The sequence below is a fragment of the Psychrobacter sp. KH172YL61 genome (assembly GCF_007182895.1).
Taxonomy (GTDB): domain Bacteria; phylum Pseudomonadota; class Gammaproteobacteria; order Pseudomonadales; family Moraxellaceae; genus Psychrobacter; species Psychrobacter pacificensis.
Window position 1 is genome coordinate 1441791 of record NZ_AP019516.1, and the last position, 57671, is coordinate 1499461.

Annotated in this window: 39 protein-coding genes, 1 other RNA gene and 19 pseudogenes (2 of these 59 cut by a window edge); 32 read left to right on the forward strand and 27 right to left on the reverse strand. The window is 43.5% G+C overall.

Annotated features, from left to right (window positions below):
- From PKHYL_RS07715 to PKHYL_RS07755, 10 genes and pseudogenes are all read right to left on the reverse strand, one after another.
- Nucleotides 1-1531, reverse strand: a pseudogene (locus PKHYL_RS07715) (acyl-CoA dehydrogenase C-terminal domain-containing protein); it reaches 260 nt to the left of the window's first position.
- 494 nt (nucleotides 1532-2025) lie between these two features.
- Nucleotides 2026-2463 carry an EAL domain-containing protein gene (locus PKHYL_RS17405; protein ID WP_269778298.1) on the reverse strand — a complete coding sequence of 146 codons (438 nt, stop codon included), beginning with the start codon at nucleotides 2461-2463 and terminating at the stop codon, nucleotides 2026-2028.
- Nucleotides 2464-2471: 8 nt separating this feature from the next.
- Entirely contained in the window at nucleotides 2472-3578 is a 1107-nt protein-coding gene (locus PKHYL_RS17410) for an EAL domain-containing protein (protein ID WP_269778299.1), read from the reverse strand.
- The gene (locus tag PKHYL_RS07725; RefSeq protein WP_240366397.1) at nucleotides 3512-3736 is read right to left on the reverse strand and encodes a hypothetical protein; all 225 of its coding nucleotides are present in this window, start codon (nucleotides 3734-3736) and stop codon (nucleotides 3512-3514) included. The genes PKHYL_RS17410 and PKHYL_RS07725 overlap by 67 nt, the downstream gene beginning before the upstream one ends.
- Nucleotides 3737-3896: 160 nt before the next feature.
- Nucleotides 3897-4720, reverse strand: a pseudogene (locus tag PKHYL_RS07730) (16S rRNA (uracil(1498)-N(3))-methyltransferase).
- Between the two features lie 341 nt (nucleotides 4721-5061).
- Nucleotides 5062-5911 (reverse strand): annotated as a pseudogene (metF, locus tag PKHYL_RS07735) (methylenetetrahydrofolate reductase [NAD(P)H]).
- A gap of 13 nt (nucleotides 5912-5924) precedes the next feature.
- Nucleotides 5925-7348 (reverse strand): annotated as a pseudogene (gene ahcY, locus PKHYL_RS07740) (adenosylhomocysteinase).
- 335 nt (nucleotides 7349-7683) lie between these two features.
- Nucleotides 7684-8304, reverse strand: coding sequence for a TonB-dependent receptor domain-containing protein (locus PKHYL_RS07745; protein WP_240366508.1), 621 nt, complete (start codon nucleotides 8302-8304; stop codon nucleotides 7684-7686).
- Entirely contained in the window at nucleotides 8202-9299 is a 1098-nt protein-coding gene (locus PKHYL_RS07750) for a TonB-dependent receptor plug domain-containing protein (protein ID WP_240366398.1), read from the reverse strand. Before PKHYL_RS07750 ends, PKHYL_RS07745 begins: the two co-directional genes overlap by 103 nt.
- A complete protein-coding gene (locus tag PKHYL_RS07755) occupies nucleotides 9253-9597 on the reverse strand; it encodes a hypothetical protein (RefSeq protein ID WP_240366399.1) in 345 nt (114 codons plus the stop codon). The genes PKHYL_RS07750 and PKHYL_RS07755 overlap by 47 nt, the downstream gene beginning before the upstream one ends.
- Nucleotides 9598-10080: 483 nt before the next feature.
- Between PKHYL_RS07755 and PKHYL_RS07760 the strand changes: the two genes are divergently transcribed.
- Nucleotides 10081-11916 carry a mechanosensitive ion channel family protein gene (locus PKHYL_RS07760; protein WP_240366400.1) on the forward strand — a complete coding sequence of 612 codons (1836 nt, stop codon included), beginning with the start codon at nucleotides 10081-10083 and terminating at the stop codon, nucleotides 11914-11916.
- A gap of 86 nt (nucleotides 11917-12002) precedes the next feature.
- Here PKHYL_RS07760 and PKHYL_RS07765 read toward each other — a convergent pair whose 3' ends face one another.
- The 6 genes and pseudogenes from PKHYL_RS07765 to PKHYL_RS07790 all read right to left on the reverse strand — a co-directional run bounded on the left by PKHYL_RS07765 (nucleotide 12003) and on the right by PKHYL_RS07790 (nucleotide 16455).
- Nucleotides 12003-12287, reverse strand: coding sequence for a DNA-3-methyladenine glycosylase family protein (locus PKHYL_RS07765; RefSeq protein WP_240366401.1), 285 nt, complete (start codon nucleotides 12285-12287; stop codon nucleotides 12003-12005).
- Between the two features lie 35 nt (nucleotides 12288-12322).
- Nucleotides 12323-12634 carry a hypothetical protein gene (locus PKHYL_RS07770; RefSeq protein WP_240366402.1) on the reverse strand — a complete coding sequence of 104 codons (312 nt, stop codon included), beginning with the start codon at nucleotides 12632-12634 and terminating at the stop codon, nucleotides 12323-12325.
- A 171-nt stretch (nucleotides 12635-12805) separates the two neighbouring features.
- Nucleotides 12806-13536 (reverse strand): annotated as a pseudogene (locus PKHYL_RS07775) (Smr/MutS family protein).
- Between the two features lie 107 nt (nucleotides 13537-13643).
- The gene (gene trpC, locus PKHYL_RS07780) at nucleotides 13644-14519 is read right to left on the reverse strand and encodes an indole-3-glycerol phosphate synthase TrpC (protein ID WP_240366403.1); all 876 of its coding nucleotides are present in this window, start codon (nucleotides 14517-14519) and stop codon (nucleotides 13644-13646) included.
- 72 nt (nucleotides 14520-14591) lie between these two features.
- Nucleotides 14592-15714 (reverse strand): annotated as a pseudogene (gene trpD, locus PKHYL_RS07785) (anthranilate phosphoribosyltransferase).
- A 117-nt stretch (nucleotides 15715-15831) separates the two neighbouring features.
- Nucleotides 15832-16455, reverse strand: coding sequence for an anthranilate synthase component II (locus tag PKHYL_RS07790; RefSeq protein WP_071001624.1), 624 nt, complete (start codon nucleotides 16453-16455; stop codon nucleotides 15832-15834).
- Nucleotides 16456-17266: 811 nt separating this feature from the next.
- Between PKHYL_RS07790 and glnA the strand changes: the two are divergent.
- Together glnA and PKHYL_RS07800 are read left to right on the forward strand one after the other, a co-directional pair.
- Nucleotides 17267-18678: pseudogene (gene glnA, locus PKHYL_RS07795) on the forward strand (type I glutamate--ammonia ligase).
- A 222-nt stretch (nucleotides 18679-18900) separates the two neighbouring features.
- Nucleotides 18901-19593: a DUF4124 domain-containing protein gene (locus PKHYL_RS07800; protein WP_071001622.1), complete on the forward strand. Its 693-nt coding sequence runs from the start codon at nucleotides 18901-18903 to the stop codon at nucleotides 19591-19593.
- Between the two features lie 106 nt (nucleotides 19594-19699).
- Here the strand turns inward: PKHYL_RS07800 and PKHYL_RS07805 are convergent, their stop codons facing one another.
- On the reverse strand, nucleotides 19700-20416 hold the full coding sequence (locus PKHYL_RS07805; RefSeq protein ID WP_071001621.1) for an SIMPL domain-containing protein: 717 nt from the start codon (nucleotides 20414-20416) through the stop codon (nucleotides 19700-19702).
- Between the two features lie 253 nt (nucleotides 20417-20669).
- Here PKHYL_RS07805 and ffs point away from each other — a divergent pair.
- The 16 genes and pseudogenes from ffs to PKHYL_RS17415 all read left to right on the forward strand — a co-directional run bounded on the left by ffs (nucleotide 20670) and on the right by PKHYL_RS17415 (nucleotide 35295).
- An RNA gene (gene ffs / locus PKHYL_RS07810) (signal recognition particle sRNA small type) lies at nucleotides 20670-20766 on the forward strand.
- Nucleotides 20767-20975: 209 nt separating this feature from the next.
- The gene (locus PKHYL_RS07815) at nucleotides 20976-21572 is read left to right on the forward strand and encodes a LemA family protein (RefSeq protein WP_071001620.1); all 597 of its coding nucleotides are present in this window, start codon (nucleotides 20976-20978) and stop codon (nucleotides 21570-21572) included.
- A 39-nt stretch (nucleotides 21573-21611) separates the two neighbouring features.
- Complete coding sequence (locus tag PKHYL_RS07820) at nucleotides 21612-21890, forward strand: hypothetical protein (protein ID WP_240366404.1); 279 nt, start codon at nucleotides 21612-21614, stop codon at nucleotides 21888-21890.
- Nucleotides 21853-22824, forward strand: a complete 972-nt coding sequence (locus PKHYL_RS07825; RefSeq protein ID WP_240366405.1) for a M48 family metalloprotease — start codon at nucleotides 21853-21855, stop codon at nucleotides 22822-22824. Before PKHYL_RS07820 ends, PKHYL_RS07825 begins: the two co-directional genes overlap by 38 nt.
- The gene (locus PKHYL_RS07830; protein WP_240366406.1) at nucleotides 22811-23116 is read left to right on the forward strand and encodes a hypothetical protein; all 306 of its coding nucleotides are present in this window, start codon (nucleotides 22811-22813) and stop codon (nucleotides 23114-23116) included. The genes PKHYL_RS07825 and PKHYL_RS07830 overlap by 14 nt, the downstream gene beginning before the upstream one ends.
- Nucleotides 23088-24641, forward strand: a complete 1554-nt coding sequence (locus PKHYL_RS07835) for a hypothetical protein (RefSeq protein WP_240366407.1) — start codon at nucleotides 23088-23090, stop codon at nucleotides 24639-24641. Before PKHYL_RS07830 ends, PKHYL_RS07835 begins: the two co-directional genes overlap by 29 nt.
- A 14-nt stretch (nucleotides 24642-24655) precedes the next feature.
- Nucleotides 24656-25546, forward strand: a complete 891-nt coding sequence (locus PKHYL_RS07840; protein WP_071001618.1) for a DNA polymerase III subunit psi — start codon at nucleotides 24656-24658, stop codon at nucleotides 25544-25546.
- A 91-nt stretch (nucleotides 25547-25637) separates the two neighbouring features.
- Nucleotides 25638-26792 (forward strand): 3-phosphoserine/phosphohydroxythreonine transaminase, encoded by a 1155-nt coding sequence (gene serC / locus PKHYL_RS07845; RefSeq protein ID WP_240366408.1) that lies wholly within the window; start codon nucleotides 25638-25640, stop codon nucleotides 26790-26792.
- 278 nt (nucleotides 26793-27070) lie between these two features.
- Nucleotides 27071-28902: pseudogene (locus PKHYL_RS07850) on the forward strand (extracellular solute-binding protein).
- A 146-nt stretch (nucleotides 28903-29048) separates the two neighbouring features.
- A complete protein-coding gene (gene gloB, locus PKHYL_RS07855) occupies nucleotides 29049-29828 on the forward strand; it encodes a hydroxyacylglutathione hydrolase (protein ID WP_212563525.1) in 780 nt (259 codons plus the stop codon).
- A gap of 101 nt (nucleotides 29829-29929) precedes the next feature.
- Nucleotides 29930-30999 (forward strand): annotated as a pseudogene (gene yejB, locus PKHYL_RS07860) (microcin C ABC transporter permease YejB).
- Between the two features lie 62 nt (nucleotides 31000-31061).
- A pseudogene (locus tag PKHYL_RS07865) lies at nucleotides 31062-32121 on the forward strand (ABC transporter permease).
- 16 nt (nucleotides 32122-32137) lie between these two features.
- Nucleotides 32138-33805, forward strand: a pseudogene (locus PKHYL_RS07870) (ABC transporter ATP-binding protein).
- Nucleotides 33806-33988: 183 nt separating this feature from the next.
- A complete protein-coding gene (locus PKHYL_RS07875) occupies nucleotides 33989-34150 on the forward strand; it encodes a hypothetical protein (RefSeq protein ID WP_240366409.1) in 162 nt (53 codons plus the stop codon).
- A 13-nt stretch (nucleotides 34151-34163) separates the two neighbouring features.
- On the forward strand, nucleotides 34164-34934 hold the full coding sequence (locus PKHYL_RS07880; RefSeq protein WP_269778300.1) for an iron-containing alcohol dehydrogenase: 771 nt from the start codon (nucleotides 34164-34166) through the stop codon (nucleotides 34932-34934).
- Nucleotides 34900-35295 carry an iron-containing alcohol dehydrogenase gene (locus PKHYL_RS17415; protein ID WP_269778301.1) on the forward strand — a complete coding sequence of 132 codons (396 nt, stop codon included), beginning with the start codon at nucleotides 34900-34902 and terminating at the stop codon, nucleotides 35293-35295. Before PKHYL_RS07880 ends, PKHYL_RS17415 begins: the two co-directional genes overlap by 35 nt.
- Nucleotides 35296-35767: 472 nt before the next feature.
- On the opposite strand, the pseudogene folE reads toward PKHYL_RS17415, so the two are convergent.
- A pseudogene (folE, locus tag PKHYL_RS07885) lies at nucleotides 35768-36365 on the reverse strand (GTP cyclohydrolase I FolE).
- Between the two features lie 379 nt (nucleotides 36366-36744).
- Here folE and PKHYL_RS07890 point away from each other — a divergent pair.
- Nucleotides 36745-37559: pseudogene (locus tag PKHYL_RS07890) on the forward strand (enoyl-ACP reductase FabI).
- Nucleotides 37560-37695: 136 nt separating this feature from the next.
- A pseudogene (locus PKHYL_RS18740) lies at nucleotides 37696-38400 on the forward strand (YoaK family protein).
- 64 nt (nucleotides 38401-38464) lie between these two features.
- Here the strand turns inward: PKHYL_RS18740 and PKHYL_RS17420 are convergent.
- On the reverse strand, nucleotides 38465-38593 hold the full coding sequence (locus PKHYL_RS17420; RefSeq protein WP_269778302.1) for a hypothetical protein: 129 nt from the start codon (nucleotides 38591-38593) through the stop codon (nucleotides 38465-38467).
- Between the two features lie 423 nt (nucleotides 38594-39016).
- Here PKHYL_RS17420 and PKHYL_RS07905 point away from each other — a divergent pair.
- From PKHYL_RS07905 to hrpA, 4 genes and pseudogenes are all read left to right on the forward strand, one after another.
- Nucleotides 39017-40457 (forward strand): annotated as a pseudogene (locus PKHYL_RS07905) (SLC13 family permease).
- A gap of 864 nt (nucleotides 40458-41321) precedes the next feature.
- Complete coding sequence (locus PKHYL_RS07910) at nucleotides 41322-41909, forward strand: DUF1543 domain-containing protein (protein WP_071001608.1); 588 nt, start codon at nucleotides 41322-41324, stop codon at nucleotides 41907-41909.
- 1 nt (nucleotide 41910) lies between these two features.
- On the forward strand, nucleotides 41911-42219 hold the full coding sequence (locus PKHYL_RS07915) for a hypothetical protein (protein ID WP_240366412.1): 309 nt from the start codon (nucleotides 41911-41913) through the stop codon (nucleotides 42217-42219).
- 240 nt (nucleotides 42220-42459) lie between these two features.
- Nucleotides 42460-46672, forward strand: a pseudogene (gene hrpA, locus PKHYL_RS07925) (ATP-dependent RNA helicase HrpA).
- 70 nt (nucleotides 46673-46742) lie between these two features.
- On the opposite strand, the gene PKHYL_RS07930 reads toward hrpA, so the two are convergent.
- The 4 genes from PKHYL_RS07930 to PKHYL_RS07945 form a co-directional block, all read right to left on the reverse strand.
- Nucleotides 46743-47072, reverse strand: a complete 330-nt coding sequence (locus PKHYL_RS07930; RefSeq protein ID WP_071001605.1) for a hypothetical protein — start codon at nucleotides 47070-47072, stop codon at nucleotides 46743-46745.
- A 298-nt stretch (nucleotides 47073-47370) separates the two neighbouring features.
- Nucleotides 47371-47742: an MliC family protein gene (locus PKHYL_RS07935; protein ID WP_083328816.1), complete on the reverse strand. Its 372-nt coding sequence runs from the start codon at nucleotides 47740-47742 to the stop codon at nucleotides 47371-47373.
- A 176-nt stretch (nucleotides 47743-47918) separates the two neighbouring features.
- Entirely contained in the window at nucleotides 47919-48329 is a 411-nt protein-coding gene (locus PKHYL_RS07940) for a DMT family transporter (RefSeq protein WP_332835950.1), read from the reverse strand.
- Entirely contained in the window at nucleotides 48218-48832 is a 615-nt protein-coding gene (locus PKHYL_RS07945) for an EamA family transporter (protein WP_240366415.1), read from the reverse strand. The genes PKHYL_RS07940 and PKHYL_RS07945 overlap by 112 nt, the downstream gene beginning before the upstream one ends.
- 287 nt (nucleotides 48833-49119) lie before the next feature.
- Between PKHYL_RS07945 and PKHYL_RS07950 the strand changes: the two are divergent.
- Nucleotides 49120-49806: pseudogene (locus PKHYL_RS07950) on the forward strand (DUF421 domain-containing protein).
- 109 nt (nucleotides 49807-49915) lie between these two features.
- Here the strand turns inward: PKHYL_RS07950 and PKHYL_RS18745 are convergent.
- The 4 genes from PKHYL_RS18745 to pnuC form a co-directional block, all read right to left on the reverse strand.
- Complete coding sequence (locus tag PKHYL_RS18745) at nucleotides 49916-50191, reverse strand: inner membrane CreD family protein (RefSeq protein ID WP_167669406.1); 276 nt, start codon at nucleotides 50189-50191, stop codon at nucleotides 49916-49918.
- A 167-nt stretch (nucleotides 50192-50358) separates the two neighbouring features.
- The gene (locus PKHYL_RS07955) at nucleotides 50359-50937 is read right to left on the reverse strand and encodes an AAA family ATPase (protein WP_240366416.1); all 579 of its coding nucleotides are present in this window, start codon (nucleotides 50935-50937) and stop codon (nucleotides 50359-50361) included.
- Complete coding sequence (locus PKHYL_RS17425) at nucleotides 50909-51295, reverse strand: nicotinamide mononucleotide transporter family protein (protein WP_269778303.1); 387 nt, start codon at nucleotides 51293-51295, stop codon at nucleotides 50909-50911. The genes PKHYL_RS07955 and PKHYL_RS17425 overlap by 29 nt, the downstream gene beginning before the upstream one ends.
- Before the next feature lie 35 nt (nucleotides 51296-51330).
- On the reverse strand, nucleotides 51331-51612 hold the full coding sequence (gene pnuC / locus PKHYL_RS17430; RefSeq protein WP_269778304.1) for a nicotinamide riboside transporter PnuC: 282 nt from the start codon (nucleotides 51610-51612) through the stop codon (nucleotides 51331-51333).
- 278 nt (nucleotides 51613-51890) lie between these two features.
- Here pnuC and PKHYL_RS07965 point away from each other — a divergent pair.
- From PKHYL_RS07965 to dnaX, 6 genes and pseudogenes are all read left to right on the forward strand, one after another.
- Nucleotides 51891-53035, forward strand: a pseudogene (locus PKHYL_RS07965) (beta-ketoacyl-ACP synthase III).
- Between the two features lie 236 nt (nucleotides 53036-53271).
- Nucleotides 53272-54363, forward strand: a complete 1092-nt coding sequence (gene prfA / locus PKHYL_RS07970) for a peptide chain release factor 1 (RefSeq protein ID WP_058024705.1) — start codon at nucleotides 53272-53274, stop codon at nucleotides 54361-54363.
- A gap of 104 nt (nucleotides 54364-54467) precedes the next feature.
- Entirely contained in the window at nucleotides 54468-54776 is a 309-nt protein-coding gene (locus PKHYL_RS07975) for a type II toxin-antitoxin system HigB family toxin (protein WP_071001598.1), read from the forward strand.
- A complete protein-coding gene (locus PKHYL_RS07980) occupies nucleotides 54766-54969 on the forward strand; it encodes a hypothetical protein (RefSeq protein ID WP_240366417.1) in 204 nt (67 codons plus the stop codon). Before PKHYL_RS07975 ends, PKHYL_RS07980 begins: the two co-directional genes overlap by 11 nt.
- Nucleotides 54970-55198: 229 nt before the next feature.
- Nucleotides 55199-56758: a lysine--tRNA ligase gene (gene lysS, locus PKHYL_RS07985; protein WP_240366418.1), complete on the forward strand. Its 1560-nt coding sequence runs from the start codon at nucleotides 55199-55201 to the stop codon at nucleotides 56756-56758.
- Nucleotides 56759-56881: 123 nt separating this feature from the next.
- Nucleotides 56882-57671, forward strand: a pseudogene (dnaX, locus tag PKHYL_RS07990) (DNA polymerase III subunit gamma/tau); its annotated part runs 437 nt beyond the window's last position; the annotation flags it as partial.

Consider the following 57671-nt stretch of genomic DNA (forward strand, 5'->3'; position numbering starts at 1 on the left):
CTGGGTTTTCGGTGGCTTGCATGCCAATACGTGATGTTAGATCACCCCATTCTTTGACATGTTTGGCAAGCGGGCGGATGAACTGACCCATCTCGTCATTGTCTTTGTGCTCTTGGCAGAACGTCTGGATAATTTTGACAAAGTTTGCAAGTAGTTTGCCTTGCGAGCCCAGCACTTTACGTCCAAGAAGATCAAGAGCTTGGATCTCAGTGGTGCCTTCGTATAGGCAAGCAATACGGGTATCACGGACGTTTTGCTCCATGCCCCATTCACTGATAAAGCCATGACCACCATACACTTGGACGCCGTGATTGGCAGCTTCGAGCCCCGTTTCAGTCAAGAAAGCTTTAGCAATCGGTGTCAATAGTGACAGCATTTGGTCAGCAAACTTCAGGTCATCGCCTTCGCCTTTGGCAACGGTATCGGCAAAGTGTGAGAGGTAATAAACCAATGCGCGACCACCTTCGGCAAAGGCTTTTTCGGTCAACAGCATGTTGCGAACGGCTGGATGAACGATGATTGGGTCAGCGACTTTTTCTGGCGCTTTGGCACCTGATAGTGAGCGCATCGCTAGGCGGTCTTTGCGTAAGTCAATGAGCCTTGGAACGCGTACTCTGCTGCAGTCAAACCTTGAACTGCTGTACCGATACGAGCGACGTTCATAAAGGTAAACATGCACTGTAAACCGCGGTTTTCTGGGCCAATCAAGTAGCCTTTGCACCATCAAAGTTCATCACGCAAGTCGCTGAGGCTTTGATACCCATTTTGTGCTCAATAGAGCCACAGACGACGTTGTTGTTTTCGCCAAGGCTGTTGTCTTCATTGACCAACACTTTAGGTACGATAAACAGTGAGATGCCTTTGGTGCCAGCAGGCGCGCCTGGTAGACGGGCTAGAACGATATGAATGATGTTGTCGGTGAGGTCGTGCTCGCCTGCTGAGATGAAGATTTTTGACCGGTGATGCTATAAGTACCGTCATCATTTGGCTCAGCTTTGGTACGGATAATACCCAAGTCAGAGCCTGCGTGGGCTTCTGTCAAGCACATGGTGCCTGACCATTCGCCGGTGACCATTTTTTCTAGGTAAGTTTGTTTTTGCTCATCAGTGCCATGGTGCTCGATGGTTTGAATTGCGCCATGCGATAGGCCAGGATACATAGAAAATGACCAGTTAGCCGTACCGACCATCTCATTGATGACCGTTGATAGTGAGAACGGCATGTTTTGACCACCAAACTCTTCTTCAGCAGATAAAGCAGGGAAGCCAAGCTCACAGTACTGCTTATAAGCTTCTTTAAAGCCTTTTGGCGTGGTGACCTTACCATTGTCAAACTTACAGCCTTCTGCATCGCCGCTTTGGTTCAGTGGTGACAACTCGTTTTCAGCAAAGCTTGCAGCCATTTCAAATAGGCTGTCCATTAGCTCGCGGTCAGCTTCTTGGAACGCTGGTAATGTTTTGTAGTGGCTTTCACTATCGAGTAGTTCATGCATCACGAACTGAATATCACGTAAGGGCGCTTTGTATTGCATAACTTCCTGTCCTTTTTAGAATGTAACCGATCATAGCCAACAATGAGCATATGGCCGCACTATCCTCTAGTGCGTTATTCTTACCTAGCCAGTCTGGAAATCTAAATAAATGATAAACAGTGAAGCAGGTCAACCATGCTATCGATTACATAAAATAGTGTTGAAAAGAGTGGTGATTGTCAGAGTCAAAGAAAGATTAAATGTGCTCTAACAAATTCACTATAAAAGATAGGCTTTCATTAGCGATTATACAAGTTTGGTGAAAGCACTGATAAGTCATGAACCTGTCTTGCATCGATTGTGCAATCAACGTTAGGCCTCAATCTGAATCATTAATAACCCTATGAAACATTGACCGATATACAATAGGACAGATCAAAGATTCAGAGTTATATCAGCCAATTTTCATCATAAAAATAACGTTCACATAAAGAAAAACCGCTTTAGAGTCAAAGTCGCCAATAAACGGTTTTATGATACCCAGAAAACAAGAGCTATTCGGTGGCATACTGTTTGACCAGCATCTCAGTGGCCACATCAGCGGGCACAGGTTTGCCAAACCAATAGCCTTGTCCATTTTTGCAGCCCATATCGAGCAACACATCGCGCTGCTGTTCGGTTTCTATACCTTCTGCCACCACATGCATGTTTAGAGCATCTGCCAAGTCTAGAATGGCTTTTACAATGGCATGCTGAGTACGGTCGGTATCAATTTTTGAGATAAAACTTTTATCAATTTTGATAAAGTCAAAGGGGTAGTCTTGCAGATAACTCAAGGATGCATAGCCCGTACCAAAATCATCTAAGGCAAGACGGACGCCCAATTCTTTGAGAGAGTTGAGTTGTTTTCTGACATCATCATGGCGCTGAATCAAAGAGGATTCAGTCACTTCGATATGCAACTGACACGCCGCAATATTGTGCTCTACCAATAGGCCGCTCACCATGTCAAAAATTCAGGATGACTAAATTCGGCCGCATCGGCATTGATGCAGATATGCTGACAAAACCCTTGCTGTTGCCATTCAGATAACTGCTTGGCAATCTTGTTAGCCATCTGTGAAAACAGCTCAAACGAGAGCTTATGGGTCAAAATAGCATCGATAAAATGTTTTGGTTTTAGTAGACCGCGAGTGGGATGTTGCCAGCGAACTAGGGCTTCAAACCCTGTGATAATCCCCGTATCCAATAAGAATTTTGGTTGATAATACGGTATGAACTGTCCTTCAGCCGATGCTGCTCTCAGATCGGCTTCTAACTGTAGGCTACCTGAAGTGGCTTCCTCAATCGTTTTGTCATACCAACGGATATCATCGCCGCCGTGTTGTTTGACATACTGTAAGGCTTTTTCTGCTTTGCTCAACAGTCCTGTTACCTGAGCATCATTTTTGGGAAAGTAACTGACGCCTACAGAAATATGGCAGTAGATATTTGAATTTGTGGCCGCGTTTCCATTCATTGTGAAGGGTATCTCGCACATCTGCATGAGCGTATCTAATTGATGACGTACCATATTGCCATCTTGACACTCAAACAATAACGCAAAGTCATCCCCGCCAAAGTGGGAAAAGCAGCGTAAATGCTCTAAATGGAGCTCTTTGATACGTTTCACAAACTTCTGTATTAAAGTGTTTATTCCCTCAGATCCCAGCAAGCTTGCCAGATTGCGATAGCGGTCTATATTGAGACGTACAATCACAACTTCTTGATAGGTGTCTAATAAAACGTCACTGGCCTGACTCAAAAACACTTTGCGATTGGGCAATCCAGTGAGTTGATCGTAGTTGAGTAAATGAGCAACCTGCTTTTTGTCTTTAACGACGGCAGACATGTCACGTAGCATACCTACATGAAACACCGTTTGGTCGATACAAATTTTACGATAGGTGATTTGGCAATCGATCGTCTCACCATAGCGATTGGCCATGGAAAAATCCAACTTGTAGAAACCTGACTCTCTTAAATTATCCTTAATCTCTTTTAGGATAAGCTGCTCTTCTTCTGACAAAAATTCAGCCGCGTAAATACCGAGTGGACGACCGACCAAAAGGATTCTTTATAGCCAATCATAAGCTCATAGCTGGCATTGACAGATAGATAGCGTAAATTACTGTCTAGCACAAAAATAGCATCTTCGATCTGCTCACACAGTTGGGCCATGAGTCGCTGTTTAATCGATACTGGAATGGGGTCAAAGTTGCTCATAATAATGTTTCACAAAAAATAAAGGCTTATAAAAAATAAGTACTGTGATTCAATTTACTAAATTAAAACTAAGATCACTTTTGATTCTACAGAGTATAAAACAAAAGTTCTATTTTAAAGTGTCTATAAATGATAGTAAATCTCATTAATAATACTGATTTTAACCATACAAAGCGAGTAAAGTAGTCAATGCAACCACGGGTGCTGTCTCTGTACGTAATACCCTACTGCCAATTTGCCAAGGCATAAAACCTACAGATTCGGCTTTTTGACATTCATCGTCACTGAGACCTCCTTCAGGACCAATCAATAGTTCAATATAGGGGAGACTCTTGCTTGAGAACTGAGGCCAGTTTCTCGGGTTTTGCAGGTTGTCCTGCTGCTGGCACACTCATCTGCATACGTAGATTTGCAGCGCTACGTAGCACTTGATAATAAGTGTCTTGGCTGAGTATAGAGACGATAGGACTGACCAATGTTGCTGTATTCAACGCATCAGACGCAGGTTGATTCAGCCATTCATTGATAGATAGTGGGGCAAGTATCAGAGGGTGGGCGATTCAGGCCGCATTGCTCGCAGGCTGCTATAGCGACTTGTTGCCAGTGAGCCAGTTTTTTCTCGATTTGTGCAGGTTTCAGATTGACCTCGCCATGATGACTACTAAGCAGTTGAATAGCCGTGACGCCAAGCTCGGTTGCTTTTTGTACCGCATAATCCATACGCTCGCCGCGACTCATTACTAAGCCGATTTTACTAATAATAGGCGCCGTACGATCATCCTTTAGATGAGTGAGGAGGGTAGCCGTCGCGTTTTTTTTACTGATTGCTTTTAGCTCTACTTTATATTCACCACCAAATCCATCGAACAAGATACCTTGATCACCGATATTTGCACGCAGCACTCGGCACCAATGATGGACGATGCTGTCTGGCAACTCAACGTGGCTCCCTAGAGGTAGGTCACCCAACTTAGGTAAAGGCATAGCATCAATATTGTCGTTATTAATGGCATAAAAAAAACGTCGCACTTGGTCTTATTCCTATTATTTGATTGTGAGTGGTTATTATTGACCCAATAGAATATCACTTGATGCCACGAAAGGCATTCCTTTTATGATACTTACTGCCAGATAACAGCGCTCAACGGATAAACGACATTATCATATAGTCAGAAAAATTTAAGAAATACATTAAGATGAAATGTGTTTTTTGATACATGAATGTCCAGTAGATAAAATTTTCCAATAAAAAACTGGCACTCCGAAGAGCGCCAGTTAGTTATAAATTCATTATATACTTGTTTAATTATCAAGATTATCAAGTATTAAACAGTAAGTCCTAATGCTTCAACCAAGCGTTTATTTGGCTCAACTTTGTTCATGCTATAAAAATGCATGGCTGGCACGCCTTCGCTCATTAAGCGCTCACATAAGCGATACACCACATCAAAACCAAACTCGCGAATAGATTTGCTGTCATCGCCAAAATCCGCCAATTGCTTGCGCACATAACGCGGAATATCAGCGCCGCAGCTATCAGCAAAGCGTATCAGGTTACTAGAGTTGGTGATCGGCATGATGCCAGCTACCAATGGCTGGGCAATGGTATCGATACCGCGTTTTTCTAACGTGTCACGCAAATACAGATAGCTGTCTGCATTGTAGAAAAACTGCGTAATTGATGCATTGGCACCAGCGCGGTACTTATTCACCAAGTTGTCAACATCAAACTCAAAGCTACGCGCTTGTGGATGCATCTCAGGATAGGCCGCCACTTCGATATGGAAGTGATCGCCTGAGTACTCACGAATGAACTTGACCAAATCTACTGCAAATGGCAGCTCACCCATACCCACCTGACCGGATGGCAAATCGCCACGTAGTGCGACAAGACGTCTGATGCCTAGGCTTTTATAAAACTCAAGTAACTCAGCGATTTGCGCTTTGTCATCGCCGATACAAGACATATGCGGCGCAATTTCAGTCTCACTGCGCGCACTTAGTGCTTGTACGATGTCTAAGGTACGGCTACGAGTTGACCCGCCCGCACCGTAGGTCACCGAAAAATACGCCGGTGACAACTTATTTAGCTCATCATAAGTGCTAAGAAGCTTTTCGTGACCTTGCTCAGTTTTTTGCAGGAAAGAACTCAAAGGAGAAAGCAGGCTTACTCACAGTCAGGCTCCTTTTAGTATTTATAAGTGTCAGGTTTGAATGGACCTTCGACAGGCACACCCAAATATTCAGCTTGCTTTTGGGTCAGCTTAGTCAATGTACCGTTAAAGCCTGCAACCATAGCAGCGGCCACTTCTTCGTCCAACTTCTTAGGCAATACTTTTACGTATAAGTTATCAAAGCGCTCATCAGTCGGCAGATCAGCGAACTTTTCTTCGAACAGATACATTTGAGCCAATACTTGGTTGGCAAATGAGCCGTCCATGACGCGTGATGGGTGACCAGTAGCATTACCTAAGTTCACTAGACGACCTTCAGCAAGCAAGATCAAATAATCGTTTTCATCGTCTGAGCGGAATACTTGATGCACCTGTGGCTTGATCTCAACCCAGCGCCAGTTATCACGCATAAACTGAGTATCAATCTCGGTATCAAAGTGACCAATGTTACATACAACCGCACCAGGCTTAAGAGCAGCTAGCATATGACGGTCACAAACGTGATAGTTACCAGTCGTGGTGACAATCAAGTCTGTGTCTTCAAGCAAGCGTTTATTGATATTGTCCGCGCCGCCAGTGTTGTCACCGTCAATGTATGGTGATAATACTTCGAAGCCATCCATACATGCCTGCATGGCACAGATAGGATCCACTTCTGACACACGTACGATCATGCCTTCTTGGCGTAAGCTTTGCGTAGAACCTTTACCTACATCGCCGTAACCGATAACCAAAGCGCGGCGACCAGCAGGAACATATCGGTAGCACGTTTGATAGCATCGTTTAAGCTATGACGGCAACCGTATTTGTTGTCATTTTTAGACTTGGTAACTGCATCGTTGACGTTGATGGCAGGCACCTTTAATGTACCTTTATTCAACATCTCAACCAAACGGTGTACACCAGTGGTGGTCTCTTCTGAGATACCATGGATAATATCGAGCATTTGCGGATAGTCATTGTGAACAAGAGCTGTCAAATCACCGCCATCATCTAAGATTAAGTTGGCATCCCACAGCTGACCTGAGGCTTCGCCGCCAACGTGTACTTGCTGGCGTAGGCACCATTCGTACTCTTCTTCTGTTTCGCCTTTCCACGCATAAACAGGGATGCCAGCAGCAGCAATCGCAGCAGCAGCATGGTCTTGGGTCGAAAAGATATTACATGAGGTCCAGCGGACTTCCGCACCTAGTGCGACTAGTGTCTCGATGAGGACAGCAGTCTGAATAGTCATGTGGATACAGCCAGCGATTTTCGCGCCTTTTAGCGGCTGGTCTGCTTCGTAGCGACGACGCAAGCCCATTAGGGCAGGCATTTCAGCTTCGGCAAGGGTAATTTCACGGCGGCCATAATCAGCAAGGCTGATGTCAGCGACTTTATAGTCAGTAAAAGAGGGATCGATCGTATGGGCAGAGGGTGTAGTAGACACTGCGTCCATAATATGCTCCCTATCAGTGGTTAACGAATGATAAAAAGAATAAAAACGCAGGTGCCGTTGTTTGCGCTGTTGATGACCAAGAATAGGTAGCCAACAGTTAACCGAGCCTAACATAACCTGTGACTGCATAACGATAGAATGTTAATGCGGTAAATCACTGTTATGGCGCAACACCTCTCGGAGGTCGTTATTGTAATAGATGAGTGGTTAATTGTCACCTTTTGCTTGATATAAATAGTAAGCGTTTGGAGTATTTACTCATACAAAAAAAGGCCATCGATTGATGACCTTAATTTATTTTGATAATGATAGGATTTTTATACTGCTAGACAGGCTTAGAACCAGTTATAGGTTAAAGAGGTGAAAAAGTTAGTACCGTCAGTATTATAGCCAATATCTGTTATATAATCTTCGTTAGTGATGTTGTTTAAGCGTGCCGTCATAGACAAGTTATCAGTAAGCTTATAGTTACCACTGATGTTCAGCAATCCATAATTGTCTACAAATTGAGCGTCAGTATTGGTAATTCTGCTGTAATAGTCTCCCACATACTGATATTCAGCGCGTATATCTAAACTTGGTAAACGGTAGCCTATGTAGACTAATCCTTTATGTTCAGGACGATAAGGAAGGTGGTTACCACTGTAATCTATGGCATTCTGACTAAAATCTACTCTGCCAGTATAGTCACTCTTATCTTTAGCATCTTGATAGTCATAGCTACCACCAAATAAATAGCTATCAATAACCCAATCAGATGTTAATGATACACCTCTAATTTCAGCTTTATCTACATTGACAGCTGTGCCTTCTGGAAACGAAATTAGATCATCAACATCATTATAATAGCCAGTCAGCCGTGTAGCTTGTAATGGTGTGCTGTATTCAACAAAGGCTTCATAGTTGTCGCTGGTTTCCGGCTGTAGATCAGGGTTGCCACCATATCCAGGGTATATATCATTGAACGTAGGTGCGCGGAACCCTTTGCGTAGCTGGTACCAATACGCCATTCAGGGTTAATATGGTAGGCGCCGCCGAAATTATAAGTGGTTTCATCACCATATTGTGAGTTGTCATCAAAACGTATATTAGCTTGGGCATCGAACTGGTTAGTTGCCAAAACATAGCCTAAAAAGGTACTGGTCACATCGCGATCATCAATGTCATATTCACTACTATCTAGGCTTTGATTTAGGTACTCAACGCCGTAAACGCCTTGGCCGACCGCAAGTTGATGTTGACCTACTAAGCTGATTTGATCTTGTTTGCTGTCAAACACTCCACCGTATTCGCTAGAAGAGTCACTTTTATCAATTGAGTGACCATACTGTAATTTAAGTGAAGAGCCTGGTAGATAACGCCAATCTACGTATGCTTGAGCGCTACCGTTTTCTTGATCAGCATGAGCATTCTCATAATCACCATCATCAAAATCGGTAGTGGATTTACTGTACAAAGCACTGGCGCCTGCCAACCATTGATCATTAATACGTTGATTTAAAGCAATACTTACGTTGTCGCTTTCAAATCCATCTTCATCTTTATTATAACCAACTGCATTAGGCAGCTTGGCGCTAATGCCGTCATCTTCATTGTGACTAGCTGACAAACTCAATGTCGTGCCAGTCTCGTTAGCGAACTGTGCGCTAGCACCGTATAAGTATTGATCATTTGAGCCGACACCAGCGGTAACTGACATACTGCTTCGATTTATATTGCCGCCTTTAGTGAATACTTGAATGACACCGCCCATCGCATCCGCACCGTAGATGCTAGAACCTGATGCTCCATAGAGAACTTCAATTCGATCAATTTGATCAGCAGGTAGCAAGTTTAACGCGGCGCCGCCCGCACTTAACGAGCTATACCGTATACCATCAATAAGTACTAATATTTGTTTATTATCATAACCGCGCATATAAAAATTTGAGGGTAGTCCCTGAGCCGCCATTGGTGTAATGACTGAACCCTGGCTGACGTTTTAAAACGTCAAGTGCCGTCTGACCTTGATAACGCTGTAGCTCTTCCTTATCAATCACGCGAGTTTGTGCAATCACATTACTGGTTTTGGTAGGCGTACGCGTGGCTGTTACGACAATTTTGTCAAGCTCAACTTGGGGCATCTCGCTATCGTTAGTATTGATTATCTCAGGGGTCGCCGCCATTGCTGTGTTGACTGCAAATAAACCAAGCGTGCTTAAGATACTTAGGCGAAGATAGGTACGTGAAGATGAACGTGATAAAGACATGGTCAATTCCAAAATAATCAAATTAAAAAATACAGACATAAAAAATAACTATTAAGACGTAAAAGGTGTCAAAAGTTACAAAAACAGTATATAAGCAAAACTGCGCTCATTATCTACAAAAGTTCCGCCTTTATAAACCACTTTAACCTAATGTTTCTTCACGGTGGGATGAATATAATTCATGATGAGATGCTGATTATTAATTAGAGAGCTACTTTTTATTAACGCCTATTATTTTAGTAAGCGGAATGGATTGCACAGAGCGCTAAAAACAACTGACTCACACAGTTAGCGACAAAAACCTATAATCAAAAGCACTGCTGTTATAAATAATTGTTATCATAGTGCCGATATTATGTGTTCTTCATTGTGCCACTCATAAAGTTAAGAGGTTTGTTTTGTCTACTCAGCATAATCTGACTCCCAGTACCGCGTCCTCTCCTAAATTCCATCATCAAAATATCCTCTATAGTCATAGCGCTGGTGCTGGCTGCCGTGTTGAGTATGGTGGTGCCGCATACTGCTTTTGCTGTGGATGCGGGCGCGCTTGGCGTGAATGGTGATAGTAGTGAGGAGACGGTAGCTACACCTTTACCTGATTCATTTGGGCGAGATACACCGCGTCATACTGTACAGGGTTTTATCAGTGCGCTGAGCGAAAACGACTACTTGCTGGCAAGTAACTATCTAAATTTATCCAAGTCCGATAACCCAACGACTGTCGTACGTCAGTTTAAACAAGCGCTTGATGCGGGTGGGCGATTCCAACCTGATTTGCAAATCAGTAATACCCCTGAGGGCAATCTCACCGATCAACTACCACCAAGTCAAGAAAATGTCGGTGTGATTAACATCGGTGAAAAAAGTGTGTCGTTGTTACTAGAAAGAGTGGTCTCCAAGGAGAACGAGCAGTATTGGCAGTTCTCGAGTGAGACGCTGAGTTCTATACCGGAAGTGATAGAAAACTCAGAGCCGACCTTGGTATCGCGCTACACGGTGGATTCATTAGATGGCAAAAAGCTCTTTGGTTATCAGCTGGCTGATTTGGTTGCTGCGCTATCCATGATTGTGAGTAGCTTTGTCCTCACTTATATCGCAGTATGGCTGTTATACCATCTATTGAGGATTGTTTATCCTCGTGTGCGCGGCGTGCCTTTGCCATTACCTGACAAAGTGATACTGCCGCTTTCTGTGGTCATTATGGCGCTGATCTTATCTGAAGTGATGGTCTATGCAGGTGTGTCCGTCACGCTGCGCGAACCAGTCAATCGCTTTACTGATATTGCTTCTTGGCTTGCGCTAACTTGGCTGCTATTACGAGTTATTGATGCCATATTTACTCGAGCGGTCAACCTAAGCTATAAGAAAAACTATACTGAGCGTGTCTCAATCTTGGGACTGCTCCGAAAAGTCGTCAAAGCGCTACTCTTAATATTTGCGGTCATTGTCATTTTTGGTAATTTGGGTTTTGACTTAACCACAGGTATTGCTGCACTGGGTGTGGGTGGTTTGGCATTGGCACTTGGTGCACAAAAGACCATTGAAAACCTTGTTGGTAGTGTCGTAGTCGTCGCGGATTCACCAGTACGTATCGGTGATTATTGCAAATTTGGCACTTATGAAGGTACTGTTATTGACATCGGTATTCGCTCATCACGTGTGCGCACATTGACACGGACCGTTGTCACGGTGCCAAACGGTGATTTTTCATCGATGCAGATTGAAAACTTTACCTCGCGTGATATGTTCCGCTTCTTTCATCAGTTGTATCTGAAGCGTACTGCGGATATCGATGTGGTCTTCAAGATGGTCAAAGACTTAGATGAGTTTTTAAAAGAGCATGAGATGACCAACCAAGAGTGGAATCAAGTTAATATTTTAGAGCTACGCCAAGACTGCTACGTCATTCAGCTACAGGCATATATCAATGCCAATGATGTGATGGAGTTTTATGATAAGCAAAACGTGGTATTCGTTGATGTATTAAACCAAGTCGCAAAATATGATGTCGAACATGCATTGCCAACCCAGCAGCTGATTGTCAATCAAGCTGAGCTTGAACATCATATGGAAAACAATACTATTAAAACAGAGGGTGACGCCTCAGAAGACCATAGCGATAAGAATAGCAATGAAACAAATGTCAGTTTAGAAGACAATGATGATAATTCTAACGGTGTGGCTATCAACAAAGACCCCGACAATGCTAACGATGATATGGCAAATAACCAAAAGTCATCTATGGCAACTGTCGGTAGAAAGGGTGCGCTCAAAGCGCTCAAACACAAAAAGTCGTATGCTAAGAAAAAGCAAATTTAAGCATACTAAAAACAAATTTAGCTTGTCTATATGGAATCAGCCTTAGAAGTGATTTTTCCATATAGGCAATTATTCTACACGGTCAGCTATAAAGGTACTGCGGTTTTATTGCGTAATAAGCCGTAGTATGACCAGAGCAGTAAGCTGGCAGCGCTGCGATACGGTGACCAGTGCTGAGTGAGGTTGTTAAGCTGCTTGGGTGTTGGTCGTTCTGCTAAGCCTAATAACTCCATCGCCGCAACCTTGATGGCCAAGTCGTCAACAGCAAGCACATCTGCGCGTTTTAAAGAAAAGAGCAGGTACATCTCAGCGGTCCAGCGTCCGATACCAGTGACCGCCGTAAGCGTTTTGATGGCGTCTTCATTAGGCATATTTTCTAAAGCTGCAAAATCGATATTATGATCCACTAAGGAGCGGATATAGCGAGTTTTTGCTTAGACAATCCCTGAGCTTTTAAAGCCTCGTCAGTTGCTTCACCGATTTTATACGGCGTTGTCAACGCAGCATCAACCAACCGCTTCCAGATACTTGCCGCCGCCGCAACAGACAACTGCTGACCGACCATTGCTCTCATTAATTGCTCAAACCCACCTGCATTGTGCCTAAGATCAGGTAGACCAACTTGCTCGTAGATAGCCGCGAATTTTGGCTCAATTGCAATCAATGCGCTGATGTTTTCGGATAGCTCTTGGGGTGTCTCAATGGTTTGTATGCTCATATTGATGTCACTTTGGCAGTTAAATAGTGAGTGGATAATTCAATAGTAAAGGCTGATAGGCGAATATCAAAGGAATAATCGTTAAGGATTGACAGGTGGATAATCGATAAAAAAAGGACTGCAAGTAAGCAGTCCTTTTTTATTTAATAGAGTTATCATAAGCGATGACTTCTATTCGCCATCTGTTTTAGGCTTTTTGAGCAGTACCAATACCGCGCCATTGCCACCGTCTTTTGGCGGTGCAGAGCAAAATGCCAATACTTCTGGCAATTGACGTAACCAACCATTAACGCAAGTCTTTAAGATGGCCTCAGAGCCTTTACCATGGACAATTTTTACCATGGTTTCATTTTTTTGCTTCGCTTGGCTTAGCAGTTGCGTCATGGCGTCACGTGCTTCTTCTATCGTACAACCATGGATGTCTACCGCATCGTACCAACGCAGCTTGCCTTTTTGAGCTGATCAAAGATTTTTATTTTGCAAGGTTGGCTGCTTATATGACAAATAGGCTTCAGCGGCGACAGGGTTCAGTAGGGCTTGCATGTCTGACAAGCCTGCGCCTAAATCGCTGGCTTCACTGCCTTGAGCGGCCGCACGTTTTGATAGTGTTGCGGCATCAGGTTTGCCTACTCTTGCCGTACTAGTAGGTGAGCGTACGTTTTTGTCTTCTAGCTGAATGACACCATGCATAGCTTGCATGAACAGTACTTTGTCATCGTCAACATGTTCACTGTCTAGCTGCTTGACGGTCTTTTCACTTGCTTTTGCGTTGGCAAAGCGACAGGCTCAGTGGGCTTTTGGTTTTCACCTTCAGGGCTATTGGTATCACGGCCTTTACTCAATTGGCCTTTTAATTCTTTAAGTTGGTCTTGCATTTCTTTTGAAAACAGAGAGTTTGACATAAAAGTTAACGTATCGTTGGTTGATGAATGAAAGGTTGAGTCATTTATAGAGTAAATATTTTATTCAAGCTATCTGATTCTATTGAGGCTTGAACTATTGAGTTACTTTACTCGTCTACTGCGACGCCCGCAAGTAAGGATTGTAACGCTTGTCCCGGATGATCGGTTTTCATAAATTGTTCACCGATTAAAAAGTGCTGAATATCATGACTTAGCATAAGCCGAATATCATCACTGCTATGAATGCCGCTCTCGGTCACGATCAGTGGTTTTTGATCGGCATTATCAGCATCAGCAGAGAGTGCTTCGATTAAGATATTTTTCAAATCGAGCGTGGTTTGTAGGTCTACATCAAACGTGTTTAAATCACGATTGTTAATACCGTAAATATTGTGCGCTGAGCGTGGTAGCTGTAGCGCCCGATCAAGCTCAGACTGTGTATGCACTTCTATCAACACATCCATACCAAGCTCAATACTGAGCGCGTGTAACTCTTGTACTTGTGTGTCATCTAGGCAGGCCATGATGAGTAAGATGCAGTCAGCACCCATTAAGTAAGATTGATATATCTGATAGACATCAATCATAAAATCTTTGCGAAGTATTGGTAAGCTTGAGACATTTGCCGCTTGAATAAGGTACGTATCATCGCCCTGAAAATAATCGCGATCAGTCAACACTGATAGACAGCTGGCACCCGCTTGCTCGTACTGCTGCGCAAATAGAGCAGGGGTAAAATTATGATTGATAACGCCTTTAGATGGCGAGGCTTTTTTGATTTCAGCAATAATGCCAACACCATTATTTTCAGGGCTAGCAGCACGTGGGGCAGCAGCAAAACCTCGGCGCGGTTTGTTAGCAGCTGCGACTTGCGCTTTTAAGTCTGCAAGAGATAGCGCCGCGCGAGCTGCTTTTACTTCTTCTACTTTGGTTGCGACAATGCACTGTAGTACCGAAGGTATGTCTGAATGAGTTGTGGTCATGCTGTTATCCGAATATTGTTAAAGGTAAATAGGTAGTGATATATAGTTTTGCACTGTATTGGTGCGTATAAATCAACCCTCAATCACTAGCTGCTGCGTGTATTTGGCCAAAGACTCAAGCTTGAGTAAAGCATCACCATTTTGGATAATTTTTTGAGCTCGGCTAACGCCATTAGGATAGTTGCTGGCAAGTCCGGCGGTATATATTGCCGCACCTGCGTTCAAAGCAATCATATCGCGGGCTTTAAGTACAGCACGGTCATGGGTATCAGCACCAGATAGAGCAGCGCGGATCAGTGCAAGGCTTTGTTCAGGAGAGTCGACATCGAGACCAATCAGGGTTTGCGATTCGATACCTGCATCTTCTGGCATCATCTCATAAACGGATATTTCACCATCTTTTAGTTCAGCAACTGTGGTCGAGGTTGCTAGACTGATTTCATCCAAACCATCTTTTGCGCCGACGACCATGACATGCCGTGCGCCTAGGTTTTTCATGACTTTGGCAATTGGCTCACACAGCTGCGCGGTAAAGACACCAATAACTAAATTGGGCGTACCAGCAGGGGTTGGTTAATGGGCCTAAAATATTAAAGATGGTACGCGCTTTTAGCTCACGACGTACAGGATTGGCATAACGCATGGCGCTGTGATGGTTGGGCGCAAACAAAAATCCAACCCCTTCATTCTCGATACAATCTTTTGCTTGTTCTGGAGTCAGCGCAAGACTGATGCCTGCTTGCTCAAGCAAATCTGAGCTACCAGATCTGGTTGAGACACCACGATTACCATGCTTGGCAACTTGTGCGCCAGCCGCCGCGACAACGAATGCCGATGCAGTCGATACGTTAAATAAGTTGGCACCATCACCGCCAGTACCAACGATGTCGACCAAATAGTCGCAGTTTTTTGGCTCAATATTGGCAGCCAGCGCACGCATCGCACTGGCTGATGCGGTGATCTCATCGATAGATTCACCTTTCATACGTAGACCTGTCAAGATAGCGCCCATCATCGCGTCGCTACATCTACCTTGCATGATGATCAGCATCACTTGATACATCTCATCAAAGGTCAAATCGATGTGCTGAAAGATTCTACTCAAAGCCGTCGTCAATAATTGATGTATTTGGGCATCAGACAGTTTTGCAATATCCTCTGGCGTGTGAGCTTCTTCTGTTTTTGTCGTACTCATGATGATCTCGCTTATGATTGTTTTTTATGTGAATCTATTTTTTATGTGAATCTATTTTTTATGTGAATCTATCTATGATTTGAGATAGAGTAATGAAAGCAGGTTCTTAAGTCAAAACTAGCCTACCTGTGGTAGCGCATCTGATGCTAGTTTTGCCAAGCCATAAGTGTGTAAAAAGTTATTAAGTAGTTGATAACCTGCTTCGCTCAAAATGGACTCAGGGTGAAACTGGACGCCTTCTATGGCAAGTGACTTGTGGCGAATACCCATGATCTCTTCAATACTACCATCAACGTTCTGCGTCCATGCGGTCAGCTCAAAGCAATCTGGCAGGGTATGCCTATCAATGACAAGTGAATGATAGCGTGTGACTTGCGATGGGTTTGGTAGTCCGGCAAATACGCCTTGGTCATTATGATAGACGGCTGATAACCGTCCGTGCATAACTTCGCCCGCTTTGACGACTTGTCCACCAAACGCCTGCCCAATCGCTTGATGACCCAAACAAATACCAAGTATCGGAATAATGCCTTTGAATGTCTCGATAACTTCGAGCGAAACACCCGCACGATCAGGGTCGCATGGACCTGGGCCAATAACAATCACGTCCGGTGCTAACGTTCGAATCTGCTCGATAGTAACTTGATCATTACGCCAAACGGTGATGTCCTGCTGCAATTCACCAAAATATTGTACGATATTGTACGTAAAGCTGTCGTAATTATCGATCATCAAAATCATGAAGGTTTCAACTTATCAGTTTTATTCTGTTTGTAATATGGGATATACGCCTACCGTTGTTCAAGGCTTTAGTTACCAAACAAAAGCAGCTATGATAACGACAGAGGGCATTATGGCGCGCGGTTATCTTACCACTATTTTGTCCTCTATCAAATGCAGAGCATGGGCTAGCTAAATAAGCATTACATAAAAATAGTTTTCTCTCATCATAATGATTTCACGAGCAGAGAAAAATCAGCAAATCGATATTTTATTATTGCACCGTAAAAGAACAATATAATAATTATAAGATTTTCTTAGCACCAATATAGTGCAAAATTATCACAACTAGTGCGTCGAATAACCTCTCAACATAAAGGTTGTTAGCAAAAATATATTTTTATATAAAAATTATTTGGCGTAAGTCACTGTAATTATTGTAAAATATTGTTTTAAGTGAGGTAAATAGTAATTTATTTGAGATATTGGCATAGCCTTTGCATTGAAGTTGGTATGATTATTGATGACCATAAAAACGGGTCTAAAAATAATTATTCATAAGTGCCAGAAGAGTTCAGCATGACGAGTTATATATTGCTAGAATGATATGAGAATTGACTTAAGATGTTTGTAGACCATTGGAGATGACTATTGGGCTAATTAAGAAAGCGTCTTAGGTGAGTGTCTTGACTAATCCGACAAATAGTGCTGATAATAAGCATAATATCGAATGCGCTGTTTGGTATTGGAAGGACATCTGGAATTCTTGCACAAGAAATGGCACCAACAATTTTAAATTGCAATAACGTGACCAACACAACGGAGATTATGTATGTCGAACAAATTATTAGATCTTATTCAATCCTCTAATGCTAAATGGGTTGACTTTCGCTTCACTGATACGCGCGGTAAAGAGCAGCACATCAGTTTCCCAGCATCGACTGTCGATGAAGATGTCATGGAAGATGGCAAAATGTTTGACGGCTCATCTATCGCTGGTTGGAAGGGTATCGAAGCGTCTGATATGATCTTGCGTCCTGATCCAGAAACGGCGTTCGTTGATCCGTTCTTTGATGCGGTTACTGTGGTCGTGACTTGCGATATTATCGAGCCATCAACACTACAAGGCTATGATCGTGACCCACGCTCTATCGCACGCCGCGCTGAAGAGTACTTGAAGTCGACTGGTATCGGTGACACGGCTTACTTCGGTCCTGAGCCTGAGTTCTTTGTATTTGACGATGTAAAATGGTCAGTTGACATGTCTGGCGTCAGCCACAAGATCACGGCTGAAGAAGCGGCTTGGTCAACTAATGAGACTTATGAGGTGGGGCAACATGGCTCACCGTCCACGCGTCAAAGGCGGTTACTTCCCAGTACCACCAATCGATAGCTCACACGATATGCGTTCTGTCATGTGTGAACGCATCGAAGAAATCGTTGGTGAAGGCCGCGTAGAAGTTCATCATCACGAAGTGGCTTCTTGCCAGTCTGAGATTGGTGTTGCATTCAACACGATGGTACGTAAAGCGGATGAAGTTCAGCAATTGAAATATGTTGTCCATAACGTGGCGCACCAGTTTGGTAAAACAGCGACCTTTATGCCAAAACCAATCGTTGGTGACAACGGTTCAGGTATGCACGTGCATATGTCAATCTCAAAGGACGGCGTAAACACGTTCTCTGGTGATGAGTATGCTGGTTTGTCTGAGACCGCATTGTACTTCATCGGTGGTATCATCAAGCATGCTCGTGCGCTGAATGCGATTACCAACCCATCAACGAACAGCTATAAGCGTCTTGTACCGCATTATGAAGCACCTATCAAGCTTGCTTATTCAGCGTCTAACCGCTCGGCGTCTATTCGTGTGCCACATGTGAGCAGCCCGAAAGCGGTACGTATCGAAGCGCGCTTCCCCTGATCCAACGGCGAACCCATACTTGGCATTTGCTGCGCTATTGATGGCAGGCCTTGACGGTATCCAGAACAAGATGCACCCAGGTGAAGCGGCTGACAAGAACTTATATGACTTGCCACCAGAAGAAGAAGCGCAAATCCCAACGGTTGCAGAGAGTCTAGATGTTGCGCTACAAGCACTAAAAGATGACCATGACTTCTTGTTAAAAGGCGATGTGTTCACTAAAGACATGCTAGAAGCGTTTATTGCATTGAAAGAAGAAGAAGTACAACGCCTAAACGTGACTGTACACCCTGTCGAGTTTGACATGTACTACAGCTGCTAATAACGAATTAGTCCGTTAAGTTAATTCGATAAAAAAGAACCAGTCAAGTGAATTTTGGCTGGTTTTTTTGTACCTGTTGGAAAAGATAGTGGTATAAATGGATGATATTTTTTTAAATACCATTGATTTCACATCAAATCCTACTGATTTTGCACCAAAAGTGTCGCATAATAGTTCTTATAAAAGTATATTAATAGTAAATACTAATTAGGTTGACTGACTATGAGTTTGTTATCAAAGCGAGATTTGTTACGAGGTAATATACAGTTAGGAGCATTGGCTATCATGGCTAGTCTTTGTGCGCCTCTCAGCAACGCAGCACCCATCTATAAAGTGATTGATGAGCAAACAGGGCAAATCACCTTTACCGATCGTCCGCAGTCTTATGAGGAGCAGGCAGGAAAACAAGTCAGCCAGACCAGCGTTAATACCGGCGAAAGTAGCGCCCCCAAAGGAATGCCAAGTGAGGTCAGAGGCAATACTGATCTTCCAGCTGCCGCTGCCACCAAACCTGCGGTGAATATCAACTATCAGTTGAGTATGATTGAGCCGAGTACAGAGCGTGCCTATCAGCGCCCTGCACAGAGTATCGTCATCGCGCTTGACGTAAAGCCTGCATTACAAAATGGCGATCAAGTGAGTATATATTTGGATGATAAAGAAATTGCTCAAGGTCTGAGTGCCTCTGTTGCGACAGTTGATCTGCAGCCAGGCCCACATAGTATTCGCGCTGTCGTAAAAACAGTATCAGGACAAACCCGTCAGCAAGTCAATCGTACGGTACATGTCATTCAAAACACCTTGATTCTACAAAAGAAAAAGAAGCTTGCCGAGCAGCTGCTTGCTTACGAGCGCTTGCCATGGCACCAAAAGGTCTTGTTAAAAATGCGCGGTAATGACGCTGTATCTCAATAGCAAAGTCATTAGTAATATATAAATAAAAAGGGCAGACGTGATCATCGCGTCTGCCCTTTTTATGTATTGCTTCTACTGAGCTTTAAATAAGCCTGTTGTCATTTACTTATTTGGTCAGCTCAATGGTACCATTGGCAGTCACTGAGATAGTGCTATTACCAGACTCAAAGCTTTGGCTTGGTACCGACTCGTCTGCCATGCCTGATTTCATGCTCATAGCGCTATACATTGGGCGTGGATAGTTGCTACCGGTATTCAAATTAACATTCACGACGCGATAGCCGCGTGCATTCCAAGCGCGCGTCAGGTTTTTGGCCTGCTGCTGGAAGGCGCGAGACGCTTCTGTCATTAGTTTTTGCTCTAATGCATCTTTTTTGGTGTCTGAAACCCCAAAATTAAGATTATCCATGACTAAGGTTTCTTGTAAATCCGCAATCAGCTGACTGATTGCTGCAAAGTCTGTACTTTTCAAGTCTATGTTTGCTTGACCTGTCCAACCAATGATTTTGTCGTTTTTGTCATAGCGTGGATAGGTACGCTGCTGCCCAGTGCTCACAGTCACGCTTGGGTAGCGTTTGGCAATTTTCATGGCATTATTGATTGACGTATTAAGCATCGTGGCTAAAGTTTTGGCATCCGTTGTCTGAGCCTTTTTATATAAGCTGGCACGTACTTCATCGTTTTGGATTTCTTCTTTTACTTCTGTCTGAAACGTCAGTTGGTCATAGCCTGTTGGCTCTGCATGGGCGCTACCTATCATGGCTGTCATTAAACAAGCAGTACCAGAAGCGATGGCCAGTTTATTCAATAGAGCATTTTTCATGGTTATCTCCTAAATCAATGTTAAGGGTATTCATATGAATACTTTCAAAAGGTATTTACAAAGGAAGTTGTACCTCTTATTTTTAAGTGTTGACATGTGTGCAACTTCATTCACTAAAAATAACAAAATCTGTATAAGTTGCTGTGAGAATTTTGTGAGCTAGGTTACTGGGTTATTTTTCGATTAAAACAAACAGTTTTGAGATAGGGGTTGTAAAATTAAAAAATCCTTGTATAATCTCATCCGGTGGCTCCATTGGTAGCCTCGCAACATTGTTCTATGAATCCCGCCAGGACCGGAAGGTAGCAACGGTAATAGATTTGATGTGTGCCGAGGATGTGCTGATGGAGTCGCTTTTTTTTGCCTAAAATTTGATAGATATTCTAATAAAGTACCTAATATACCGGTATTCTGTATTAAGCCCTTCATTGTAAAGGGCTTTTTTTTGTCTAAAATTTCATTCGATTTCTTATTTAAATTAAAAGCGTCATTGATTAATATGCGTTAAAATACAATGTATTAAGTTTTAATAACATTCTAGACACTTTGAGGTTTGGTTATGAAGATGTTTGTTTGGCTGTTCATTATATTTGTGGTGCTAATCGTTATGTTTGGGGTGTCCATATTTAATAAATTGGTGCGTGCACGTAACCAAGCAAAGAACGGCTTTGCGCAGATAGATGTGCAGCTCAAACGTCGCCATGATTTGATTCCAAATCTAGTCGAAACAGCTAAGCGTTACCTGACTCATGAGGAAGAGACACTGACACGAGTTATTAGCGCACGTAATCATGCTCAAAACCTACAAGACTCGCATAAGCATCAGCCAGACTCAAAAGAGCACATGGCACTATTTGCCAAAGCAGAAGGCATGTTGTCCAAAGCGTTGAGTCAGTTTTCGGCAGTGGTAGAAGCCTATCCTGAGCTTAAAGCGGACAGTATGATCAAAGAGTTGATGGATGAGCTGACCAATACCGAAAACAGAATCGGTTTTGCTCGTCAGCACTATAACGATAGTGTGATGTTTTATAATAATGATCGTGAAGTGTTCCCTAACAATCTTGTCAGTACAACCTTTGGTTTTCGTCCGCTTAGCCCCTTGGTATTTGCAGACAGAGATGTCATTGCTAAAGCACCGAATGTTAATCTGGGCTAAGATTTAGATAAATTTGGCCAAGGTTAGGCAGCCCAGTTAATGGATTTTTTTGGTGAACAGCGGATACGTACACGGCGCAGTCTATTACTGTATGGGCTGTTTTTCCTTATTGTGCTCGCCCATATCGTGGTGGCACTGGCTATCATGGGACTGCTGTTAACGATATTCACGGGTGGTATATATCATTGGGTATTGATGCTAGTCATTCTCTTTATAGTAGGCAGTTTCGTTGGTGGGAGTTTTTTAGAATATCGGCGCTTGCGAGCGGGGGGACGCGCTATTGCCCAGCGAGGTAGGGGCGGTCAGACTGTTTATTGATAACAGTCAGGAACCATGGGAGCACAGTCATGGGGTCGCGCATCAATATGAAATCAAAGAAAAAGTTCACTATCGCTCACATCATATAGCAGTACGAAGCGAGCGTGATTTCCCACCAGTCTATCGTCGTTATTATGAGATTGCCTATCAGTTAGCGATTGCATCAGGTTTGTCTGCGCCTCTCTTATACGTACTACCCAATGAGCAAGGAATCAATGGCTTTGTCGCTGGTCGCCATCGTCAAGATATGGTGCTTATCGTGACCCAAGGCGCGCTAGATAAATTGTCTGATGAAGCATTATATGGGCTGATTGGTCATGAGTATGGTCATATCTTGCATGGGGATGCCACGTTCAATCTACAGCTGATGGTGGTACTGGCTGGTTTACAGATACTATATGATTGGAGCGATCCCATTCCTAATACTCGCTATGCTGATAATCACAATGTATCGCATAAGCTACTATCACAGAGACACGTTGATGGACGCGCGCGCAATACCGAAGCTCAGACTACTCACTTTACGACCCACAGCGAGTGGGTAGCGTACTGGCAACAGCAGTCTCACCAGCATCAGTCTAGATGGGTACAAAATACACCAGCGATGCCTCACAGAGCACCCCGTAGTGTCTGGACACTACTGCTCCATGGTTTGAGCTTCTCAAGTATGGCCAGTGCTCAGTTGATTAAGCATAGCTTTAATCGTGAGCGTGAGTTACTTGCTGATGCAACCAGCGTACAATTAACGCGCTCGCCTGCGATCCTAGAAACCTTAAAAGCCATTCATCAGGACCCGATTGGGTCACGATTATCGAGTGTTGCTGATATCAACGGACTCAGCCATTTTTTCTTTGCCAGTAGTGGCACGGACTTTGGGGGATGTGTCTTGGTTTGCCACTCATCCAAGCTTGACGGAGCGTATGAGTGCTATTAATGCTGATGCCTATCGTAAGTTTGCCGTACAAGTCGTTAAAGAAAAGCGGATCAATCAGCAGAAGATAAAAGAAATATATCGGCAGCGCCATCTAGGTGATTGGGGAGCTGTAATAAAAAATAGCCTAAGCAAAAATTCACAGAAAAAAGTCTCAAAAGTCTCAAAAGTCTCAAAAGTCTCAAAAGTCTCAAAAGTCTCAAAAGTCTCAAAAGTCTCAAAAGTCTCAAAAGTCTCAAAAGTCTCAAAAGTCTCAAAAGTCTCAATTGCCGCATCGATCATTGTTCGATATTGATGCAGAAGAAAACCATAAGCAGAACGCTATTTTTGATAACACTGCAAGTAACAGTGAAAGCCAGACAGATAAAGGTCTCGAGTTCACTAAAGAGGTAGATACAATTATCAATGGTCGCTTGCAGGTAGAAATAGCACCTATAGATACCGATAATTTGCTGAAGCCTTGGCAGGCCAAACCTGACGCTGACCTACCAGAAGATACATTAATTGAAGCGAGCGATATTCAAAAGGTGTCACTCCCGCAATATGTACTCGATCATATTTATCATCCACTTGGTGCACAAGCGCTAATAGAAGCGGTCATGCTTTGCCATCAGCATCAACCATTATCAACAAATGCATTATATGGTTTGGCAGATATTTGGGGTGAGGGCTTTTCTATTGAAAGTGACTCTACTAGTCATAAGCAAGTATTACCCCATAGGATAGATGCTAAGCTACTGGCCATAGTGGCCAATTTGGATAGACGTTTGGACAGTGCTTTGATTGTATTCGCATTAGCCCAGTTACGTCGTCATGACTTATCTGAAATACATATCAAAAAATTAAAGCTTAGAAGTGACAGCGAACACAGTCACGAAAGCGATCAGTACTATAAAAAACAAGCAAAATGCCGTACGATGTTGTTGCGTTACCAACAAGGTATGGTTGAGTTATTTCACCAACAGCTGACATCTGACTTAACTAAAAGCTTAGCTTGTGATTCTGTAGATCAAAAAATATCGAGTGATCGCTCTTACTCGGCAGCGAATTCATTTAATCATTCATTAGCTGTAGAGAGGCAAAAATCATCCATACTGTCATTATGGCAAGCGTTACAATTACAGCAGTTACTACCGATATTGTCTGAGGTTTTACACGATACGGATACGCAAGCTCTATCATCACAGACACTCAAAACTGGTATAGAAGGCGTAAGGGTACAGCTAGATCCTTCAGGGCAAGTATTTGAAGCACTGAGCGATGCTCAGATATCGATGGTGGTTTTACTGGCGTATCGGCTATCAAAAGACGCTAAAGGCCAGATGATCTCAATATATGAGCGCTCATTATTGAGTGAAGGTGATGAGAGTGTGGCGCATTACATTGTAGATTTAAGACGTCATGCGCGTTTGGTTGATATTGATTTGACGACAGTGAGCGATGTCAACTTGCAATGGTTGTTATTAACGGCACAACACTTAAATAGTATTCAATTATTAGCGATTATTGCTGCGGTTCCTATTTCTACTATTCATTCTATCAAGCGGCCCATAAATACTTTGGGTAGTACTAATTATCCAGAGAGACAACAGGATGGTAGTCAAATAGATTATAATGACGATAGCACGATAAGACCTGCTCATCATGAGTATCGACAATGGCTAAGTACATTGCATACCGTGATGTTACACGATACGATAATCAGCCAAGATGAATATGATTGCCTGATCGCAATGTCAGAGCGTTGGCTAGGCGTACGGCAGCTTTTTGATAAGAACTACCAAAAATCATCTAAAAAACTATATAGACAACATAATTAGGATAGTAGAGTCGTATGAGTGATATCCAAGACCCGCTAAATGTATTGCAGCGCCGTGTGCAGCAGCGCCAAATCCTAGCGATGATGGGTATCAATCAATGGGTGCGGCCTGAGTCAAGTACCGTAAATATAGCGGATATCACGATAGATTCGGTTGAACACTCAAATACTGGCTCTATTGATACTGAATCCGCGAGTGCTGGAGCTGCTATAGAGACAGTCGTTCAGCCGACCAGTGGTTATGATACGAATGACTCTTATAGCAGCAACCATGACAATGTGAATAACGATGCTCATGGTCTAGGTATTCATGAACAGGCAGCCACCGAGCAAAGCCCAGTCACCTATAGTTTTGATAGTATGGGCAATGAGATATCTGCTACTTCAGATGCACCTCGTCTTCACAATAGTCCAGATATCGAATCAAACCAAACCGCCGCATTTTTTATAGATGAAGTGGTGCAGTCAACAACTGCGCCTATTGCGCCACAGCAATTATCTCAAAGCAGTCATAATAGTGATAGTGTAAATGACGACAGCTTGAAAAAGGTAGCACCATTTAGCTTACAAGGTGGACGCTATGGAGATTGGGTGATATTGGTTGATATTCAGGCACTTAATAGTGATAGCCAAAAGCTATGGAATAATATCACTCAAGCACTCTCAATGACTCATGAGACGACCTCATTTCCGATTTGCGCCGGTATGGACACAGTAGAGCTTGCCAATGCCAGCCTTGCTGGATATATCTTTAGAATTGGTCTGCGCGAAGAGATAAAAGTTGCTGCTTTAACAGTACTACCTGAAGGTCTTCAGCACCCCAACCTTATGACTGTGCCTACATTAGATGACATGATTGCAGATAGTGATGCTAAACGTCAGCTGTGGGAGCGCATATCTCATTGAGTGATATTAAAACTGATATCGATGTAAATTTTTTATCAACAAACTGAAATAAAGGTCGCTTCTTTATTTCATCATACCTAGGACTGTGATTATGTCTATAACCCAAACGTCTACACCCACTGCTAATAATAGTACGCCGCATCGTCTGCCAAACTTCTGTGCTGGCCCTGCCACCATGCCAACATCCGTATTGGAGCGTGCTCAGAGCGAATTGCTCGACTGGCAAGGTCGCGGCCTATCGGTCATGGAAGTCAGCCACCGTAGTAAAGAGTACATGGCAATTACTGACAAAGCAGAAGCTAAGCTACGCACGCTTATGGAGATACCAGACAACTATAAAGTGCTGTTTTTGCAAGGCGGCGCTAGCTTGCAGTTTTCTGCCATTCCATTGAACCTGCTAAATGGCGGACGCGGCGATTATTTGACGACGGGTGCATGGTCAGGTAAGGCGATTAAAGAAGCCCAGCGCTATGAAGCACTTGGTCTGGGTAAGATAAACTTGGTCGCGACTGGCAAAGAGGACAACTTTACGACTGTACCCGCCCAAAGTGAGTGGACTGTGAGTGACGATGCCGCTTATTTTCACTACTGTGCCAATGAGACTATCCATGGTCTACAGATATTTGAGCCACCACAAGTAGACGCGCCAATCATTGCCGATATGTCATCTTGTATCTTGTCACAGCCGATAGACGTGTCTAAATTTGGTATGATCTATGCAGGTGCCCAAAAGAACATCGGTCCTGCAGGATTGGTCATTGCAATCATCCGTGATGATCTGTTGGGGCAGGCTAGCGCATGGTGTCCTATGCTACTGAACTATGAGCACCAAGCAGACAAAGAGTCTATGTCTAACACGCCAGCGACGTACTCTTGGTACTTAGCAGGACTGGTGTTTGATTGGTTGGAAGCGCAGGGTGGTGTGGCTGCTATTGGCAAAATCAACCAGCAAAAAGCCGATTTACTTTATAAGACAATCGATGAGAGTAGTTTTTATCACAACCCAGTCGATCCTCAGTATCGCTCTATCATGAACGTGCCATTTACTTTAGCAGACAGCAGCCTTGATAAAGTGTTCTTAGAAGAGTCAGAAAAAGCTGGTTTGTTAAATCTAAAAGGTCATCGTGACGTAGGCGGTATGCGAGCCAGTATTTACAACGCCGTACCACTTGAGTGGGTACAGCAGTTGGTTGATTTTATGATTGCGTTTGAAAAAAAAGCATGCATAGGCCATACTAGACTTTAAAATAAAAGACGCCGCTTTTATAAGTTGCGTCTTTTTTTATGAGTATATTTATCGATGCACAGTTTGAGTAAAAAGCGTTCAATATCTACCATCATTATATCTAATACCAATGATGTCATACTGATGGATGTCGCACTGACGCCGCGTAACATGGCAAAATATTAGGTTAAAAAACCTAAGTTTGTTATGATGAAATTTTGCTATCAGGCTATTTTGCCGTCAGCGCTTAATTTTTGATACTCGCATTGGTTAGCATAGAGGTTTGTTATAACGTTATGATAAGAAAAAATGCTCTGCTAAAAGCTGTTTTGCTAGCCATCACTGTCAGCTGGATATCGAGCAGTATTGCGGCGCCTATCACAACGACAGCGCTTGGACATAACAGTCCTACGAAATACATCAATGCGCCTTACATGCCCTATGCCAATCCAAAAGCGCCTTCAGGCGGCACGCTTTCGCTAGATGCGCGTGGTACCTTTAATAGTGCCAATAAGTGGATGACCACGGGCGTGCCAATGATCGGCACCGACTATCTGTATGATACCTTGATGACAGGTTCGTTAAATGAAGCGTTTACCATGTATCCACAGCTGGCAAGTAAGGTAACCTATGATCCAGACGATACCAGCTGGATTGTCTATCACATCAATCCTGCTGCCCGTTTTTGGGATGGGACGCCTGTGACCAGTCATGATGTCAAAGCGACTTTTGATGCAATATTAAACAAAGGTCCGATGTCTATTCGTAGCTATTTGGCTGATATCAAAGCCGTTCAAGTCATCGACGAGCAGCAAGTCAAATTTGTCTTTGCCTCCGCTGAAAACAAAGAAATCCTACTGACGGTTGGGCAGTTTCCTGTTTTTGCCAAATCCTCAATTGAGGCTGATTTTGAAAAGATCAGCCTGACACCCTTAATGGGTAGTGGGCCTTATAAGCTGGGACGTGTCGATGCGGGGCGTTCAGTAAGCTACATACGTGATCCCAATTACTGGGGTCGTGATTTGATGGTCAATCGTGGTCGTTATAATTTTGACATGATTAAGTTCGTTTATTATCAAAGCGATGAGATTGCCTTTGAAGGATTTAAATCTGGCCAGTACCGTTTTCGCCCCGAAAACAAAGCATCAAATTGGGTGAGTGGTTATGATTTTCCTGCAGTGAAAGCAGGTCTTATCAAAAAGAGACCATAACCAGTCAAAACCCAGTGCCCATGCAGGCATTGGTGATGAATTTGCGCCGCCCAATCTTTCAGGACATTCGGGTGCGCCAAGCCCTAACGGCTGCTTATGATTTTGAATGGATGAATAAGACATTATTTCATGGACAGTACGAACGTTTGCAGAGCTTCTTTCACGGGTCGGAGCTTGCGGCAACTGGTACACCGTCTAGTGAAGAGATGCAGGTGTTAACGCCTTTATTGTCTAAGCTTGAACCGATTCAGCGTAAAGCCGTCTTAGCAGAATGGCAGCTACCCAGCAGTGATGGCAATGGCTTTAATCGACAAGGATTACTAAAAGCGCGGCAGTTATTGCTAGATGCTGGATTTTATTATGATGATATGACGCTATATCAGCCGAATGGTCAGCCCGCCCAAATTGAGATTTTGATGACAGGCGAGACCATGGGCCGTGTCTTGTTGCCTTATATTCGTAATTTAAAACGCTTAGGGTTTGAGGCAACCTTGCGCCAAGTGGATGGGCCGCAATATTATGAGCGAACGCGCCGTTTTGATTATGATATGGTCGTCGATGTGTTTGCCCAAAGTCTATCGCCTGGTGCTGAGCAGGCTGCATTTTGGGGTAGTGCGGCGGCTGATGAGCCTGGCAATCACAATAGTGCTGGTATCAAAAATGCAGCCGTCGATGAGGTGGTTGCTAATCTTGGTAATGCCAAAAATCGTGACGAAATTGTGTTATATACGCAGGTGCTTGATCGGTTGTTGCGAGCGGGTCATTATGTCGTACCATTGTATGGCAAGTCTGGCACCAATGTTGCTTATTGGAACCAATACCGTCATACGGACACATTACCGACCAACGCCGTCGGCATCGACTACTGGTGGGTGGACAAAGAAGCAGAAGGACGCATCAACAAATATTTGAAGCAGTAAGCAGTACCTTTTGACAGGATTTGGTCTAGTAATAGCTGACTGCCAAACGCATAGGTTGTTACCACGCAGTAAAAGCGAGAAGTAAAATCAAAACGAAATAATTCAAAATAACGAGTAAAAAAAATAACTACTGGTAAGGATTTGACATGAGTATCCGTATTCACCCCATTAAAGCGTTTAATGATAATTATATTTGGACATTAATTAATGAAAATAATAAGCAGGCGATCGTTATTGATCCAGGTCAAGCCCAGCCGGTTATCGATTATCTAGAGACGCATGGACTAGAGCTAACCTCGATTTGGACCACGCATCATCATCATGATCATATTGGTGGTGTCGCAGAATTGCAGGAGTCGTATCCGATGACCCATCTGGTTGCGCATAGTGAGCATGGGGTTGATGAGGATCAAACTATTAAAGATGGCAGCACGGTGAGTGCATGGGGCTGCTCTGCACAAGTCTGGGACGTATCAGGACACACCGCCAGCCACATGGCTTATATCTTAGATATTGATGGGCAAAAGCACTGCTTCTGCGGGGATACGTTGTTTAGTGCAGGTTGTGGACGTGTCTTTACGGGTACGATTGAGCAATTGCATGATAGTTTTAAACGTCTAAATGAATTACCTGATGAGACACTACTGTATCCTGCGCACGAGTATACGGCTAGTAACATACGCTTTGGATTGTCTATCGAACCTGACAACGAGGCAATGCAACAAGCATTAGCGCAAGCTGAGGCACAAACGGCACAAGGTGTGCCGACACTGCCAGTGACGCTAGAGCATGAGCGTGCGATCAACGTGTTTTTGCGTACCCAAGAGCCAAGTGTGATTGCAGGGGTTAAATCAAAAGTAACTATCGACGATGATAACTCTTTGACGGTATTTGCAGCGTTACGCGAGCTGAAAAATAATTTTTAATGCAAGTTTTTAATACATAGATATATTTGTGTAGACCTTTAGCACGAAAGAATATACTGCTGTCGTCATCGCCCTCTCTCTTTATTTAGGAAGTCGCTATTATGGGTCGTTATATCTTAAAAAGACTCCTGCTGATATTACCGACACTATTTTTGATATTGCTTGCCAACTTTGTAATCGTACAAGCGGCACCAGGCGGACCTGTTGAGCAGCAGCTTGCGCTTATTGAGCAGGGGGCAAAAGACAACGCACTTGGTGGTAATATTGGCGCGGGCAGTGCAGGTGGCAATGACAGCACTTATCAAGGAACGCGCGGTCTCTCTGAGGAAATGGTCGCTGCTATTAATGCTCAGTATGGCTTTGACAAATCCGCTCCAGAGCGATTTTGGCTTATGTTAAAAAACTACGCTCAGCTCGATTTTGGTGAGTCGTTTTTAAAGGGCAGTCGGTGACCGATCTCATTATAGAAAAGCTGCCAGTCTCGATATCGCTTGGTCTTTGGAGTACGCTGCTTATTTATATGATTGCCATTCCACTGGGCGTGTATAAAGCGATGCATCATGGCTCAGGGGTTGATAAAGCCACTGCCATGCTGCTGGCTATTGGACATGCGATACCTGTGTTTGTCTTTGCAGTTATTTTATTGGTATTTTTCGCAGGTGGCACCTATTGGAATATTTTCCCGCTACAAGGGCTCACGTCCGAAAATTTTGACCAGCTCAGCGCGCTTGGTAAGGTGAAAGATTACTTTTGGCATTTGGCACTACCGCTGCTAGCCAGTACCGTAGGTGGTTTTGCGGGCTTGACGTATCTGACCAAATTTAGCTTTTTAGAAGAGCTGGGCAAGCAGTATGTATTGACCGCTCGCGCAAAGGGACTGGGTGAGGGTCAGGTGTTGTATGGTCATGTATTTCGCAATGCTATGTTGATTATCATCGCAGGTATCCCAGCCGCTATCGTTGGTATTTTCTTTGCCGGTAACTTTTTGATTGAGATTATCTTTAAACTAGATGGGTTGGGGTTGTTAGGTTTTGAGGCCATTCAACAACGCGACTATCCAGTGATATTTGGCACGCTATTTATCTTCACCTTGGTAGGGCTACTACTGCAATTAATCAGCGACTTAAGCTATCACTTAATTGATCCCCGTATTGATTTTGAGGGGCGCTAATGTCAAATAATCAATCTTCATCAAAGAGCAGTACTATTAATAGCGAACCAGATAAAGCGCCAATGCCTGAGCACAATCCTCAGGTAGCGCTACCGAAAAAGCAGCGCTTAAACCCCATTTGGCAAGCGCGTTTAAATCGCTTTCGCCAAAATCGTCTTGGGGTAATATCACTGTTTGTTTTTGCAGTGATATTTGTCATTTGCATGGCAGCTAACGTCATTGCCAATGACAAACCTTTACTGGTGCAATATCAAGGCGACTATTACTTTCCGGTATTAAAGGCCTATCCTGAAACGACATTTGGCGGTGTATTTGAGACCGAAACCAATTATAAAGATCCTGCAGTGCAGTCGCTGATTGATGAGCAAGGGTTTTATATAATGCCGCCTATTCCGTTTGCTGATCAGACACCCAATGTCGAGCTTGGTCTGCCTTATCCAGCGGCTCCAAACGCTCAGAACTGGCTTGGCACTGATGATATGGGACGCGATGTGCTGACACGGATACTTTATGGTATGCGCGTCTCATTGTTGTTCGGTCTGGCGCTGACGCTCGCTGGTGCTCTCATCGGTATTATTGTCGGTGCAATACAAGGCTATTATGGCGGCTGGGTAGATCTGGCAGGGCAGCGCTTTATGGAAGTGTGGGGCGGTATGCCTCAGCTATTTATGATTATTATCTTAGTCAGTTTATTTAGTCCCAGTATTATCATGCTATTTGCCATGATGCTGTTATTTGGTTGGATGGGGCTGGTCGGTTTGGTAAGAGCAGAGTTTTTGCGTGCTCGTAATTTTGATTATGTGCGTGCCGCGCGCAATCTCGGTGTGTCTGATAGCCAAATCATGCTCAGACATATTCTGCCCAATGCGTTAGCCTCAAGTTTATCTCAGCTCCCTTTTATATTAACAGCTAATATCATTGCGTTGACTGCGCTGGATTTTTTTGGGTTATGGGTTGCCGCCTGGCTCGCCGTCTTTAGGTGAGCTGATGGTACAAGGAAAAAATAACCTTGATGCCCCTTGGCTGGCTTTATCAGGGTTTTTTAGTTTGACCTTTATTTTGTCATTGCTCATCTTCGTTGGCGAAGCACTGCGTGATGCGTTTGATCCGAGGCGCTCTTGATATGACCGATAATATTATGGCTACCGAGCAATACAACGCGCCAACTGAAAATCTTAATCGCGCGCAAGACAAGCTCGTGCTGACAGTAGATAGCCTAAGTATCACAACTGCTACAGGCATCCAGCTGGTCGATGAATTATCTTATGAGCTAAGACAGGGGCAAACTCTGGCTATCGTTGGTGAGTCAGGATCTGGCAAATCGATTGCCAGTCTTGCACTACTAGGTCTGCTACCAGAGAATTTGACGATTAAGGGTGAGGTTCAGCTGGCAAGCACGGCAGGCATGTCTCAACTACCGATAGCGAATGACAAATCGCGTAATGCCGCACTACGTGCTATTCGTGGTCAGCGGATCGGTATGGTATTTCAAGAGCCGATGACAGCGCTAAATCCGCTACATACCGTTGCAAAACAAATCGCTGAATCACTGCGTTTAAGCGGCGTACCCAAAAAACAATGGCGAGCCACCAGCATTGCCTTGCTAAATGACGTCAATATCACGGATCCCTCTGACAAGTTGAATCGTTATCCACATGAGTTGTCAGGTGGTCAGCGTCAGCGAGTAATGATTGCGATGGCATTGGCTCAGCAGCCTGATATCTTGATTGCTGATGAGCCAACCACTGCACTTGATGTGACATTACAGCATGAGATTTTGGCCCTACTAGATGATCTTAAACGCAAGCACAGTATGGCGATGATATTAATCAGCCATGATCTCAATCTAGTCAAGCGTTATAGCGACGAGATTATCGTTATGCGGCAAGGTCAAACGATTGAGCAGGGTCAAACGTCGGCGGTATTTGATCAGCCTAAAGCCGATTATACTCGCACGCTCATTCAGCAAGACTTCGGTCAAGCGCTACAGCCAGTAGCAGATCATGCAGATGGACCATCAACTGTATTAAAAGTGAGCAATCTCAACGTACAATTCCCAATCGAAAAAAGTCTATTTGGGAGTACAAAACGTTGGTTTGATGCGGTCAAAGCTGTTGATATGACCTTGCAAAAGGGCAGGCATTAGGGATCGTCGGTGAGTCTGGATCTGGCAAAACCACCATTGCACTGGCGCTGAGTCAGCTGCTTGGCAATCAAGCACGAGTGCATGGACAGATAGTGGTGAATGGGCAAGATATCTCAGCACTGTCCAAAAAAGTGCTACGTAACTTTCGCTCGCAGATTCAAATGGTGTTTCAAGACCCTTTGCCAGTATCAACCCCTCGTATGACGGTCATGCAAATTGTGGAAGAAGGACTGTTGGTACAAGGCGTGGATAAAGACGCGCGTCAGCAGGCGGTGATGGAGAGTTTGGCTACCGTCCATTTGCCTTTAGCATTCGCGCAGCGTTATCCGCATGAGCTGTCCGGCGGTCAACGTCAACGCGTGGCATTGGCGCGCGCACTCATCATGAAACCGAGCCTACTTATATTGGACGAGCCTACCTCTGCGCTTGACAGTACCACGCAGGTAACGGTGGTCAGTTTATTGCGTGAAATTCAACAAAAGCTGCAAATAAGTTATGTCTTTATCAGTCATGATCTCAAAGTAGTACACGCACTATGTCAGCATATTATGGTACTAAAACAAGGGGGCATGCGTGGAGTCTGGGCTCACAGAAGATATCTTTAGCCAGCCACAGCATCCGTATGCCAAGCAGTTATTAAAGGCGAGCAGTACACAATAATAGCGACATACCAAAAAAGGCAGTGGTACAATCATGCTAGACAGTGGTTTGCTTTATTCAAACATCCTTGCTGTACATATACTTATCTACTCTGCTATTGGCAAACGTCGTTTAGCCTTTATCAACTAGCTCAAACTATTGTTATCGCGGTTAAAATCATCATTAAAAAGGATTTTTGTACCCATGAAAAAACAAAACAGTATTACTAAATTAGTAAAGAATAACAGCTTGCAGTATGCTGGTTATTTGGCAGTGGCTAAGACACGCGCTAAAGTGCTAAAAGCAATCTCTTACGTGATACCTATCAGAAGACCGATGTTGTTTGTCGGTGAGGGCTGCCTGTAATGAGCTATGCGACATGCTCATCAATGAAGGCAATACCAATGTCTTTATCGTCACTGATGCCGTGCTAAACAAACTCGGTATCCCTGCAAAAGTCACTGATTATCTAGATGCAAAAAATATCAGCTATCATGTCTATGATGGCATTACACCAGACCCTACTTTTAACGTAGTCGAAGAAGGACTGCGCCAATCTATAGCAGCAAATTGCGACGCTATTATCGCCATCGGCGGCGGCTCAGTGATCGATGCTGCCAAAATGATCGCTATGTCTCAAGGCAATAAATGCAAGCCTCAGCAACTGATTGGGATCCTTAAAGCAAGAAAGCCGTCGGCGCCATTATATTGCGTGCCTACAACAGCGGGTACTGGCTCAGAGGCAACCCTTGGTGCAGTGATATCTGATGATAAAACACACCAAAAAGCATTGTCTATTGATCCAAGAATGGTGCCGCTCGCCGCAGCGATTGACCCCATTATCATGAAAGGTATGCCAGCACACATCACCGCTGATACGGGTATTGATGTATTGACCCATGCATTAGAAGCATGGATGAGTGCCAATGCCAGCGTGGAGACGGACTACTATGCAGCCTCTGCCGTCAAATCTGTCATGCATTATCTACCATTAGCTTACAAAGATGGTGGCAATCTAAAAGCAAGAGAAGAGATGGGAATTGCCGCCCATTATGGTGGTATCGCCTTTAACAAAGCGGGCTTGGGTTATGTGCATGCCATTGCTCACCAATTAGGTGCCTACTATAGCATTCCCTCATGGTCGTGCTAATGCGATCGTGTTGCCTTATGTGCTTGATGTTAATCGTAAAGCAAGCAAGCAGAGACTGACCGCACTGGCAAAAAGAACGGGTATGGTAGCAGACGGCCAAGCTGGTCATGGTGATAAAGAAATAGCAGATCATCTCATCGTACAAGTCAGAGCGCTTATCGCAAATTTAAATATTGATCCGACTGTTAGCGGTATGCAGGCCAGTGATTTTGATGATATTGCAAAAGCAGCAGCAAAAGAAGTCAGCGATACTTATGCCGTACCAACCTATCTCTCAGCAGCTGAAATTAAGGAAATCTTAACGAAAATTAAGCAAGTAAGTGATGAGAGTGCTGATAAAGACACTCAGAAAGCATCATAGCATTGTACTTGTACTGATAGACTTATGATAGACAAAAAAAGCCTATGACTCTTTTGAGGATAGGCTTTTTTAACACGTTTAAAACAATATAAGATATTGAAATAAAATAGTTTGTCTCTATATGTTAACTATCCTAAAGCCTGTGTCATGATCAAATCATCTTGTAATTTATCTTGTGCTACGACTTAATAAATTGCAAGTATATAACAATACAGGAATATTTTATTGATACATAAGCGTTACGATGGTTAAATGATATTATGTTTGGGAAATTTTTATGAATCGCATATTATCGTCTACAATGATTAACCTAGTTATCGTAACAATCATTACAAGACTCTGGCGTATACGGCAAAGACTATGAGCTTGATTTGCTAAAACTTGAAATCTTACTTTGTATAGCTAAAACAAAAGGACGCATTAGCGTCCTTTTGTTTGTTGTTACCTCATAACAGCCTAAAATATTAATAGTTTAAAACGACGGTTGGCGCTTAGGGACGGCACCCAAAAATTCATTACGGGCTTGATTGTTGTGCTGATACTCACCAAGCATCGCAGTACTACGTGTAGTCGAATGCTGTTTGCTGACACCGCGCATCATCATACACATGTGCGAGGCATCCATGACCACCGCCACGCCGCGACAGCCAGTAACATCCATGATGGTTTGTGCAATCTGTTCACTCAGGTTTTCTTGTATTTGTAGACGACGAGCAAACATATCGACAATACGGGCAAACTTCGACAGCCCCAGTACTTGGCCGTCAGGCAGATAGCCAATATGCGCGACACCATGGAACGGTAGCATATGATGTTCACACAATGAATAAAACTCAATGTTCTGTACCAGTACTAGCTCACGATTGGCTGATGGAAAGACAGCATCATTGACCACCCTCTTCAATGCTTTGATGATAGCCTTTGGTTAAGTGAGCAAAAGCCTTTGCCGCACGTACAGGTGTGTCTAATAAACCAGGACGATTCAAGTCTTCGCCAGTCGAACCAATCAGTTGGCGATAGGATTCAGTACTTTCTTTATAATCTGGGGTTATTATTGGGGTGTTACTCATAAGTTTGGCAGCCATCCAAAATGTGGGTGTAGCTTAACGTTGAATCCTATCATGTCAGGATTCTTATAAAATTGTGCAAGCTGGGAAGGGCTGTGATTATACTCGAAATCTGCTGAACTTCATACTGCTGTGGTGAGTAGTTCAGAGTTTAGTCATTACAGGGCTGTCAGAGATGCAATTAGAACGGTGACCATGATGATATTTCATTAGTATTATTGCGATACTAATGATAGTAACCAAGTACAGTTTACGACTGTTTACTTAAATGAATTCGTGTATAATAAGTCATCTTTTGATTTGCATCATTTCATGACGCGTCACTTTCTGATTACTCTAAATAAACCTATATTCTAAATCATCTCGATTGATTCAAAAGGAAATCTTATGCTATTGCAAGGGACAACGATTTGTCGTAACTGGCATCGCAAGTAAACTCTCTATCGCTTGGGCTATTGCAGAAGCGCTACACCGCGAAGGCGCCTCACTGATCCTGACTTATCCGAATGATAAAATCAAAAGCGTGTGGACATGGCTGCCGAACAGTTCGAAGCGGATTTGGTGCTAGAGTGTGATGTCGCCTCTGATGAGTCGATTGCTGCTTGTTTTGAGCAAGTAACCGCGCATTGGGGTGATGGTATTGATGGTGTGGTACACGCCATTGGTTTTGCCCCAATGGATCAGCTCGATGGTGACTTTGTGAGTGCCACCACGCGTGAAGGCAGCCACATAGCACATGATATCTCTAGCTACAGCTTTGTGGCATTGGCAAAAGCAGCTCGTGAGTTGCTTGCAATGCGTCATGGTTCTATGCTGACATTAACTTATGAAGGCAGTATCTCAGTATTGCCAAACTACAATGTCATGGGTATGGCAAAAGCCAGTCTTGAAGCCAGCGTGCGCTACTTAGCGACTTCTATGGGCGGCGACGGTATCCGTGTCAATGCGATCTCAGCAGGTCCAATTCGTACGCTAGCTGCTAGTGGCATCAAATCATTCCGTAAAATGCTCGATATCAGCGAAAAAATCGCACCACTACAACGTAATGTCAATCAGATGGAAGTAGGTAACGCAGCACTATTCCTATTATCTCCGTGGGCATCTGGTATCACGGGTGAGATCATGTTTGTTGATGCAGGCTTTAATACCGTCGCTATCAGTGAGCAGTTGATGATGCTGGATGAGCCAGCGCAATAATCATTTAAGTATTTTTTGCGTTGATGGTCATTATCAATGATTCACTCAGCTATTGAGAATTGAAAAGGCAGCCAATTGGCTGCCTTTTCTCGTTATACTATGAGTCTTTTTGGCAGTAGACCTTTAGGTGACAAATATGATAACCAAGTTACCAAAGTGGATATTGTGGGGTGGGGCGGTATTGGCATTTAGCGCTGGCTGCGTGAACACAACTGCATTGATGGGATTTGCCAATTTATCGGTCTCGCATGTCACCGGTAATGTCAGCTTGTTTGCAGCAGCTATCGCTTATCGCTTACTCAGATTCTCATAGTATTTTGTATATCGGAGCGCTACTATTGTCTTTTTTGTCAGGGGCAATATTAAGCGGTTTTGTCATTGGGCAGACATCCTTAACACTAGGCCGTCGTTACGGGCGTGCGCTATATTTTGAAGCAGCATTACTAATAGCTGCCTACTGGTCATATCAGCAGCATGATTATCTCGGACAATTGGCAGCAGCGATGGCCTGCGGATTACAAAACGCGATGGTAGCCACTTATAGTGGAGCAGTTATTCGCACGACGCATTTGACAGGACTGACATCCGATATGGGTGCAGCAATCGGTAACTGGCTTGCGGGTCGCTCCATTAGTAAGCCGACATTGGGCTTTCAGGCCGTTATTTGGTATTGCTTCTGCGGTGGCAGTACAATAGGGGCTTTTTGTTTGCCAAAGTTGGCTATGATGCGTTGCTTGTACCCATCGCAATCGTTCTAACCGCAGCATTTATATATAACTATGTCTCCAACCACTTGCCAGAACAAAGAGAAACAAAACTAAAAAAGCGCTCATCATCATGACAAGCGCTTCTTATTTTTGCTGTTAATACTAGATAACTGGCTTTATCTGCCGTTCTGCCATCTTTTATTTTTCGTCTTCTTCTTGATGATCTTCATGCTCATGCATACCTTGCATCATATCTAGCGCTGAGTCGTCAGTACGCTGTTGATCTTCTTTGGCCAGACTATCTTGATTGATGTCTTTTGGCGCCATTTTGTGGTTGCATCGGTTTTATTTGCATCTGCCATAGTGTCATTCCTCTTGTTTTTATTGATGATTATCTATCTAACCCTAAGATTATGTGGTATCGGTTTTTACTTGTATAGCCCCAAATGATGAATGTTTGAATGCTTTATGTAATTTTTATCAACCAAGGCGTCCATTCAAAGCAGTGAGAACAAAGTAGTGAGAGAGTTACTATTGAAAAATCTCACAAAGTCGAGAGGTGATTATCATCAACGAATCAAACAGACATCCTAAAAAAACAAAAATAATCAAAATGTATTCATATATAAGTTATTCTGATATGATATTTTCGCGCGTAATGTTCGCTATATGAATATCATGATGTCTTACAATAAGTGTGTTGCAATAATTTTGACTTCATACTCACTTTGGATGCGATAAGGATAATTTATGTCAGAGAAAAAGCTGGATAGCCATATTCCTGATGATGGTAACGAGTATTTATTTACGGATACATTCCCAAAGGGAACGGGAAAAGGATTGATCGTGGTCGCCATTGCGGCAATCATTAGTTTTATTATTTACAGTGTATTGCCATTTGAGGTCAGTGCTAACAAAGGGCTAGCAATGCTGTTTTTTATCGGCGTGCTATGGCTCACTGAGGCGATACACGTCACAATCACTGCGATCTTGGTGGTTGTGGTTGGAACATTAATTGGCATTCCTGATTTTAATGCTGAAGTCGGTCTGCAAAGCTTTGCCAGTCCCATTATTTATCTCTTCTTTGGTGGTTTTGCCTTGGCGGCCGCGTTACATGTACAAAAGCTTGATAGAAAGATTGCGCTAAAAATTCTTTCGTTATCAGGTGGTAAGCTAAGTACCGCTGTACTATTGATTTTTGGCGTGACTGCTTTTTTTGTCAATGTGGATCTCAAATACGGCGACAACGGCAATGATGCTACCGCTTGCCCTCGGTATTTTGACGCAAGTTGATAGTAAAGAAGATCGCGGTACATTTGTGTTTGTACTGCTCGGTATTGCGTATTCAGCAAGTCTCGGTGGTTTGGGTACGATTGTCGGCTCGCCACCAAATGCGATCGCCGCAAAAGCCTTGGATATTGCGTTTGTTGATTGGATGAAATTTGGTATTCCAATGATGCTGATACTATTACCAGTATTGTTGGGCGCGATGTACCTATTTCTAAAGCCTAATCTAAACCGCACGATGACCCTACAGCAAGATGAAACTATTCATTGGACCAAACCGCGCGTGCTGACGATTATTGTCTTTATTGTGGCAGCGGTGAGCTGGATACTCTCTAAGCAAATTGGTGCTGCAGTTGGTATCGAAGATACAGATGCCGTTGTTGCATTGCTGGCAGCAGTGGCGGTCGTGAGTTTGGGTCTGGTGTCTTGGAAACAAGTGTCAGACAACACAGATTGGGGTGTATTGATGTTATTTGGTGGCGGTATTGCGCTATCAAATGTTCTAAAAGTATCAGGTGCGTCATTAGTACTGGGTGAGACGGTTGCTAATGGCTTACAAACCGCGCCACTATTGGTTGTGATGCTTGCAATCTCAGCCTTCATTATTTTCTTAACAGAGTTTGCATCAAACACGGCATCAGCTGCGCTCTTAGTCCCTGTATTTGCGGCAATTGCCGAGCATATGGGTATACCGAGCGAAGTCTTAGTACTTATTATTGGTATCGGTGCATCCTGTGCCTTTATGCTACCAGTTGCGACGCCGCCAAACGCTATCGTGTTTGGTACCGGTTTGATCAAACAAACAGAGATGGTACGTACAGGTGTCATCCTTAATATTATCTCTACTGTTATCGTTGGGTGTTGGGCGTATTTCTTCCCTATTATAAGTCTAACGAACCATTAGCATTACCATGATAAATAAAACCTGATGTCCCAATATTAATGAGGCATCAGGTTTTTATTTTTATACTCTCTTAATTTATTACATTATAACTTATGGGGATAATAGGGCGTGTTGAACATTCGCAAATAGGCACTGCTGATCGCTAAAATTGTTCCAGACAAGGCACAAAGCGACGATAATGCAGATGCCTTAGCGAGATTTGTAACGCAGTATGGGGCAATTTTAGCATCAGCCCCAACGATAAAAGCAGGGGACAGGACTCTTTTTGCCGCTTCATCGTTAAAAATAAGCGCTTAGAATGACTAAACTTATTATTTTTAACATCGAATCGCCTAAAAAATAGTCGCTGTCAGTGCCATGGTCGAATGTTCAACACGCCCTAGACATTATGACGACATTCAATAATAAAAATTGCATTACAATCGCTGCTATAGTCAAGTCTAAATAAAAACAATACAGGACAATAAATTCATTTGATTCAACACTATTTTTCTTGCTTGCTGTGACTGCGTCTCCAGAGGCTGCGAAAAATAACGTTGAATCTTATTGTATCGATTTTATAGTAATCTAACTATATTTCAGATATCCATATCAATGTCTTTGCGCTTGACGCTGTGCTTGCCGATATCAAAAGCGCAATTACGCGCTGATAACCTGTATAGAGACACCGCGAGGTAAACGCTGGCAGACTGAGCATATTAAGATCGCTTATGATCATGAAGCAGCAGCAGAACTGGCGCTCAAAAATGAACGTAGAGATTGGGCATTTGCTTTAAAAACAGGGCGGGTATTGTAATAAGACGCGCTCGATATTATGTTCAATTAAAATTAGCTACAATGAAAAATTTATAAGGACGGCGTTACATGTTAACTTTATATATGGCTCAACTTGGTGGCCGTCCCAAAGGTCGCCTGATTGAACAGCATGACATCTTTTTTGGTGTGGCCAATCACGTCAGCGAGCTGGTAGAGGATATCAATCAGCATTGGCCAGAAGTCAAAAACAAATGGCACATTGATTCGTATCGAGCGATTACTAAAGTTGATGGCTATGCGATCAAACTGGTTAAATCAGGTGAGCAGGTAAGCAAAGATGCTAACTTAAAGCTGTTTTTTATCAATTTGGGCGGCTATCAGCAGGGAAGTTTTGAAGAGTTTCATTATAAGCTTCTGATCGTTGCCCCCAGTCAAGCCGAGGCCATTAAGCAAGCCAAACAAAGCGAGTTTTATAAACAGTTCACTTTTAAAGATAATGCATCGCCGTTCGACGCCGCTTCACATATTGATGATAAGTTTGAGGTCGATATAGATGATATCTATAACGTGAATGATCTGCTCTCAAATGCTCAGCTGTTGATTGAGCCTATCGTTGATGCAGGCGGTGTCGATATCAAAGAAGATAAAGAATATGTGGGTTATCTGAGTATTAAAAATCTAAGGAAATTATCCTAATATGTCACTAGATATGTATTATAAAAGTGGTCTAATCCGCAAAGCGCGCTGTCAGATATCTGATGATATGCTGCCCATCCTTTATCAGATTCACGATAACGCAAAATTTCCACGATTAACGTGGTTAATTAACAATATTTATGAAAACCCGCAGATTCGTCCTGACGTAGCGAAAGAGTTAGCTAACGAGATGTTAGGGTTTGAAAAATTGATACTGTCACTACATCTTCCTTTTCCTAGGCTGGCACTGCAAAAATGCATACCTTTTTTGTGGGGCTGCGACTCACCAACAGGTTATTTATACTGTTAGTCATTAGTTTTCTCATTTAGACCATTTCTATGCCTTTAATGGTGTGAAATTTAATATTTATGGTCTAAGTGTGTCTTGATTTAATACTGATTATTAGATAGAGGCATTATCGTCCTCATAGCCATAGAAAAACTTCAGCTTTGCAACTAAGCATCATACAAGCATCATAACTACCTTGAATCACCCTGCATTTGCCTCCATAATCTAACCACTTATACATAATAAATAGCCTAAGCAAATATGTCTGATACTTTTGAAAATACCAGTCTAAAAACATCTACCGTAGATGAAACTAACAGTGCAAAGCGACCAGCGGAATTACTGAATGATTTACCAGTACTTGCTAAAGATAGCTATTACTTAAGCCGTCTCGAACGAGAGCTGGCGCGCGCTGCGGTGTCCAAAAACAAAAAAGCTAATCATGTTTCTGAGCAAAAAAACAATCACGACGAGGCCCTTACCAAGAAGCGTGCCCAATACGACAAGATAAAAACGCGCTCTCAAAAAAGCAGTGCAGGCACGTATTGATAGCATCCCAAGTGACTTACCTGCCAAATTAAATCTTGACCTGCCTGTTAGTCAACGCGCAGAAGATCTGGTACAAGCGATCATTGATAATCAGGTCATTATCGTGGCGGGTGAGACAGGTTCTGGTAAAACAACGCAGCTACCTAAGCTTGCCATGCTGGCAGGGCGCGGTATTACCGGACAGATAGGGCATACGCAACCAAGGCGATTGGCGGCTCGTAGCGTTGCAAACCGTATTGCCGAAGAGCTGGGTGAGCCTTTAGGTAATACGGTTAGTTTTAAGATTCGCTTTAATGAGCAAGGCTCCGCGCAATCGATTGTTAAGCTGATGACCGATGGTATTTTGCTGGCTGAGCTGGGTCACGATCGTTTTTTGAGTAAATACGATACGATTATTATCGATGAGGCGCATGAGCGTAGTTTGAACATCGATTTTATTATGGGTTATCTCAAAAAAATGCTACCCAAGCGCCCAGATTTAAAAGTCATTATCACTTCAGCGACCCTCGATACCACGCGCTTTAGTGAGTACTTTAGTCATTATGATGCCAAGCTAAAACGGCAAGTTCCTGCACCTATCTTTAACGTCGAGGGACGCAGTTTTCCAGTAGAAGTTCGTTATCGTCCGCTGACCGATGAGCCAGTAAACAGCTCAGAAGATGACAGCTATGATGATTTTGAAGAGAACCTGCCGCGTGCGGTGGTTGCTGCTGTCGAGGAATGTTTTAGCGACGCGCAAAATAAAGGCCATCCCGATCAGGCTGATATCTTGATATTTGCCGCGACTGAAGCAGAAATTCGTGAAATGCAAGAAGTGCTTGAGCGCCATGGCCCACGTCATACCGAGGTGCTACCGCTGTTTGCACGGCAGACGTATGAAGAGCAGCAGCGTATCTTTCAGCCATCAGGTCGAGGTCGACGTATTGTCATTGCGACCAACGTTGCTGAGACTGCGTTGACTGTACCGGGTATTCGCTATGTGATTGACTTGGGGTTTGCGCGGATTTCGCGTTACTCGTATCGCTCACGTGTGCAGCGTCTACCGATTGAAGCGATTTCGCAAGCGGCTGCCAACCAACGTAAAGGTCGTTGTGGCCGTGTCGCGCCAGGTGTCTGTATTCGCTTATATTCTGAGGAGGACTTCAACGGTCGTCCTGAATTTACTGAGCCTGAGATTCTACGTACCAATTTGGCATCTGTGATATTGCAGATGGCCAATCTGCGTCTGGGCAGTGTCGATGACTTTGATTTTATCGAGCCACCTGATAGTAGGTTAGTCACAGATGGTCACAAGTTGCTTGATGAGCTAGGAGCCATTACGTCCAAAAAGGACAGTACTCAAGATAAACGAAACCCATCAAAACGGCAAAGGGCTTGATCACCTGCGCTTGACCGCAACAGGTCAGAAAATGGCACGTATGCCAATCGATCCAAGGCTGGCACGTATGCTGGTGGCTGGTTCTGACTTTGATTGTATACGTGAGATGCTTATCGTGGTGGCGGCGCTCGCTGTGCAAGATCCTCGTGAGCGCCCCTGCCAACAAGCGTACGCAAGCGGATCAAAAGCATGCGGTCTTCCGTCAAGATGATTCAGATTTCTTGTTTTATTTGAGTCTATGGAAGGCACTGTTTGAAAAAGACGAAGACGGCAATAAACTGTCTGGTAATCAGCGTAAGCAGTTTGCGAAAAAGAACTATCTGAGCTTCCCGCATGTTAGTGAATGGCATCAAACGCATCGTCAATTGCTACAAATGGTGACAGATCTTAAGCTGATAGATACCAGTGATGCACAAGCGTCTGATAAAAATGTCGCTAAGAATGACCCGACTGCAATCGAAGACGAAGCGTTAAAAGCGGTCAAATATGCTAATTTGCATAGAGCGTTATTGACGGGTCTGCTGTCTATTATTGCGCATAAGACTGAAAGCCGCGGTGAGTATTTGGCAGCGCGTCAGCAAAAAGCCAAAATATTCCCAGCGAGTACGGTATTTAAACAAATACCGCCTTGGGTGATGGCGTTTGAGATGGTTGAAACCTCGCAAGTATTTATGCGTACCGTTGCCAAAATTGAACCCGAGTGGATCATCTCAGCGGCAGGAAACTTGCTCAGTATCATTATTTTGAACCGCATTGGTCCAAAAAAACAGGACGGGTCAAAGCATACGCGCAGATTAGTCTATTTGGCTTGATCATCATTAGCAAGCAGCTGACCAATTATGAGCAAGTAAACTTGGTCGAGTCGCGAGAGATTTTCATTCGTGATGGGTTAGTGACTGGTAACTTCGGTCGTAATGCGCCATTTTTACAGCACAATATGGACAAGATTGCCCATGTTGAGCGCATCGAAGATAAGCTACGTCGCCGTGATCTATTGGTTGATGAAGAAACGCTATATCAGTTCTATGACAAAAGATTCCTGAACACGTCGCCAGCCGCAAAACGTTTGAAGACTGGCGCGCAGAGGTAGAAAAAAACGATGCTAAGTATCTGTTTTTTACCGATGAGGATGTACTCACTAGTCAAGCACCGACCACGGGCGATTTCCCAGAAGTATGGAAGCTGGGCGATTTAAAGCTGCCACTGCGTTATGTCTTTGATCCAGCAAGTGATGATGATGGCGTGACCATACGCGTACCGCTTGCTGCATTACCACAGCTCGACGCCATTGAGCTACTATGGGGTGTGCCTGGTTGGCGCTACGAGCTGGTATTGCAGTTGCTCAAATCATTGCCAAAAGATATCCGTCGTCAGATCGTCCCGATACCTGATACCGCAGATAATTTGTTTGATGAGCTGCAGCAGCAAGGTGGACAAGGGCTGTTAAAACAGCTGTGCCAAGCGCTCAATCGCCGCGGTATTATGTCGGTGACGCCAGAGAGCTTTAGCCCTTCCACGATTGATCGTTATCTGCAGCCACAAATCTGTGTGGTCGATGACAAAAACCGCATTATCGAAAAAGGTCGTGATCTACAAACGCTACAGATTCGTCATGCCTCTGAGACCAGTCAAGCGGTGAATGAGCAACAAGGCGCGCATACTGAATTCCCTGAGCATTTTACCTTTAGCAAAAATCATCATAGTGCAGGCGTGGTTATGAAGCAGTTTGCGGCGCTCGTGGCTGATGAAGCAGGCGAAGCGGTATCGATCCATCAGTACACCGATGTCAATGCCGCACTACAAGCGCATCGTATCGGCGTATTGACCTTGATCAAAGGGAAGCTTGGCGCAAAGAAAAAACAGCTCACCAGTCAAGTGGATAAAATATTCAAACTGGCATTTGCACCGCTTGGTGATATGGAAAAGCTAAAAACAATCGTCATTGATGCTACATTGGATGCTACGCTTGAAGAGCATTATGTGTTATTTGATCATACCGAGAGCCTGCCTGAGAGCGCTGACGATATCGCAGTTGGATTGAGCGAGGAGTTACCGTTTACGCCTGAAGAGTATGCACAGACGCTAGAAGTTGTGTTAAATAACTTCTTATTGACCGGTCAAAGCGTCATAAAAACGCTGAAAAATGTTTATACGCGCTGGCAGCGTATTCGCCAGAGTCTGTTGATGTTAGACCGCGAGATATTTGGGGAATCTATCGATGATATCGAAGATCAATTAGAAGATTTGTATTTGGCTGATTTTGTTTACCGCATGGATTATAGCCATTGGCAGCAGTATCCACGTTATCTTGAGGCACTAGAGATTCGCTTAGAGCGTCTTGAGCATAATTTGGATGCCGACCTTGATGGTGTCTACGCGCTTGACTTGCATATGGAGCGGCTAGCAGGGCGTGCGGACAAAGAAGCTATTAGCGAATATCGCTGGATGGTGGAGGAGTATCGTATCCAGCTATTTGCTCAGCCGATGAAAACTCGTGTGGCAGTTTCGCCCAAGCGTCTTAGTAAAATGTGGGATAAGGTGGGCTAGAACTAAAAGTTTCTTTGAATGTTAAGGCCGGATCAGCAATTGCTACTCCGGCCTTTTATTTAAGTAGGTTTTAATGACTCATCTTTTCTGTGAGCACGCCCATACTATAAAGCATGAACGCAATCACTGTCAGTGCTACGATAAATGGTGTCAGTATCCAAATCACCACGTTAATCAGAATTGACGGCAGCAATCCATTAAATAGTTCGAGATCTGGGGTAAAAAAATCTGTCATCACATCCACTGCACGCTTGGCAATGGGGAAGAGTAGAGTGCTGAGGGCCAGCATATAGATATATTTGCCAAAGCCTGGGTCACTCATAACGACCATAAAGTAAAATACTAAAAAATAAGTAATGGCTAGCGCCCAGCATTTGAGAGTGTAGCTTAAACGAATCATATCATTTCCTCCCAAGCTTTTCGATAAATGTGCATAAAAAACTACGCTATATCCAATATTTTGAATATATTATATGTTATATATCGAATATATAAGAGAAGTCAATCATTTTTTATCAAAAAGCACCATAAAGCCACGTCTTTTTAGGGCGTGGATGTCAGGTATCAGTCATTATCTCCCAACATTGGGATTGTCTTGATTGCGGTTGGTACAATAAAAAGAGCCAGTAGCTTCACTACTGACTCTCATCATTCATAAGTGTAAAAACACTAGTCAATACATTATTTATAGTCAATAACTATAGTTGGCAGTTTACTTGATACTGTTGACCATTGTCTGAGGCGATGGTCATAATGCCAAAGTCTGCTTTGGTATGCCAGTCATAGGTGGTCTTTGGGTTTACATTGTTTACATAACGTACGCCAGAGCCTGATACTGCTTGCTCTAGCGTGATTTTTGCGTCTTGTAGACCTACCTTTGGCAAGGTGACGTTTAGGTTGGCCGCTTGACCATCCGCTGCATAGGCGGCAGTAATCATGCCGTTGTCTTCACAGGTAAATGACTGAACGACTGGTTTGGCAGCAGTGGTTGGGGCGGTGGTGGTCGGAGCGTTGGTTGCACAAGCGGCTAACAAAACGGTAAAAGGAGCAACAGCAAGTAATTTTTTCATAAACGATATTCCTCAAGTTGGTAAGTGAATGTGCGTTGTTATACTGAGCAATATGATACATGTTCGAATGTAATTTCGTGTTATGGTTAGAGTCTACTAAGGTAATTATTTCTGTCTTTTTCGTGATTTGCTAAGTCCTGGTCGTTTAAGTGATTGAGCGATATTTGGTTTTTTGTTTACACTGTTTTTTTGTTTAACATAAATACCAGTACCGCCCCTAAGATGACTATACTGGCGATCAGAAAGTTGAGCGTCAGCTGCTCAGATAAAAATATCACGCCTAGTACAGTCGCAATCACAGGCACACACAGCTGAACGATCGCCGCTTGTGTGGTTTTTAACAATGGCATCGCCGTATACCAAATACTGTAACCCAGCCCTGATGCGATCGCTCCTGACGCACAGGCGAGCAATATCCCTTCGCTGGTAATACTTTCTAAGCTGATGTTTTTTAAACCTATTTCATCCAGATACATTAGGCCCACCAGTAGTAATATCGGAACGGCCACCAAACTCCGCACAAAGTTAAACCCTGTCGCTCGTAGCGGTGAGATGCATGATTTGCCGCGTATGCTGTATACTCCCAAGCCGCACCGCTCAGTGCCATCAATGCTGCAGCGTTGGGTGATGGAACGGCCGCCGATGGCAACATCAAATACACAAATCCTGCGACTGCGACGATAAATGCCAGCCACTGTACAGCACTAAGCTGCTCTTTTTTGTAGATACCCCAGCCAATCATCGTAATCTGAACGGCCGAAGACAAAATTAAAGCACCTGTACCAGTATTAAGCTCTACATAGGCAATCGAAAAACATAACGCGTAAATGACCAAGCTGACACTACTAAGCCAACTGCCTTTGTCATTTAAGATAGCATCAACAGAAGGCTTGTCAGAGGCGAGTACTTGACGCTGTAGTTTGTAGGCGTGAATCGTCATAATAAACACTAAGCAAACAGTCGCACTGAGCAGACGAATGACCGTAAAACTCCAAGCATCTATATAACCTTCTGCCAACGCCATCCGGCAAAACAGGGAGTTTGCAGCAAATGCGATCAAGGCAATAGTAGTATAAACAATGGCTTTCAAAAATAATTCCTACAATGAATAAGGGAGCATAAAACAGGCTTGCATAGCGTTTCAATGGTGAATTTAGAATATAACGATAACGTATTTTTGAGCAAAAACAATTGCCGTCTCACAAGACAGTATATTTTGTCGTACTTGTGACAAAAAGTCTTTCTTAAATACGAATAACGATAGTTGTATTGACGATAAGGTCTGAAAATAGGGATGATGTGCTTCGCATCAAACGAACTATTAGAACATCATTCATTAAACACAATACATCAGATAAATAAATTGGAAATGAGAATATGGATTGGGCAAGTATTTTTATTCATGACACAACTTGGTCGTTTGCCGTTGAAATCTTAATACGTGTCACCGTCATGTTTGTATTAATTATCACGTTCTTGCGCTTCACTGGCAAGCGCGGCATTCGTCAGCTTTCTATCTTTGAGCTGACCATCATCCCTATCACTTGGCTCTATCGCGGGTGACCCTATGTTTACTGAGGATTTGCCGATTATTCAAGCCGTACTAATCATGGGTTCAGTCATTGTTCTTTACCGAATCTGTACGTGGGTTATGATGAAATGGCAGCCTTTTGAAGACTTATTGGAAGGCAAGTCACTTTATATCGTAGAAGATAGCATGCTGGTGCTCGATAAAATTAAGAAAGGCAAAATGTCTCACGATGAGTTTTTTTGCTGAAATGCGTCAACAGGGCGTTGAGCATTTGGGTCAAGTGCGCATCGGTTTGCTTGAGACGGACGGCAACTTTAGTATTTTATTGCATTCCTCTGAAAATACAGTTTACGGCATGCCGCTGTTTCCCAAGCAATATCAAGCTGTTGAGCAAGTAGAGATAGGGGCTCATTACGCCTGCATGTATTGTGGTTATGTCGAGCAAATATTAGAAGCTGATAAATGCTGCCCGCGCTGTGAGGGATGATTGCAATAATTGGGCTAAAGCGTTAAACAATCAGATAGTCAAGTAGCGTAACGACTAGGCTAATATAACGATAATGCTGCCTTATCAACTAAGCTAAGGCAGCATTAATTCAAACTATTATCAGTTTATGTGACTTTATTTATACAGCGCTTGGCTTATGTGACTTTGTACCAGTCAAGTTTGCGAGTCATCACCATGACACAGGCAAGTACCATAAAGCAGAATATCGCGCCCAGTAATAGATTGAGATCTTCTGTAATTAAAATGCCGAAAAAGGCAACATATAGTCCAGCAAGTGTTGCGGTAAAGAGTAAAGCCCGTTTCAAACCGCCAAATACATAGTAGCTATACCAACCAATAAGTCCCACGCACGCGCTAGCGGCTATAGTATATACTTGCCAAAAGACAATTTGCTCAGCAAGTGGTAGCAATAGGACATAAAAAATAATTTGGTTAATAGTGTTTTTGCATGTTGGCGCCTCCTAAATGTCTTGAATCCACAGCTGCTGATACAGTTGGCTGCGGCGTTAATAGACATCATAGAGAGGAGGTAGCGAGAAAATATGCAAGGAAGATGAATAGTATGTGGAAAACCATTCTAGGGATTACCGAGATGAGCGAGCTGCGCGATTACTTGCCGGACACGTTCTTTTCTATCGCCACTAATACGCACAAAAGGTTTTTGATGCTTGCTTAATTGACTGGCAAAATAGGCGCTTATCTCATCACGTTGGTACGGACTGTCTCGCAGGTCATCAGCCACCCAAGGTATATCAACCTTAGTCAATAGTATCAAATCATAATGATGTGCCAATGCTGCTTGCTCAAGAGCGGTGGGGCAGTTACCATAATACCAATGAGAGTAGACCATTAGCTCAAACAGACTGGTATCACAAAACAAATAGCGGTTTTCATTAGACGTTTGGGTGACTTGTTTAGCCAGTTTGTTCTCTAACGCAATCTGACCTTGTGCGATAGGTAGCAGGTCATCCCATGTACAAGTAAGCTGCTCATCATCCCACTTCGCTTGCAAGTAAGTACGCATATATTCTGACACCCACAGACTATCGAAATGCGCTGCCAAATCACGGCACAGGGTTGTTTTCCCCGTACTTTCTGCGCCCAAAACTGCGACAGTAATGACAGATTCAGGCGTATGCTGTTCGAGGTTGTACACGGTAGCGTCGTTGCCATTCATAATAGGCCCAGATTGCAATGAGAGTGAAGACTACATATTGTAGCGCGGTAAAAGTAAAGCCTTTATAAAAGTATAGTGGTACTGATATCGCATTAGCAATGATCCATAGTATCCAATGCTCAATTTTGCGCCGTGCCATAAGCCACATGGCCATCAAAAACAGAGCCGTGGTGAGCATGTCAGTATAGTCCACCCAAGTGAATAAATGTACACCAAGAACGGCACCATCAAAACTAAAGCCGTTATTAATCACCGGACGGAAATAGTATATCAGCGCCACAAAAGACATGGTTGCTATTGCCAAAGCAGACAAGATAGGTACATCGCCTGCATGCAAATGCTCAATACGGACGTTGTTTGACTCATGTGTCTCTATAGGCTGATTCTTTTGTTCTTTGACCAGTTAATCCAACCATATAAACTCATCACCGTATAGTAAGCATTGATGAACATATCGCCAAACAGCTGCCATTTCCATAGTAAATATACAAATATCGCAGTGCTGATTAAGCCAATTGGAAAGACTAAGATATTGGTTCTGCTGGCAAGCAAGACACTTGCCACACCAAAAACCACGGCAATCAACTCTAAGACGATAAATGTCGTGGAGTAATCCGCATATTGACCAAATAACCAAGTAAGAAGTTCTGCCATTAGTATTCCTAAAGATGAGCGTGTATCGATGTGTTTGGGTGGTTATACAGAGCAAAATGGCGCTAATTATAACGTAGCTATCAAAGAATGACGTGAGTCTTTGCTTATTTATCGCCAGAAACAGATTATTTGTAACAAAGCATTAGAAAAAATTTAATATTCAGGCATAATAAACACACTGATTTTAAGTTTACAGTTATTCACTGAATTTGAATGGCTATTATTTTCCACTTTTATGCTTATTCCAAGCACCACAGTAGTAGACAAGGAAGCGTATCATGACGACTTGTATCACAGGCACTGGTCTTTATATTCCACCTTACAGTATTAGTAACGAAGAGCTAGTTGAGTCATTTAACCAGTATGTTGAAAACTATAATACCGAACATGCTGAAGAGATAGCTGCAGAGACAATGACGGCACTTGAGCCTTCTTCAGCTGCTTTCATCGAAAAAGTATCTGGTATCAAATCACGTTATGTGATGGAAAAGACGGTATTTTAGACCCTGAAATCATGGCACCAGTCATTGCCTATCGTAACTTAGGTGAAGAGCTGTCTGTGATGGCAGAAATGGGCGCGGCTGCGTTAAAAGACGCATTGGCTGATGCTGGACTTGAGGCCAACGATCTAGATGGTATTATCCTTGCTTGCTCAAACTTCCAGCGCACTTATCCTGCGGTTGCTATTGAAATCCAAAATGCCATTGGTATGGTTGGCGGCTTCGCTTATGATATGAACGTTGCGTGTAGTGCGGCAACGTTTGGCCTATCACAAGCGCATGGTTCTATCATCTCTGGTCTTGCCAAACGTGTGGCTGTGGTCAATGTCGAGATTACCTCGGCGCATCTAAACTGGCGCAATCGTGACAGCCACTTTATTTTTGGTGATGTAGCAACGGCGACTATTGTTGAAGAATTAGACACGCCAAAGGGTTATGAGATTCTAAACGCTAAGCTATTTACTCAGTTTTCGACCAACATCAAAAACGAATATGGCTTTATGGATCGCTCAGAGTATCTAGCCGCGCAAACGGAGATGTATCCAGACATCAAAGCGCCGGTCACTGATAAACTGTTTTTGCAAAATGGTCGCAAAGTATTCCGTGAAGTTTGTCCAAAGGTGTCTGAAGTTATCACTGAGCATCTGCAAGAAAATGATATACCGACCTCTGATGTTAAGATGATGTGGCTACATCAAGCTAATGCCAACATGATAGATTTGATTTTACGCACTGTCATCGGTAAAGATGCTGACAAATCAATCGCACCAAGCGTGATTGCTGAATTTGCCAATACCAGCTCAGCGAGCCCAATGATTGTATTCCATCGCTATAAGGATGAGCTAGCGTCAGGTGATCTAGGTGTTATTTGCTCATTTGGTGCCGGTTATTCTATTGGCTCAGTATTGGTTCGTAAAGTCTAACGTTTTAATACGATGTTTTTGATAGATAAAAATAGCTAAGAGTCTTCTTAGCTATTTTTTTGTCTACTAATGGTATCAGAACCAAGTATCTTTATTTAAGAATAAGTAGAGATATTTGAGAGTATAGTGACAAGATTGCTGCGAATATTGAGAAGAATGCTTAGAGGTTTTAATTTACCCCAAAAAATTTGCTATAATCACGAGCTTATTCCTCTTATCCAATTAAAAGTCCTTTTATGAAAGAATCCTTACGCCTGCGTTTAGACCAGATGGTAGACCGTTATGAAGAGGTCACCGCCTTGTTATCAGATCCTAGTGTCATCAGTGATAATAATAAATTTCGCGAATTGTCTGTCGAGCACAGCGACTTGATGGACATCACGACCTTATGGCAGAACTATCTGAATGCAGAAACGGATCAAGCCGATGCAGAAGCGATGCTAGCTGACGCGACAGATCCTGACATGAAAGAGATGATGCTCGATGAGATTGAAACGGCACGTGATACCATTGTAGAGATGGAAGAAGCGCTTAATGTCATGATGCTACCAAAAGATCCTAACGATAAGGTGCCAGCATTCTTGGAGATTCGTGCTGGGACGGGCGGTGATGAAGCAGCGATTTTCTCTGGTGATTTGTTCCGCATGTATCAAAAATACGCGCAAACCCAGGGCTGGACTGTTGAAGTTCTATCCGCGAACGAAGGTGAACACGGCGGTTATAAAGAAATCATTACTCGCGTATCGGGTAATAGCGTCTATGGACGTTTAAAGTTTGAGTCTGGCGCTCACCGTGTACAGCGTGTCCCTGAGACCGAAAGTCAAGGTCGCGTGCATACGTCAGCTTGTACGGTTGCAGTCATGCCAGAAGTTGAAATCGATGATACCGTTGATATCAATCCTGCGGATATTAAGATGGACACCTTTCGCTCAAGTGGCGCGGGTGGTCAGCACGTTAACACCACTGACTCAGCCGTACGTTTGACGCATATTCCCACGGGTACTGTGGTAGAGTGTCAACAAGAGCGTAGCCAGCACAAAAACCGTGCACATGCGATGAAAATGCTGGTCTCTAAAATCCAGCAAGCCAAAGTACAAGCGCAGGTCGATGTAGCGGACTCTATACGCCGTGACTTGGTCGGTAGTGGCGACCGCTCAGAGCGTATTCGCACCTATAATTTCCCGCAAGGGCGCATGACCGATCATCGTATCAACCTGACCTTATACAAGCTTGACTCCATCATGGAAGGTGACTTGGATGAGATTCTTGATGCACTGTTACGTGAGCATCAGGCTGACTTGATGGCCAGCATCGGCGGCGAAATGTAAGCCATAGCGGTGAACTATGCGAGTGAGGTTAAGAAGGGGTATAGCGATTAGCGTTGCCATATTCCCAAATTGGGAATATAATTGGATACTATACACTAAGTCATATGAGAGTTATTGCCAAAAGCAGTTTACGTAAATTCTGGGAACAGCCTAACAATGGTGATGCAAAAGGTCAGCTAGAAGCTTGGCATGATTTTGCACTAAAAGCCAGTTGGCAATCGCCGCAAGATATCAAAAACGATTTTAAGAATGCGAGTATTTGCGCTAATAATAGAGTCGTTTTTAATATTGCAGGCAATAAATACCGATTGGTGGTTGAGATGCAGTATCAGGCTGGTATTGCTTGGGTCAAGTTCATCGGTACTCATAGTGAATACGATAAAATTGATGTGGAGGTTGTCAATGAATATTAAACCAATTCGTAATGATCAAGATCTAGCACATGCATTTGCTCAGCTACAAGCTGTGTTTCAAGCTGATGAGGGTACACCTGAGGCTGACGAGCGTGAAGTGCTAGTAACCTTAATTGAAGCTTACGAAAACAAATATTATCCTATCGAACATGCCGAAGCTGTCGATGCTATTATTTTCAGATGGAAAATCTAAATTTAAGTAGAAAGGATTTGACACCTTATTTGGGATCGGCAAGTAAAGTATCTGAAGTATTAAATCGTAAACGCCGATTGAGTTTGCCAATGATAAGAAAACTACATGAAGGGCTGCACATTCCTTATGAAAGTCTTATTCACTAGGTCTCCTCTATTTGAGATACTATTGTTTTGAGTATCAAATATTAACTAAAGATAGTTTACGGCTATCGTATTATGAGAGTTTTATGTCAACAAATAACCAAGACCAAACCCAAGCGCCAGAAGACACCAATGAACTGATCGCGCAACTTCAAGCCAAGCTAGATGATATCACTGCCTCAGATAAACAGCCGTACCCAAACACCTTTAAACGCACCCATTATGCAAAAGATTTGCAAACGGCTTTTGATGGTGTGTCAAAACAAGAAATTGAAGAAAAAGCGGCGAATGGTGACAAAACACAGGTCAATGTGGCGGGCCGTGTCATGTTAAACCGTGGCTCATTCATCGTTATCCAAGACATGACAGGTCGCATCCAATTATATGTGGCACGTAAAGAGCTTGATGAGGAAACGCGTGCAAGCATCAAATCTTTGGATTTAGGTGATATTGTTGGTGTGTCAGGCTATATTGGTCGCTCAGGTAAAGGCGATTTATATGTGCATATTGAAGAGATTACGCTGTTGACTAAGACCCTACGTCCGATGCCAAATAAGTTCCATGGCCTAGCAGATGTAGAAGCGCGCTATCGCAACCGTCATCTTGATTTGATGACCAATGAGACGACTCGCGATACCTTTATGGTTCGCAGTCAGATCGTCAGCGGCATTCGTCAGTTTATGCTGAATGAGCGTTTTATGGAAGTTGAAACGCCAATGATGCATCCCATTCCAGGTGGCGCGGTGGCTCGTCCATTTGAGACACATCATAATGCTTTGGATATGCCATTATACTTGCGTATCGCGCCTGAGCTTTATCTCAAGCGTTTAGTCGTTGGTGGGTTTGAGCGAGTATTTGAGATTAACCGTAGCTTCCGTAACGAAGGGGTCTCAACCCGACACAACCCTGAATTTACCATGATTGAGTTTTATCAAGCCTATGCTGATTATCATGATTTGATGGACTTGACTGAGCGCATGTTTAATCAGCTAGCGATAGATGTCTTGGGTACGACAGAGATTACCTATCAAGAAGAAGCCATCAGCCTAAAAGCGCCATTTGCTCGTCTATCCATGTCTGACGCCATTGCAAAATATGCCAAAGACTTTGATATGTCACGTATCGACGATCGTGACTATCTGGCACAATACGCCTCAGTGACCCTTAAACAGCAGGTCAAAGAGGTGTTCGGTGTGGGCAAGCTCAAAACCATCATCTTTGAAGAAACGGCTGAGCATCAATTACGTCAACCAACGTTTATTACTGAATATCCAGCTGAAACGTCACCATTGGCACGCCGTAATGATGACAATCCTGAGATTACCGATCGTTTTGAGTTGTTTATTGGTGGTCGCGAGTTGGCGAATGGTTTTAGCGAGCTTAATGATCCAGCGGATCAAGCTGAGCGCTTCCGTGGTCAGGTTGCCGAAAAAGATGCAGGCGATGATGAAGCCATGCACTTTGATGAAGAATATATCGAAGCATTGTCTTACGGTCTGCCGCCAACAGCAGGCGAAGGTATTGGTATTGATCGCCTTGTGATGCTATTTACTGACTCTGCCAGTATCCGTGATGTGATTTTATTCCCACATGCGCCGCAAACACGATTAATGATGAATGAGTCGTTAACCAAAGCCGCTTATTAAGCGCGGCTGAGTCATAATCAAATCAGCAAGAAGCCAGACGAATGCGCTGGCTTTTTGCTATAATGAATACCGAAAAATCGTATTAAAAATAAGAATATTAATTACTTGGCACAATGGATAGCTATGTCGCAGCAATATCAAGTTTTAGCTCGCAAATATCGACCCAAAAACTTTCATGAGTTGATTGGGCAGACGCATGTCTCGCAAGCGCTGATTAATGCGATTGATTATAATCGCTTGCATCATGCGTATCTGTTTACTGGTACCCGAGGTGTGGGTAAGACGACGATTGCGCGTATTTTATCTAAATGCTTGAACTGTGATACGGGTATTACTAGCACGCCGTGCGGTGTTTGTGATAATTGTGTGGCGATTGATCAGGGACGTTTTATTGATCTTATTGAGATTGATGCCGCCTCTCGTACCAAGGTCGAGGACACGCGTGAGCTGCTTGACAATGTGCCTTATGCGCCAAGCCAAGGGCGATATAAGGTGTACCTCATTGATGAGGTGCATATGCTGTCGACCCACAGCTTCAATGCACTCCTCAAAACGTTAGAAGAGCCACCTGAGCATGTAAAGTTTTTGCTAGCGACCACTGATCCACAAAAATTACCGATTACGATTATTTCGCGCTGCTTGCAGTTCGTATTGCGTCCATTACCACAAACATTACTTAGCGAGCATCTAGCAAATATTTTAACCCAAGAGCAGGTTGGGTATACTCAGCCTGCCATTTGGCAACTGGCAAGTGCGGCTAAAGGCTCTGTGCGTGATGCATTGTCACTGACAGACCAGGCCATTGCATTTGGTCAAGGGTCACTTGATGATGCCACTGTCAATGCAATGCTTGGTCTTATTGACTCTGCCGACTTGGTACGATTGATCACAGATATTTATAACCATGACAAAA

Bases quoted from the DNA above. Each gene is read 5' to 3' on its own strand.
- PKHYL_RS07910 (WP_071001608.1), top strand. From the start codon at position 41,322: ATGTTAACTTTATATATGGCTCAACTTGGTGGCCGTCCCAAAGGTCGC.
- trpC (WP_240366403.1), bottom strand. From the start codon at position 14,519: ATGACCACAACTCATTCAGACATACCTTCGGTACTACAGTGCATTGTC.
- PKHYL_RS07875 (WP_240366409.1), top strand. From the start codon at position 33,989: ATGAAAAAACAAAACAGTATTACTAAATTAGTAAAGAATAACAGCTTG.
- PKHYL_RS07980 (WP_240366417.1), top strand. From the start codon at position 54,766: ATGAATATTAAACCAATTCGTAATGATCAAGATCTAGCACATGCATTT.
- PKHYL_RS07915 (WP_240366412.1), top strand. From the start codon at position 41,911: ATGTCACTAGATATGTATTATAAAAGTGGTCTAATCCGCAAAGCGCGC.
- PKHYL_RS07840 (WP_071001618.1), top strand. From the start codon at position 24,656: ATGAGTGATATCCAAGACCCGCTAAATGTATTGCAGCGCCGTGTGCAG.
- PKHYL_RS07815 (WP_071001620.1), top strand. From the start codon at position 20,976: ATGAAGATGTTTGTTTGGCTGTTCATTATATTTGTGGTGCTAATCGTT.
- PKHYL_RS07770 (WP_240366402.1), bottom strand. From the start codon at position 12,634: ATGAGCATACAAACCATTGAGACACCCCAAGAGCTATCCGAAAACATC.
- PKHYL_RS07805 (WP_071001621.1), bottom strand. From the start codon at position 20,416: ATGAAAAATGCTCTATTGAATAAACTGGCCATCGCTTCTGGTACTGCT.
- PKHYL_RS07790 (WP_071001624.1), bottom strand. From the start codon at position 16,455: ATGATTTTGATGATCGATAATTACGACAGCTTTACGTACAATATCGTA.
- prfA (WP_058024705.1), top strand. From the start codon at position 53,272: ATGAAAGAATCCTTACGCCTGCGTTTAGACCAGATGGTAGACCGTTAT.
- PKHYL_RS07765 (WP_240366401.1), bottom strand. From the start codon at position 12,287: ATGCCTAATGAAGACGCCATCAAAACGCTTACGGCGGTCACTGGTATC.
- PKHYL_RS07755 (WP_240366399.1), bottom strand. From the start codon at position 9,597: ATGTCTTTATCACGTTCATCTTCACGTACCTATCTTCGCCTAAGTATC.
- PKHYL_RS07935 (WP_083328816.1), bottom strand. From the start codon at position 47,742: ATGAAAAAATTACTTGCTGTTGCTCCTTTTACCGTTTTGTTAGCCGCT.
- lysS (WP_240366418.1), top strand. From the start codon at position 55,199: ATGTCAACAAATAACCAAGACCAAACCCAAGCGCCAGAAGACACCAAT.
- PKHYL_RS07880 (WP_269778300.1), top strand. From the start codon at position 34,164: ATGCTCATCAATGAAGGCAATACCAATGTCTTTATCGTCACTGATGCC.
- pnuC (WP_269778304.1), bottom strand. From the start codon at position 51,612: ATGGCAGAACTTCTTACTTGGTTATTTGGTCAATATGCGGATTACTCC.
- PKHYL_RS07820 (WP_240366404.1), top strand. From the start codon at position 21,612: ATGGATTTTTTTGGTGAACAGCGGATACGTACACGGCGCAGTCTATTA.
- PKHYL_RS07750 (WP_240366398.1), bottom strand. From the start codon at position 9,299: ATGGCGGCTCAGGGACTACCCTCAAATTTTTATATGCGCGGTTATGAT.
- gloB (WP_212563525.1), top strand. From the start codon at position 29,049: ATGAGTATCCGTATTCACCCCATTAAAGCGTTTAATGATAATTATATT.
- PKHYL_RS07975 (WP_071001598.1), top strand. From the start codon at position 54,468: ATGAGAGTTATTGCCAAAAGCAGTTTACGTAAATTCTGGGAACAGCCT.
- PKHYL_RS07800 (WP_071001622.1), top strand. From the start codon at position 18,901: ATGAGTTTGTTATCAAAGCGAGATTTGTTACGAGGTAATATACAGTTA.
- serC (WP_240366408.1), top strand. From the start codon at position 25,638: ATGTCTATAACCCAAACGTCTACACCCACTGCTAATAATAGTACGCCG.
- PKHYL_RS07725 (WP_240366397.1), bottom strand. From the start codon at position 3,736: ATGAGCAACTTTGACCCCATTCCAGTATCGATTAAACAGCGACTCATG.
- PKHYL_RS07930 (WP_071001605.1), bottom strand. From the start codon at position 47,072: ATGATTCGTTTAAGCTACACTCTCAAATGCTGGGCGCTAGCCATTACT.
- PKHYL_RS17420 (WP_269778302.1), bottom strand. From the start codon at position 38,593: ATGGCGCCAAAAGACATCAATCAAGATAGTCTGGCCAAAGAAGATCAA.
- PKHYL_RS07830 (WP_240366406.1), top strand. From the start codon at position 22,811: ATGAGTGCTATTAATGCTGATGCCTATCGTAAGTTTGCCGTACAAGTC.